52 protein-coding genes (1 of these 52 cut by a window edge) are annotated in these 56653 nt (G+C 67.4%); 33 read left to right on the top strand and 19 right to left on the bottom strand.

Features of this window, described 5'->3' with window-relative positions:
• From D3H34_RS24665 to ppc, 3 genes are all read right to left on the bottom strand, one after another.
• Window positions 1–772: the 5' portion of an MFS transporter gene (locus D3H34_RS24665; RefSeq protein WP_119556872.1), read on the bottom strand. Its footprint begins 485 nt before the window's first position; only the first 772 of its 1257 coding nucleotides appear in the window; its start codon is at window positions 770–772; the stop codon falls past the left edge of the window.
• A 209-nt stretch (window positions 773–981) separates the two neighbouring features.
• Window positions 982–1524 carry a hypothetical protein gene (locus D3H34_RS24660; protein ID WP_119556871.1) on the bottom strand — a complete coding sequence of 181 codons (543 nt, stop codon included), beginning with the start codon at window positions 1522–1524 and terminating at the stop codon, window positions 982–984.
• Window positions 1525–1549: 25 nt separating this feature from the next.
• A complete protein-coding gene (gene ppc / locus D3H34_RS24655) occupies window positions 1550–4396 on the bottom strand; it encodes a phosphoenolpyruvate carboxylase (RefSeq protein WP_119556870.1) in 2847 nt (948 codons plus the stop codon).
• Between the two features lie 57 nt (window positions 4397–4453).
• Here ppc and hemC point away from each other — a divergent pair, with 57 nt between their 5' ends.
• From hemC to D3H34_RS24635, 4 genes are read left to right on the top strand one after another with little or no spacing between them, the layout of a single operon-like run.
• Window positions 4454–5407 (top strand): hydroxymethylbilane synthase, encoded by a 954-nt coding sequence (gene hemC / locus D3H34_RS24650; protein WP_119556878.1) that lies wholly within the window; start codon window positions 4454–4456, stop codon window positions 5405–5407.
• An 18-nt stretch (window positions 5408–5425) separates the two neighbouring features.
• The gene (locus D3H34_RS24645; protein WP_119556869.1) at window positions 5426–6196 is read left to right on the top strand and encodes a uroporphyrinogen-III synthase; all 771 of its coding nucleotides are present in this window, start codon (window positions 5426–5428) and stop codon (window positions 6194–6196) included.
• Window positions 6193–7299, top strand: a complete 1107-nt coding sequence (locus tag D3H34_RS24640; RefSeq protein ID WP_119556868.1) for a uroporphyrinogen-III C-methyltransferase — start codon at window positions 6193–6195, stop codon at window positions 7297–7299. Before D3H34_RS24645 ends, D3H34_RS24640 begins: the two co-directional genes overlap by 4 nt.
• A 7-nt stretch (window positions 7300–7306) precedes the next feature.
• Window positions 7307–8590, top strand: coding sequence for a heme biosynthesis protein HemY (locus tag D3H34_RS24635; RefSeq protein WP_119556867.1), 1284 nt, complete (start codon window positions 7307–7309; stop codon window positions 8588–8590).
• 30 nt (window positions 8591–8620) lie between these two features.
• Here D3H34_RS24635 and D3H34_RS24630 read toward each other — a convergent pair whose 3' ends face one another.
• On the bottom strand, window positions 8621–10186 hold the full coding sequence (locus D3H34_RS24630) for an MFS transporter (protein ID WP_119556866.1): 1566 nt from the start codon (window positions 10184–10186) through the stop codon (window positions 8621–8623).
• A 110-nt stretch (window positions 10187–10296) separates the two neighbouring features.
• Here D3H34_RS24630 and D3H34_RS24625 point away from each other — a divergent pair, with 110 nt between their 5' ends.
• Complete coding sequence (locus D3H34_RS24625; RefSeq protein ID WP_119556865.1) at window positions 10297–11175, top strand: LysR family transcriptional regulator; 879 nt, start codon at window positions 10297–10299, stop codon at window positions 11173–11175.
• Between the two features lie 65 nt (window positions 11176–11240).
• Here the strand turns inward: D3H34_RS24625 and D3H34_RS24620 are convergent, their stop codons facing one another.
• Window positions 11241–14450 carry an Rne/Rng family ribonuclease gene (locus tag D3H34_RS24620; protein ID WP_119556864.1) on the bottom strand — a complete coding sequence of 1070 codons (3210 nt, stop codon included), beginning with the start codon at window positions 14448–14450 and terminating at the stop codon, window positions 11241–11243.
• A gap of 548 nt (window positions 14451–14998) precedes the next feature.
• On the opposite strand from D3H34_RS24620, the gene D3H34_RS24615 reads away from it, so the two are divergent.
• From D3H34_RS24615 to D3H34_RS24600, 4 genes are read left to right on the top strand one after another with little or no spacing between them, the layout of a single operon-like run.
• Window positions 14999–16099 carry an RluA family pseudouridine synthase gene (locus D3H34_RS24615; RefSeq protein WP_119556863.1) on the top strand — a complete coding sequence of 367 codons (1101 nt, stop codon included), beginning with the start codon at window positions 14999–15001 and terminating at the stop codon, window positions 16097–16099.
• Window positions 16092–16775 carry an HAD family hydrolase gene (locus D3H34_RS24610; RefSeq protein ID WP_119556862.1) on the top strand — a complete coding sequence of 228 codons (684 nt, stop codon included), beginning with the start codon at window positions 16092–16094 and terminating at the stop codon, window positions 16773–16775. Before D3H34_RS24615 ends, D3H34_RS24610 begins: the two co-directional genes overlap by 8 nt.
• Window positions 16776–16785: 10 nt before the next feature.
• The gene (locus D3H34_RS24605; RefSeq protein WP_119556861.1) at window positions 16786–17154 is read left to right on the top strand and encodes a Rieske (2Fe-2S) protein; all 369 of its coding nucleotides are present in this window, start codon (window positions 16786–16788) and stop codon (window positions 17152–17154) included.
• Window position 17155: 1 nt separating this feature from the next.
• A complete protein-coding gene (locus tag D3H34_RS24600) occupies window positions 17156–18196 on the top strand; it encodes a S49 family peptidase (protein ID WP_119556860.1) in 1041 nt (346 codons plus the stop codon).
• 25 nt (window positions 18197–18221) lie between these two features.
• Here D3H34_RS24600 and D3H34_RS24595 read toward each other — a convergent pair whose 3' ends face one another.
• The 3 genes from D3H34_RS24595 to D3H34_RS24585 are packed head-to-tail and all read right to left on the bottom strand — an operon-like array spanning window position 18222 to window position 20748.
• The gene (locus tag D3H34_RS24595; RefSeq protein ID WP_119556877.1) at window positions 18222–19397 is read right to left on the bottom strand and encodes an MFS transporter; all 1176 of its coding nucleotides are present in this window, start codon (window positions 19395–19397) and stop codon (window positions 18222–18224) included.
• 2 nt (window positions 19398–19399) lie between these two features.
• Window positions 19400–20170, bottom strand: coding sequence for an SAM-dependent methyltransferase (locus D3H34_RS24590; RefSeq protein WP_119556859.1), 771 nt, complete (start codon window positions 20168–20170; stop codon window positions 19400–19402).
• Window positions 20167–20748, bottom strand: coding sequence for a Maf family protein (locus tag D3H34_RS24585; RefSeq protein ID WP_119556858.1), 582 nt, complete (start codon window positions 20746–20748; stop codon window positions 20167–20169). Before D3H34_RS24585 ends, D3H34_RS24590 begins: the two co-directional genes overlap by 4 nt.
• Before the next feature lie 86 nt (window positions 20749–20834).
• Between D3H34_RS24585 and D3H34_RS24580 the strand changes: the two genes are divergently transcribed.
• From D3H34_RS24580 to nagZ, 22 genes are all read left to right on the top strand, one after another.
• Window positions 20835–21392, top strand: coding sequence for a YceD family protein (locus D3H34_RS24580; RefSeq protein WP_119556857.1), 558 nt, complete (start codon window positions 20835–20837; stop codon window positions 21390–21392).
• A 173-nt stretch (window positions 21393–21565) separates the two neighbouring features.
• On the top strand, window positions 21566–21748 hold the full coding sequence (rpmF, locus tag D3H34_RS24575) for a 50S ribosomal protein L32 (RefSeq protein ID WP_057592299.1): 183 nt from the start codon (window positions 21566–21568) through the stop codon (window positions 21746–21748).
• Window positions 21749–21809: 61 nt separating this feature from the next.
• Window positions 21810–22907 (top strand): phosphate acyltransferase PlsX, encoded by a 1098-nt coding sequence (gene plsX, locus D3H34_RS24570; RefSeq protein WP_119556856.1) that lies wholly within the window; start codon window positions 21810–21812, stop codon window positions 22905–22907.
• The gene (locus tag D3H34_RS24565) at window positions 22907–23884 is read left to right on the top strand and encodes a beta-ketoacyl-ACP synthase III (RefSeq protein ID WP_119556855.1); all 978 of its coding nucleotides are present in this window, start codon (window positions 22907–22909) and stop codon (window positions 23882–23884) included. Before plsX ends, D3H34_RS24565 begins: the two co-directional genes overlap by 1 nt.
• A gap of 51 nt (window positions 23885–23935) precedes the next feature.
• Window positions 23936–24889, top strand: coding sequence for an ACP S-malonyltransferase (fabD, locus tag D3H34_RS24560; RefSeq protein WP_119556854.1), 954 nt, complete (start codon window positions 23936–23938; stop codon window positions 24887–24889).
• Window positions 24890–24921: 32 nt separating this feature from the next.
• Entirely contained in the window at window positions 24922–25665 is a 744-nt protein-coding gene (gene fabG, locus D3H34_RS24555; protein ID WP_056572099.1) for a 3-oxoacyl-ACP reductase FabG, read from the top strand.
• Between the two features lie 100 nt (window positions 25666–25765).
• Window positions 25766–26005 carry an acyl carrier protein gene (gene acpP / locus D3H34_RS24550; RefSeq protein ID WP_007830471.1) on the top strand — a complete coding sequence of 80 codons (240 nt, stop codon included), beginning with the start codon at window positions 25766–25768 and terminating at the stop codon, window positions 26003–26005.
• A 96-nt stretch (window positions 26006–26101) separates the two neighbouring features.
• Entirely contained in the window at window positions 26102–27346 is a 1245-nt protein-coding gene (gene fabF / locus D3H34_RS24545; RefSeq protein WP_119556853.1) for a beta-ketoacyl-ACP synthase II, read from the top strand.
• A 13-nt stretch (window positions 27347–27359) separates the two neighbouring features.
• Window positions 27360–27842, top strand: coding sequence for a hypothetical protein (locus tag D3H34_RS24540; protein WP_119556852.1), 483 nt, complete (start codon window positions 27360–27362; stop codon window positions 27840–27842).
• A gap of 9 nt (window positions 27843–27851) precedes the next feature.
• Complete coding sequence (gene rpoE, locus D3H34_RS24535; RefSeq protein WP_286186187.1) at window positions 27852–28526, top strand: RNA polymerase sigma factor RpoE; 675 nt, start codon at window positions 27852–27854, stop codon at window positions 28524–28526.
• Window positions 28527–28543: 17 nt separating this feature from the next.
• A complete protein-coding gene (locus tag D3H34_RS24530) occupies window positions 28544–29218 on the top strand; it encodes a sigma-E factor negative regulatory protein (RefSeq protein WP_119556851.1) in 675 nt (224 codons plus the stop codon).
• A gap of 23 nt (window positions 29219–29241) precedes the next feature.
• The gene (locus D3H34_RS24525) at window positions 29242–30321 is read left to right on the top strand and encodes a MucB/RseB C-terminal domain-containing protein (RefSeq protein ID WP_119556850.1); all 1080 of its coding nucleotides are present in this window, start codon (window positions 29242–29244) and stop codon (window positions 30319–30321) included.
• Window positions 30322–30429: 108 nt separating this feature from the next.
• Window positions 30430–31908, top strand: coding sequence for a DegQ family serine endoprotease (locus D3H34_RS24520; protein ID WP_119556849.1), 1479 nt, complete (start codon window positions 30430–30432; stop codon window positions 31906–31908).
• Between the two features lie 522 nt (window positions 31909–32430).
• Window positions 32431–34242: a translation elongation factor 4 gene (gene lepA / locus D3H34_RS24515; protein ID WP_119556848.1), complete on the top strand. Its 1812-nt coding sequence runs from the start codon at window positions 32431–32433 to the stop codon at window positions 34240–34242.
• A gap of 11 nt (window positions 34243–34253) precedes the next feature.
• Complete coding sequence (lepB, locus tag D3H34_RS24510) at window positions 34254–35219, top strand: signal peptidase I (protein WP_119556847.1); 966 nt, start codon at window positions 34254–34256, stop codon at window positions 35217–35219.
• 41 nt (window positions 35220–35260) lie between these two features.
• Window positions 35261–35632 carry a DUF4845 domain-containing protein gene (locus tag D3H34_RS24505; RefSeq protein ID WP_119556846.1) on the top strand — a complete coding sequence of 124 codons (372 nt, stop codon included), beginning with the start codon at window positions 35261–35263 and terminating at the stop codon, window positions 35630–35632.
• Between the two features lie 20 nt (window positions 35633–35652).
• Entirely contained in the window at window positions 35653–36339 is a 687-nt protein-coding gene (rnc, locus tag D3H34_RS24500; protein ID WP_119556875.1) for a ribonuclease III, read from the top strand.
• Window positions 36340–36346: 7 nt separating this feature from the next.
• Window positions 36347–37312, top strand: a complete 966-nt coding sequence (era, locus tag D3H34_RS24495) for a GTPase Era (RefSeq protein WP_119556845.1) — start codon at window positions 36347–36349, stop codon at window positions 37310–37312.
• Window positions 37313–37441: 129 nt separating this feature from the next.
• The gene (gene recO, locus D3H34_RS24490; protein WP_119556844.1) at window positions 37442–38212 is read left to right on the top strand and encodes a DNA repair protein RecO; all 771 of its coding nucleotides are present in this window, start codon (window positions 37442–37444) and stop codon (window positions 38210–38212) included.
• Complete coding sequence (locus D3H34_RS24485) at window positions 38209–38970, top strand: pyridoxine 5'-phosphate synthase (RefSeq protein WP_119556843.1); 762 nt, start codon at window positions 38209–38211, stop codon at window positions 38968–38970. The genes recO and D3H34_RS24485 overlap by 4 nt, the downstream gene beginning before the upstream one ends.
• Window positions 38967–39359: a holo-ACP synthase gene (gene acpS / locus D3H34_RS24480; protein ID WP_056572075.1), complete on the top strand. Its 393-nt coding sequence runs from the start codon at window positions 38967–38969 to the stop codon at window positions 39357–39359. The genes D3H34_RS24485 and acpS overlap by 4 nt, the downstream gene beginning before the upstream one ends.
• Before the next feature lie 44 nt (window positions 39360–39403).
• The gene (nagZ, locus tag D3H34_RS24475) at window positions 39404–40501 is read left to right on the top strand and encodes a beta-N-acetylhexosaminidase (protein WP_119556842.1); all 1098 of its coding nucleotides are present in this window, start codon (window positions 39404–39406) and stop codon (window positions 40499–40501) included.
• Here nagZ and D3H34_RS24470 read toward each other — a convergent pair.
• Genes D3H34_RS24470 through D3H34_RS24460 form a run of 3 tightly spaced genes read right to left on the bottom strand, consistent with a single transcriptional unit; the run spans window position 40471 to window position 44199 of the window.
• A complete protein-coding gene (locus D3H34_RS24470; RefSeq protein WP_119556841.1) occupies window positions 40471–42357 on the bottom strand; it encodes a glycosyltransferase family protein in 1887 nt (628 codons plus the stop codon). The two genes, nagZ and D3H34_RS24470, sit on opposite strands and share 31 nt — an antisense overlap.
• 23 nt (window positions 42358–42380) lie before the next feature.
• Complete coding sequence (locus tag D3H34_RS24465; protein WP_119556840.1) at window positions 42381–42926, bottom strand: YgjP-like metallopeptidase domain-containing protein; 546 nt, start codon at window positions 42924–42926, stop codon at window positions 42381–42383.
• A 7-nt stretch (window positions 42927–42933) separates the two neighbouring features.
• On the bottom strand, window positions 42934–44199 hold the full coding sequence (locus D3H34_RS24460) for an Hsp70 family protein (protein WP_119556839.1): 1266 nt from the start codon (window positions 44197–44199) through the stop codon (window positions 42934–42936).
• A gap of 94 nt (window positions 44200–44293) precedes the next feature.
• Between D3H34_RS24460 and D3H34_RS24455 the strand changes: the two genes are divergently transcribed.
• Window positions 44294–45631, top strand: coding sequence for a glycosyltransferase family protein (locus D3H34_RS24455; RefSeq protein WP_119556838.1), 1338 nt, complete (start codon window positions 44294–44296; stop codon window positions 45629–45631).
• A 48-nt stretch (window positions 45632–45679) separates the two neighbouring features.
• Here D3H34_RS24455 and D3H34_RS24450 read toward each other — a convergent pair whose 3' ends face one another.
• The 4 genes from D3H34_RS24450 to D3H34_RS24435 all read right to left on the bottom strand — a co-directional run bounded on the left by D3H34_RS24450 (window position 45680) and on the right by D3H34_RS24435 (window position 52154).
• Window positions 45680–46474 (bottom strand): class I SAM-dependent methyltransferase, encoded by a 795-nt coding sequence (locus D3H34_RS24450; protein WP_119556837.1) that lies wholly within the window; start codon window positions 46472–46474, stop codon window positions 45680–45682.
• Between the two features lie 22 nt (window positions 46475–46496).
• A complete protein-coding gene (gene lysS / locus D3H34_RS24445; protein ID WP_119556836.1) occupies window positions 46497–48035 on the bottom strand; it encodes a lysine--tRNA ligase in 1539 nt (512 codons plus the stop codon).
• A 151-nt stretch (window positions 48036–48186) separates the two neighbouring features.
• On the bottom strand, window positions 48187–51468 hold the full coding sequence (locus D3H34_RS24440) for a glycosyltransferase (RefSeq protein ID WP_119556835.1): 3282 nt from the start codon (window positions 51466–51468) through the stop codon (window positions 48187–48189).
• Between the two features lie 17 nt (window positions 51469–51485).
• Window positions 51486–52154, bottom strand: coding sequence for an LON peptidase substrate-binding domain-containing protein (locus D3H34_RS24435; protein ID WP_119556834.1), 669 nt, complete (start codon window positions 52152–52154; stop codon window positions 51486–51488).
• Window positions 52155–52179: 25 nt separating this feature from the next.
• Here D3H34_RS24435 and D3H34_RS24430 point away from each other — a divergent pair, with 25 nt between their 5' ends.
• Entirely contained in the window at window positions 52180–52740 is a 561-nt protein-coding gene (locus tag D3H34_RS24430; RefSeq protein ID WP_119556833.1) for a YggT family protein, read from the top strand.
• 77 nt (window positions 52741–52817) lie between these two features.
• Here the strand turns inward: D3H34_RS24430 and accD are convergent, their stop codons facing one another.
• The 4 genes from accD to D3H34_RS24410 form a co-directional block, all read right to left on the bottom strand.
• Window positions 52818–53690, bottom strand: a complete 873-nt coding sequence (gene accD, locus D3H34_RS24425) for an acetyl-CoA carboxylase, carboxyltransferase subunit beta (RefSeq protein WP_119556832.1) — start codon at window positions 53688–53690, stop codon at window positions 52818–52820.
• Between the two features lie 90 nt (window positions 53691–53780).
• Entirely contained in the window at window positions 53781–54626 is an 846-nt protein-coding gene (gene trpA, locus D3H34_RS24420; RefSeq protein ID WP_119556831.1) for a tryptophan synthase subunit alpha, read from the bottom strand.
• Window positions 54626–55912 carry a tryptophan synthase subunit beta gene (trpB, locus tag D3H34_RS24415; protein ID WP_119556830.1) on the bottom strand — a complete coding sequence of 429 codons (1287 nt, stop codon included), beginning with the start codon at window positions 55910–55912 and terminating at the stop codon, window positions 54626–54628. Before trpB ends, trpA begins: the two co-directional genes overlap by 1 nt.
• 48 nt (window positions 55913–55960) lie before the next feature.
• Window positions 55961–56653 (bottom strand): phosphoribosylanthranilate isomerase (locus D3H34_RS24410; RefSeq protein ID WP_286186180.1); only part of this gene is annotated, 693 nt, incomplete at its 5' end.

Here is a 56653-nt window from a genome sequence, read left to right as displayed (position 1 = left end):
GTTGCAGCAGCGGCTTCAGGTAGGTGTAGGCGCCGAAGTGGCCGGCGATGAAGAACAGCACCGCGAGCAGGCCGACCTGCGCCATGCGGCGCGTGAGCGGCGTGAGCAGGTCACGTGCACCGATGGCGCGCTGCGGCGGAATGGCGGGCAAGAGCCACAGCTGTACCAGCAGCACCGCCGCGGCCAGCGCGCCGGTCACGGCGAACGAGGCGCGCCAGCCGAACATCGAGCCCAGCCACGAGCCCGCGGGCACGCCGAGCACCGTGGCGGCCGATACGCCGGCCAGCACCAGCGACATGGCGCGTGCCTTCGAGGCGTCGGGCACCAGCTGCGTGGCGGCGGCCGGCGCGAAGGTCCAGAAGCCGCCCACGGCCAGGCCGAGCATCAGGCGCGCGACCAGCATCGTCGCGAAGTTGGGCGCAAACGCCGACAGCAGGTTCGAGCCGATCAAGAGCAGCGTGAGCGCGATCAGCACCGTGCGCCGGTCGAGCCGGCCCGAGGCGACGATCAGCGCCGGACCGGCGAAGGCCGCGAGCACGCCGGGCATCGTGATCATCAGCCCGGCCGTGCCGTCGGACACGTTCAGGCCGCGCGCGATGTCGGTGAGCAGGCCGATGGGCATGAACTCGGTGGAGACCATCGCGAAGGTGCCGACGGCGATGGAGCCGACCGCGAGCCACGCGGAGCGGGTGGCGGGCGCGACCGGGGCGGCGTCACGCGCGGGCGCCGCCAGGTCGTCGATGCAGGGGTTGCTGCCGGAAGAATTCATCATGGAGATGCAGTCCTTGAACGCATCGGCGATGAAAGCGCCAATGCCGGTAAGAGGGCATTGGAGTGTGCGAGCCGGCCGCCTCGCGACCAAGGGGCGGTGGAGCAGTAGACAGTTTCCCTGAGGCGAACAATCGACCCCTTTGGTGGCTGAAGCCACTAGGGAGCGCGGCAATGGCGTCTTTCGCCATCACCGTTTTCATGCGGTCGAAACTAGGTGTGGTCTGCGCGCGACTGCAGCGCCAGTCCATCGGCCACGAACGCGTCGTCGACCAGCACGCGGAACGCCGTGCCCTGCGCGAACTTCGGCTGCGCGACGGCCGGCGACAGGAACTCGATGTCGAGCGCGACAGGCGTGCCGCGCGCTATCGATGCACCGTGCGGCACGCGCCACCGCACCGAGAAGCCTTCGTTGTCGAGCACCAGCGCGCCCCGGTATTCGCCGGGGCCCAGCGGCACATCCTGCGATGGCACCGTGGGCCGGCGGAAGGTCAGGTCCACCGCGAGGTGCGGCGTGAACACGGGCAGCGCATCGAAGCCCGCAGGCTGTGCTTCCTTCGGCGCGCGGCGCGGCAGCTTGCCGATGAGCCACGCGATCACGTTGCCGATGATCGGCACCCACAGCACCATCAGCAGCGTGGCGATGTCGCGCAGCGTGGTGCCGGGCGTGGCGTAGTGGCGCACGACGGCGCCCGCCACGGCCACGCACGGGAGGATCGCCACGATGACGCGGCGGCGGAACTGGATCTTCGTCATGCGCTGTGCGTGGCTCCGATCGGCCTCAGCCCGTGTTGCGCAGGCCTGCCGCCACCCCGTTGATCGAGATGTGGATGCCGCGCTGCAGCCGTTCGCCGCCGTCGCCCGCGCGGTAGCGCCGCATCAGCTCGACCTGCAGGTGATGCAGCGGGTCGATGTACGGGAAGCGGTGGCGCACCGAGCGCTGCATCTCGGCATTGCCCTCCAGGCGCTGCTTGGCGCCCGTGATGAGCGTGAGCGCGTCGGAGGTGCGTTGCCATTCGGCCTCGATCATCGAGAACACCTTCTGGCGCAGCTTGCGGTCGGTGACCAGCTCGGCATAGCGCGAGGCCAGCGCGAGGTCGCTCTTGGCGAGCACCATGTCCATGTTCGACAGCAGCGTGCGAAAGAACGGCCACTGCGCGTACATGCGTTGCAGCAGCGCCTGGCGTTCCTTGCGGCCCGCGGCATTGCCGGCGGCGGCCAGGAACTGCTCCACGCCCGAGCCGAAGCCGAACCAGCCCGGCAGGGTGAGGCGGCACTGGCCCCAGCTGAAGCTCCACGGCACCGCACGCAGGTCGTCGATCTTGTGGCTCGGGTTGCGCGAGGCGGGGCGCGAGCCGATGTTGAGCTCGGCAATCTCGCGGATCGGCGTCGAGCCGAAGAAGTAGTCGCCGAAGCCCGGGGTCTCGTACACCAGCTTGCGGTAGGCGCCCATGCTCGCGGCGGAGAGTTCGCCAGCGGCCGAGAGGAAATTCGCCGGCGCCGACTTGCCTTGCGGCAGCAGCGTGGCTTCGAGCGTGGCGGCCACCAGCGTCTCGAGGTTGCGCCGGCCGATCTCGCGGTTGGCGTACTTCGAGCCGATGACCTCGCCCTGCTCGGTGAGGCGGATCTGGCCGCGCACCGTGCCGGGCGGCTGCGCCAGGATGGCCTGGTAGCTCGGGCCGCCGCCGCGTCCCACCGTGCCGCCGCGGCCGTGGAACATGCGCAGGCGGATCGGGTTCTTTTTCTTCTTGTTCAGCTCGTCGAACAGCGACACCAGCGCGATGCCCGCGCGGTACAGCTCCCAGTTGCTGGTGAAGATGCCGCCGTCCTTGTTGCTGTCGGAGTAGCCGAGCATCACGTCCTGCTCGGCGCCCGAGCGTTCGATGAGCGCCTGGATGTTCGGCAGTGCGTAGAAGGCGCGCACGATGGGCGCGGCGTTGCGCAGGTCTTCGATGGTCTCGAACAGCGGCACCACGATCAGGTCGCAGGTCGCGTTGCTGTCCATCGCGCCGCGCAGCAGGCCCACTTCCTTCTGCAGCAGCAGCGCTTCGAGCAGGTCGCTCACCGTTTCGGTGTGGCTGATGATGTAGTGGCGGATGGCCGCCACGCCGTAGCGCGCACGCGCGGTGCGGGCCGCCGCGAAGATGGCCAGTTCGCTCTTCGCGAGCGGCGAGTAGTCGGCGTCGGGCACGCGCAGCGGGCGCGCGTCGTCCAGCAGCTTGAGCAGCAGCGTCTGCTTGGCCTCTTCGGCCAGCGAGGCATACGCGGGCTCGATGCGCGCGGTGGCCAGCAGCTCGGCGATCACGGCTTCGTGCTTGTCGGAACTCTGGCGCAGGTCGACCGTGGCAAGGTGGAAGCCGAACACTTCCACCGCGCGGATCAGCGGGCGCAGGCGCGGCGCGGCGAGCACGTCGCCGTGCTTCTCGACCAGCGATTCCTCGAGCGTACGCAGCTCGGCCAGGAACTCCTCGGCATTGGCATACGGGTTCTGCGGTGCGACCGCATGGCGCGCGGCCTCGCCGCCGGTGAGCTCGCGCAGCGTGGCCGCCAGGCGCGCGTACACGCCGGTGAGCGCGCGGCGGTAGGGCTCGTCCTTGCGGTGCTCGCTGGTGTCGGGCGAGCGCTCGGCCAGTGCATGCATCTCGACCGACACATCGACCAGCGTGGCCGACAGCGACAGCTCGCCCCCGAGGTAGTGCACCTCGGTGAGGTAGTGGCGCAGCGCCAGTTCCGACTGGCGGCTCAGCGCGTACTCGAGCGTCTCGGCCGTGACGTTGGGGTTGCCGTCGCGGTCGCCGCCGATCCACTGGCCCATGCGCAGGAAGGGCGCGACCGAGGGCGCGTGGCCGCCTTGTGCCAGTGCCTTCTCGAGGTCGGCGTACACGCGCGGGATCTCGCGCAGGAAGGTGGCTTCGTAGTAGCTCAGTGCGTTCTCGATCTCGTCGGCCACCGTGAGCTTGGAGAAGCGCAGCAGGCGCGTCTGCCAGATCTGCGTGACGCGGATGCGCACCTGGGTTTCGTTGTCGGCGAGCTCGATGGGCGAGAGCGCGTCCTTGCCGCCGGCATAGGCGTGCTGGCGCAGCTTGATTTCGTCGCGCGTGGTCAGCAGCAGGGCGATGGCGCGCTCGGCGTCCAGGATGCTCTTGCGCTGCACTTCGGTCGGGTGCGCGGTGAGCACGGGCGACACGTAGCTGTGGGCCAGCGAGGCGACGATGTCGTCGGGCTTCACGCCGGCCTTGCGGATGCGCACGAGGGCGGTCTGCAGGTCGCCGTCGGCCTGCACGCCTTCGCGCTCGGCTTCGGTGCGGCGGCGGATCTGGTGGCGGTCTTCCGCGAGGTTGGCCAGGTGGCTGAAGTAGGTGAAGGCACGGATCACGCGCACCGTTTCGGCGGCGCTCAGGCCCTTGAGCAGGTTCTTCAGCGCGCGGTCGGCGGCCTGGTCGGCGTCGCGCCGAAACGACACGGAGAGGGTGCGGATCTTCTCGACCAGCGCGTAGGTTTCGTCGCCCTCCTGCTCCCGGATCACGTCGCCGAGGATTCGGCCCAACAGCCGGATGTCGTCGATCAATGGCTGGTCTTCGGTCTGGCGGCGCTTGGCGGGAGATGCAGGAGTCTTGCTGGCTTTCATTCGATGTTGTTCCTGGGGACTTGAATGGACGCGCCGCCTCCGTTGCTGCGGCGCAACATGCTAGCATTCCGGAGGTCAGAAACCACGTACTTTTTGGGAGCGATCTTGAGCAATATCGTGATCGCCACGCGCGAAAGCCGGCTGGCCCTGTGGCAAGCCGAGCACGTGCAAGCGCTCTTGCAAGAGCGCGGCCACACCGTCAGCCTGCTGGGCATGACCACCCGCGGCGACCAGATCCTCGACCGCACGCTGAGCAAGGTCGGCGGCAAGGGACTCTTCGTCAAGGAACTCGAACTCGCGCTGGAAGAAGGGCGCGCCGACATCGCCGTGCATTCGCTCAAGGATGTGCCGATGGAGCTGCCCGAAGGCTTCACGCTGGCCTGCGTGCTGGAGCGCGAAGACCCGCGCGACGCGCTGGTGTCGCCGCGCTACGCCTCGCTGGCCGAGCTGCCGCAGGGCGCGGTGGTCGGTACGTCGAGCCTGCGCCGCGTGGTGCTGCTGCGCGCGCAGCGGCCCGACCTGCGCATCGAACCGCTGCGCGGCAATCTCGACACCCGCCTGCGCAAGCTCGACGAAGGCCACTACGACGCCATCGTGCTCGCGGCGGCCGGGCTCAAGCGGCTGGGCCTCGAAGACCGCATCCGCGTCGCCTTCGACCCCGACACCATGCTGCCGGCCGCGGGGCAGGGCGCCCTCGGCATCGAGGTGCGCGCCGACCGCCAGGACCTGATCGACCTGCTGGCGCCGCTGGCGCACCGCGGCGACTGGCTCTCGACCACCGCCGAGCGCGCCGTGAGCCGTGCGATGGGTGGCAGCTGTTCCATGCCGCTCGCGGCCCATGCGCGTCGGCAGGCCGACGGCACATTGCGCATCGATGCCGCCTGGGGCGACCCGGAAGGCGATGCGCCGCTGGTGCGCGTGCAGGCCCAGGCCGAGGCCGGCGACTTCACGGGGGCCGACGCCCTCGGCGTGCACGCTGCCGGCCTGCTGCGCGACGCCGGTGCCCACTGACCGCGAGGGCACCGAGCGATGAGCACGGGGCCCGTCATCGTCACGCGGCCCGCGCGCGAGGCGGATGCGTGGGTTCGTGATTTCCAGTCGGCCGGTCTCGAGGCCGTGGCGCTGCCGCTGATCGCCATCGCGCCCGCGCTCGACGCGGAACCGCTGCGCGCTGCGTGGGCGCGGCTCGCGGACTACGCGGCGCTCATGTTCGTGAGCGCGACCGCCGTCGACCACTTCTTCCAGCACCGCGACAGTTCGGCACTCGCCGGCTGCCGCTTCTGGGCCACCGGCCCCGGCACCGAGCGCGCGCTGCTGCGTGCCGGCGTGCCGCCCGCCGCCATCGACGCACCGCCGCCCGGCGCCACGCGCTTCGACTCCGAGGCGCTGTGGGCTCTGGCACAGGGGCAGGTGTCGCCGGGCGTGCGCGTGCTCATCGTGCGTGGCGGCGACGAGGCCGGCCAGCCGGCCGGCCGCCAATGGCTCGCGCGGGAGATCGATGCCGCCGGCGGCGTGCGCGACACCGTCGTGGCCTACCGGCGCCTGTCGCCTGTGCTCGACGGTGCACAGCGCCGCATCGCGACCGAGGCCGCCGCTGGACACGGCATCTGGCTCTTCAGCAGCTCGGAGGCGATCGGCAACCTGCAGCGCGCGCTGCCGGGCACGTCATGGCAGGCCGCGCGTGCCATCGTCACCCACGCCCGCATCGGCGAAGCCGCGCAGGCCGCGGGTTTCGGGGCGTTGCGTGTCTGCACACCCCTGCGGGAAGCGCTGATCGCGTCGATAGAATCCTTGGCATGAGCGCCGCGTCCCCGTCCGACGACCTTTCTCCCCCTTCCGCCCCCACGGCGCAACCCACGGCGCATGTGCCCGCCACGGTGGCGCCGCACCAGACGCCCGCCGCCCAGGCCGCCGCGGCCACCCTGCTGGCGCGCATCGGCATGGGCCTCGTGGCTCTCGTGGCGCTGGGCGCACTGTTGTCGACCCTCGCGCTGTGGCAGAAGGTCGGCGGCATGAAGGAACAACTCGCGCGCCAGAGTGCCGAGGCCACCGCCCAGTCGATGGAAGCGCGCACGCTGGCCCGCCAGGCGAGCGACACCGTGCGCGACGCCGCCGCCCGCGTGGCGCTCATCGAGACCCGCGTGGCCGAAGTCACGCTGCAGCGCTCGCAACTGGAAGAACTCATTCAAAGCCTCTCGCGTTCGCGCGACGAGAACCTCGTGATCGACATCGAATCCGCCGTGCGCCTCGCGTTGCAGCAGGCGCAGGTGACCGGCAGCCTTGAGCCGCTGCTCGCCGCACTCAAGGCCGGCGACCTGCGCATCGCACGTGCCGCGCAGCCCCGTCTGGCACCCGTGCAGCGCGCCATGCAGCGCGATGCCGACCGCCTGCGCAGCAGCGCCAGCACCGACAGCGCCGAAGCCCTGCAAAAGCTCGACGAACTGGTGCGCGGCGTGGACGACCTGCCCACGCTGAACGCGGTGGCTGTGCGCGGCACCGGCGTCAACGCGTGGCGGCCCGAACCCATTCCCGCCGACGCACCGTGGTGGCAGCGTGTGCTGCTGACCATCCGCGGCGAGGCCCGCTCGCTGGTGCGCGTCGGTCGCATCCAGAGCCCCGAGGCGGTGCTGCTGGCGCCCGAGCAGTCGTACTTCCTGCGCGAGAACCTCAAGCTCAAGCTGCTCAATGCGCGGCTGTCGCTGCTGTCGCGCCAGATGGACGCCGCGCGCGGCGAACTGGCCCAGGTGGCCACGTCGCTCAACCGCTATTTCGATCCGGCCTCGCGCCGCACGCAGGCCGCCGCCACGCAACTGCAGCAACTGCAGCAGCTCGTGCGCAGCACCGAACCCGTGCGCATCGACGACACGCTCGCGGCGTTGACCACCGCGGCCGCAGGACGCTGATCCGTTCATGCGCGCTGCAATCTGGCTCCTCGCACTGTTCGCCGTCGCCGCGGCGGTGGCGCTGTTCGCCGGCAACAACCAGGGCACGATCACCGTGTTCTGGCCGCCGTGGCGGGTCGATCTCTCGCTGAACCTTGTGCTCGTGATCCTGCTGCTGACCTTCGTGCTGCTGCATGTCGCGTTGCGCGCACTCGCGGCGCTGTTCTCGCTGCCCACGCAGGCGCGCCACTGGCGGCTGCAGCAGAAGGAACGCATGCTGCACTCCGCCTTGCTCGATGCGATGGTGCAGCTGATCGCCGGCCGCTTCTCGCGCGCACGCAAGGCCGCGCAGGCCGCGCTCACGCAGGAAAAGACATTGGCCGCGCTCGGCGCCGAACTGCCACAGGCGCAGCAGGTGCGGGTGCTGTCGCACCTGCTGGCCGCCGAAAGCGCGCAGGCCCTGCAGGACAAGGCGGCGCGCGACGCCCACCTGCAGCAGGCCCTCAACGAAAGCGCCGACCGCACCGTGCTCGCGAGCCCGGAAACCCGCGAGGGTGTGCAGCTGCGTGCTGCACGCTGGGCACTCGACGACCGCGACCCCACGGGTGCGCTCGCACGGCTCGAAGAACTGCCGCAAGGCGCACAGCGGCGCACGCTGGCACTGCGGCTGCGGCTCAAGGCCGCGCGGCAGGACCGTCGCACGGTCGAGGCGCTCGACACCGCGCGCCTGCTGGCCAAGCACCGTGCCTTCTCCGAAGCAGCAGCGCAAAGCATCGTGCGCGGCCTCGCGACCGAGCTGCTGACCGGCGCGCACGATCCGGCGCAATTGCTGCGCGCCTGGTCCGAGCTGGATTCCGCCGAACGCCAGATGCCCGAAGTGGCGATCCACGCCGCCCAGCGCATGGTCGCGCTGCGCGGCGACCTGGCACTGGCGCGCGGCTGGCTGCTGCCGGCCTGGGAGCGCATGGTGGCGAACCCGCGCGGCCTCGGCGATGCGTTGCGCGTGAAGCTCACGCGTGCGCTTGAGGCGGGGCTCGACTCGGTCGACGCCGACTGGCTCGCGCGCATCGAGAGCGCCCAACGCAACAACCCGCGCGACGCCAACCTGCAGTACCTTGCCGGCATGGCCTGCATGAAGCGCCAGCTGTGGGGCAAGGCCCAGCAACTGCTCACGCAGGCCGGGCTGGGACTGCAAGACCCCGATCTCTACCGTCGCGCCTGGCTCGCGCTGGCCCAACTGGCCGAGGCGCGCGAAGACCACGCGCAGGCGGCCGACGCGTGGAAGCGCGCGGCGCAGGTCGACACCCTCTGAGCTTTTTCGGTCCTGCCGCGCGCCTTGGCATCAGGAGCACGCGGATTCCTTGGCAGCCAGACCCGTCGTTCGCGCCGCAGACTTGCCGCTGCCGAAGATCCACAGGCTGAAGCCGGCCAGCACCCAGACCCCGACGCCGCCGTAGAGCATCACCCACTCGAAGCTGTCGATCAGCGCCGCATGCACGGCGGCGCCCGATGGGTCGACCTGCGACAGCACGGGAAAACTCTCCGGTAGCGACGCGAAGCTGCCCGCCGCGACCTTCTCCGCCAGCGCGCGCAGTTGCGTTGCATCGAGCGAGGTGGACAAGGTGCTCTTCAGGTGCGAGTGGATGCCTTCGAGCAGGATGAACCCCATCAGCGCGATGTTGACGGCCAGCGTGATCAGCCGCGCGCTCATGTCCATGCCCGAGGCCATGCCTGCGCGCGCGCTCGACACCGAGCCGGTGGTGGTGTTGGTCACCGGCGTGTTCGTCAGGCCCAGCCCGATGCCGGCCAGCAGGCAGCCGGGCAGCAGCGTGAGCCAGCTCGCGCTCGCCACGCCGCTGCCCCAGCGCATGGCGATGAAGCCGAGCCCGATCACGAACAGCCCCGCCGGAATGACCACGCCGGGCCGGTAGCGCATCGACAGGCGCTCGGCCAGCGGCGGCAGCACGAGCGTGGGCAGCGTGTAGGCCAGCAGCGCCGAGCCGGCCGTGACGGCGTCGTAGCCCAGGCCGCTCTGGAAGTAGATCGGCAGGTAGATCATGAACGGCCAGAAGCTGAAGTTCATGCCGATGGAACCGACGATCGAGCCCGAGAAGTTGCGGATGCGAAACACCGAGAAGTCGAACATCGGGTGCGGATTGATCTTCTCGACCCACAGGAAGACCGCGAAGCAGACGAGCGTCGCCACGCCGATGCCGACGGCCACGGGGCTCGCGAACCCCAGGCCCGGCCCCTGCGTGATGAAGTACGTGAGGCCGAACACCGCGAGCGACAGCGTGACGATGCCCGGCAGGTCGAGCCGCTTCGCGTCGGGGTCGCTGGACTCTTCCACGCTGCCCAACACGAGCGCCAGCGCCACCACGGCCAGCGGCACGTGGACCAGGAACACCCACTGCCAGCTGGACAGCGCGACGATCGCCCCGCCGACGATCGGCCCGAAGCCCAGGCCCATGCCGAACACCACGCCCCAGATGGCGAAGGCCTTGCTGCGCTCCTTGCCTTCCTGGAACTGGTGCGACAGCACCGCCAGCTGGCAGATCAGCATCGCGCCGCCGGCCAGGCCCTGCAGGAAGCGGCTGACGATCAGCACCGGCGCGTTGCCCGCGATGCCGCACGCCAGCGAGGTGGCGCCGAACAGCACCACGCCGACGATCAGCACGCGCTTGCGGCCGTAGCGGTCGGCCAGCGTGCCGGCGGCCATCAGGACCGTGGTGCAGGCGATGGTGTACGCGTTCATGATCCACTGCATGTCGCTGAAGTCGCCGTGCAGCGACTTTTCGAGCGTGGAAAGAATGACCGGCACGCTGGAGATTTCCAGGCCGAACATCAGGGCAATGAGGCAGACCGCGGACAGGGCGATCCGGTTCTTGCCGGCATGAGAGAGAGACATCGAGCAGCTTTCCAGAAGAGGTGCGGCCGATTCTGTTGAAACCCTCTTCATGATGGAAATGATTTGATTTCCTAGAATTCATTAGGGAACATCATTTATCTGTCTTCGCCATGGACTTCGACCCCACGCTGTTGCGCGCCTTCGTGGCCGTCAAGGAAACCGGTGGCTTCACGCGCGCCGCCGAGCGCCTGCACCTGACCCAGTCGGCCATCAGCCACCAGATCCGCAAGCTCGAGGAGCAGGTGGGCCGTCCGCTGCTGCACCGCACGACGCGCCGCCTCACGGTGACCGAAGACGGGGAGGATTTCCTGCGCTACGCCCAGCAGATCCTCGACACGCTCGATGCCATGACGCAGCGCTTCCAGCCCTCGCCGATCTCGGGCGTGGTGCGCTTCGGCGTGCCGGACAACTTCATGGGTGATCGGCTCCCGCCGCTGCTGTCGCAGTTCGCGCGCGGGTTCCCGTCGGTGCGCATGGAGGTCTGCGTGAGCATGCACATGGATTTGCGCGCGGCGATCCGCGCCGGCGAGCTCGACCTCGCGGTCGTGATGTCGCCGCCCGACGTGGTGGAGGGCACCTGCCTGCGGCGCACCCAGCTGGTCTGGGCGGCGGCAGAGGCCTTCGAGGCGCCGAAGGGTGCGTCGCTGCCGCTGGCGTTCTTTCCGAAGCCCTGCGTCAACCGGCAGGTGGCCGGGTCGGCGCTCGACCTTGCATCGCTCGACTGGCACGTGGTCTTCACCTCGGCCAGCCCGCAGGGCATTCGCGCGGCGGTGCTGGCGGGGCTTGCCGTGACGGTGCTCACGCGCGAGGAGGTCGAGCCGGGCATGAAGATCGTCGATGGCCGCTACGGCCTGCCGCCGCTGCCGAGCGTGAACTTCTCGCTGATCTGGAGCGAGAACGGCAAGACGCCTTGTGCCTGCCGCTTCGGGCAACTGATCCTGGAGATGCCGGAATTGCCCGGTGTCGAGGCACTGCTGCCGCAGGCCTGAAGAAGCGCGAGGTCAAAAAAAACGGCGCCACGAAGGCGCCGTTTTCATTTGCGGGAAGCAGGGGCTCAGAGCGAGCGCTGCTGTTCCTGCGGCTGCTGTTGCTGCTCGAACGGCAGCGACATCGAACCGAGGTCGCGGCGGGTTTCGACCAGCACCAGCGGACCTTCGTCGATCACGATCACGGGCGGGCGTTCGCGCGGCACGTGGACCGGCTTCGGCTCGGCAGCGATCGCGGCGCGCACTTGCGCGATGCGCTCGGCGTCCGAATTGACCCACTGCAGGCCCGAGTTTTCGGCGATCTGCGCGAGTTCGCTCAGCGGCAGTTCGAAGGGCTGCACCTTGGGCAGTGCGCGGCCGTTGCCGGCCGGCACTGCTGCTGCGGGCTTGGCCGCCGTTTCGACCACGATGGGCGCAGCGACAGGTGCTGGTGCGGGCGCAGCGGGGCGCTCGAAGCGCGGCTGTTCCTGCACTTGCGGCGCGGGTTCGCGCACTTCCGTCGCGGTGGCCGCCACAGCCACTGCCGCGACTTCTGCCACCACTGGCAGTTGCTGTTGCTGCGGCTGGCGTTCGGCAGCCACGGCGCCTTCGGCGACCGGTGCGGCTTCCGCGGCATTGGCTTCGTTGCCACCGTTGCCGGCCTCGTCGCGCGGACCGCGTTCGCGGCGGTCGCGGCCGTAGCGGTCACGCGAACGGCCGCGGCGCTCGTCGCCTTCGCGGCGCGGTGCCTGCTGCTCGTTGCTGCCTTGCTCGGCATCGCCAGCGACAGCCGATTCGGCCACGCGTGCTTCGCCGTCATTGGCCGTGGGTGCATCGTTGCGGCGCTCGCGGCGACCGTCGTTGCGCTCACCGCGCGGACCGCGCGACTCGTCGCCACGGCCGTTGCGGGGTTGGCGCTCGCCGTCGCCGGCGGTGGCTGCTTCGTCGCGTGGCTGTTGCGCGTCGCCGTTGCGCTCACCGCGCTCGTTGCGTTCGCCGCCACGTTCACCACGTTCGCCGCGCTCACCACGTTCACGGCGTTCGCCGCGGGCGCGCGGTGCGCGTTCCGTTGCAGCGTTGCCACCTTCATCAGCACCGGGTGCCGGCTGCTGTTGCTGGGCGTCGAGGTTCAGGTTGCCGTCGAGCAGGGCTTCGGCCGGCGCGTTGCGGCCTTCACCACCTTCGCGGCGCTCGCCGCGACCGCCACGGCGCTGTTCGCCGTCACGCGGGGCACGTGCTTCACGGGGTTCGCGCTGCTCGCGTGCCGGGTTGGCGCTGTCGTTGCGTTGCTCGTTGTTGCGAGCCTCGCCGCGGCGTTCGCCGCCTTCACGGCGCTCGCCGCCGCGTCCGCCACGGCGGTCGCCGTCGCGTCCACCCGAGCGGCCGCCGCCTTCGCCACGGCCTTCGCCGCCGCGTCCGCCGCGGCGCTGTTCGCCGTCGGCGCCGCGCGCACCGCGCGTTTCGCCGTCACGGCCCGGGCGACCGCCGTCGCGGCGGGGCTTCGGTGCTTCGACCGGAATGGCGGTGGGAGCGGGAGCCGGTGCGGGCGCCGGCGAGGCGCCGCCGAAGAAGCTCTTGATCCAGGCCATGAAGCCGGTCTGTGCCGGGGCCGGTGCGGCCACCACGGGCGGAGCCACCGGTGCGGGAGCAGGCGCAGCGCGCACCGCTTCGGGCTTGGGCGGCACCACCGGCGCGGGTGCGTCGGGCAGCACACCCTTGATGACCGGCGTCTGCTTGTTGGTGGGCTCTTGCGAGCGGCGCGTGACCGAGGTCGGGTCCTCGATCTCGTCGGCCATCTTGTAGCTGGCTTCGATGTGGTCCAGGCGCGGATCGTCGTGCTTCAGACGCTCGAGCTTGTAGTTCGGCGTTTCGAGCGTCTTGTTCGGCACCATCAGCACGGTGACGCGCTGCTTGAGCTCGATCTTGGCGATTTCGGGGCGCTTTTCGTTCAGCAGGAACGAGGCGACTTCCACGGGCACCTGCACATGCACGGCGGCCGTGTTGTCCTTCATGGACTCTTCCTGAATGATGCGCAGGATCTGCAGCGCGCTCGATTCGGTGTCGCGGATGTGGCCCGAGCCGCCGCAACGGGGGCAGGGGATCGACGAACCTTCGGACAGCGCCGGCTTCAGGCGCTGGCGGCTCATTTCCATCAGGCCGAACTTGCTGATCGAGCCGAACTGCACGCGGGCGCGGTCTTGCCGCAGCGCGTCGCGCAGGCGGCTTTCGACTTCGCGGCGGTTCTTCGACTCGTCCATGTCGATGAAGTCGATGACGATCAGGCCGCCCAGGTCGCGCAGGCGCATCTGGCGGGCCACTTCGTCGGCGGCTTCGAGGTTGGTGCGGGTGGCGGTTTCTTCGATGTCGCCGCCCTTGATGGCGCGGGCCGAATTCACGTCGACCGAGACCAGTGCTTCGGTGTGGTCGATCACGATGGCGCCGCCCGAGGGCAGCTGCACGGTGCGGGCGTAGGCCGATTCGATCTGGTGCTCGATCTGGAAGCGGCTGAACAGCGCCGCGTCGTCACGGTAGCGCTTCACGCGGGCGGCATGCTCGGGCATGACGTGCGCCATGAACTGCTGCGCCTGGTCGTAGATGTCGTCGGTGTCGATCAGGATGTCGCCGATGTCGTGATTGAAGTAATCACGGATGGCGCGGATCACGAGCGACGATTCCTGGTAGATCAGGAAGGCGCCCTTGCCGCCCTTGGCCGCGCCGTCGATGGCGCTCCAGAGCTTGAGCAGGTAATTCAGGTCCCACTGGAGTTCGGGCGCCGAGCGGCCGATGCCGGCGGTGCGCGCGATGATGCTCATGCCCTTCGGGTACTCGAGCTGGTCCATCGCCTCCTTGAGTTCGGCGCGGTCGTCGCCCTCGATGCGGCGCGACACGCCACCACCACGGGGGTTGTTCGGCATCAGCACGACATAGCGGCCGGCCAGCGAGATGAAGGTGGTGAGGGCGGCGCCCTTGTTGCCGCGTTCTTCCTTTTCGACCTGGACGGTGAGTTCCTGGCCTTCGCGGATCACGTCCTGGATGCGGGCCTGGCTGGCCGACACGCCTTCGGCGAAATACTGCTTGGAGATTTCCTTGAACGGCAGGAAGCCGTGGCGGTCTTCGCCGTAGTCGACGAAACAGGCTTCGAGCGAAGGCTCGACGCGGGTCACGACCGCTTTGTAGATGTTGCCCTTGCGCTGTTCGCGCCCTTCGATTTCGATTTCGTAGTCGAGCAGTTTCTGCCCGTCGACGATGGCCAGGCGGCGTTCTTCGGCCTGCGTGGCATTGATCAGCATCCGCTTCATGATGCGTTGTCCTTATATGTATCGTTCTACCGGCCCTTGACGAGCCAACGATGCACGGACGACGCCCGCGAAACCAGGGAATTGCCGCTTGGCCCCGGATGCTGTAACTGCCGCGCCAGGCGCGAGCAGGCTTCTCGAGCGTCAGCTCAAGAAGACAGCCGGGGTGGGGGCGCGTGGATGGGCGCGAGCCAGATTCGGTGTTGGGTAGCTATCTTTTTGATAACTGGTTGCGCAGGGGTGGCGCGCACTGCGGGCGATTCAATGCCTGAGGCGACTGGTCGAAACCAGGTCGACCAGCACAGGCATATTTGAATCAGCAGCATCAACACAACAAGGGACTCGCTTCGATCCGCCTGCAGCTTGGAAGCTGCAGGCTGGGTATTCCGTATCGGTGTTTCGTGGGTGTCGGCTTGACTTGGGTGCCTGGCCTGCCACTTTGCGCGATTGCGCGGGGTTTGCGGGCTGGACGCCAAAGCGGCATCGACCTCACAGCATGGTCGTCAGTGCTCTAAACTTCTGTCTAATCAAGCACTTACACGACCGCGCTGGTGAAAAACATTATAGGTGCGAAGAAAAGCCCCGCGGGGGCTCCAAATCCCGCAGATCGACAGGCGGGCGCCGAGACCGGCACCCCGCACGCCGCCATCCAGTTACTGACCGTCGACGCCGAGTACGCAGGTCAGCGACTCGACAATTTTCTGTTTCGCCATCTGAAAGGCGTGCCGAAAACGCACGTCTACCGGATCATCCGGTCGGGCGAGGTGCGCATCAACAAAGGCCGCGCCCAGGCCGACACCCGCATTGAAGATGGCGACGTGGTCCGGATTCCGCCCGTGCGGATTTCGCCACGCGCGGAAGAGGGCGCCACACCGCCCGCGCCGGCGCGCGAGTTTCCGGTGATGCTCGAAGACGAGGCCGTGCTGGCCATCGACAAGCCCGCGGGCGTGGCGGTGCACGGTGGCAGCGGCGTGAGCTTCGGCGTGATCGAGCAATTACGCACGGCGCGCCCGGGCGCCAAGTTCCTCGAACTGGTGCACCGGCTCGACCGCGAAACCTCCGGCATCCTGCTGGTCGCCAAGAAACGCAGCGCGCTGGTGGCATTGCAAGACCAGTTCCGCGAGCGCGAAACCGGCAAGACCTATCTGGCGCTGGTCGAAGGCGACTGGCCCGCCAACAAGAAGGTGCTCGACGCGCCACTCGCCAAGTACCTGCTGCCCGACGGTTCGGGCGCCGGTGCCGGCGAGCGGCGTGTGCGCGTGGTTGCCAAGGACCACCCCGACGCGATGCGCGCCGTCACGCTGGTGCGGGTGCTGGCCCGCCTCAGCCTGCCGGGCGACGCCACGCCGCTGTCATTGCTGGCGGTGACCATCAAGACCGGGCGCACCCACCAGATCCGCGTGCACCTGGCGTCGGCCGGGCATCCGATTGCCGGCGACGACAAGTACGGCGAGTCCGACCGCCAGCGCGCCCTGCACAAACTCGGCCTCAAGCGCATGTTCCTGCATGCGTGGCGGCTGCAATTCAACCACCCGGCCAGCGGCGAGCGCATTGCGCTGCAGGCCGGACTGCCGCCCGAGCTGCATGCGCTGATGTCGCCTGCCGCGCTCGAGGCGATGGCCCACCACCCCACACCCACGGCCCATGACTGATTCTTCCGCCCGCCCTGCACGTTCCCCTCGCTTCGACCTGATCGCCTTCGACTGGGACGGAACGCTCTACGACTCCACCCGCCTGATCGTGCGCTGCATCCAGGCGGCCGTGGTCGATGTCGGTGGCGCCAAGCCCAGCGAGGACGATGCCGCCTGGGTGATCGGCCTGGGCCTGGCCGAGGCGCTTGCACGTGCGGCGCCCGACGTGCCCAAGGAAAAGTACCCCGAGCTCGGCGCCCGCTACCGCTATCACTTCCTGCAGCACCAGGACGACCTCGTGCTGTTCGACGGCGTGCTGCCGATGCTCGACGCGCTGCGCGCGCGCGGCCACAAGCTGGCTGTGGCCACGGGCAAGTCGCGCCGCGGCCTGAACGAAGCCCTGAAGACGGTGGCGCTGCGCGATCGCTTCGACGCCTCGCGCACCGCCGACGAAACCTTCGGCAAGCCGCATCCGCGCATGCTGCTTGAACTGATGGAGGAGCTCGAGGTGCCGGCCGAGCGCACGCTGATGATCGGCGACACCACGCACGACCTGCAGCTCGCGCAGAACGCCGGCTGCGCCAGCGTGGGCGTGGGCTTCGGCGCGCACGCGTCGTCGACCTTCGACGAATTCAAGCCGCTGTACGTGGCGCAGTCGATCGCCGAGCTGCAGGCCTGGCTGCTCGACAACGCCTGAGGGTCGCCGCATGAGCGAGCAGCGCATTCCGTTGTGCAATGCCCGGGACCTGGTCGAGGGAGGCAATGCCGTGCCTTTCGACGTGGTCCACGGCGGCGAAACCTGTCGCGCCTTCGCGGTGCGCTTCGAGGGCCTGCCGCATGCGTACCTCAACCGCTGCAGCCACGTGGCGATGGAGATGGACTTCCAGCCCGACCGTTTCTTCGACGACACCGGGCAGTGGCTGCTGTGCGCCACCCACGGCGCCGTCTACAAGCCCGACACCGGCGAGTGCGCCGGCGGGCCGTGTCGCGGCGGGCTCGTGAAGATCGCGCTGAGCGAAGAAGACGGCGTGGTGCACTGGCATACTGACTGGAACCTCCAACCTCTTTCCTTCTGACATGACCGATTCGAACCGCAGGGAACCACAAGGTTTCGAACCGCTGGAACCGGTTGCCCCCCTCACGACATCTCAAGACAGCCCCAACACCATGGCCCAAGATCCCACGCAGCGCCCCGGGTGGGAGCGCGCCACGCTCGAGAAACTCGCGTTCGCCTCCCTGAATGAACAGAAGGCCTCGCGCCGCTGGAAGACCTTCGTGCGCCTGGGCTGGCTGGCTTTCTTCGTGTTCCTGGCCTGGTTCGCGCTGTCGCGCAGCACGCCCAGCACCGCCAAGACCACGGCCCACACGGCCGTCGTCGAGATCAAGGGCGAGATCGCCAACGGCGGCGACGCCAGCGCCGAGTTCGTGATCGCCGCCATGAAGACCGCCTTCGAGGACGAAGGTGCCAAGGGTGTGGTGCTGCTGATCAACTCGCCCGGTGGCAGCCCGGTGCAGGCCGGCATCATCAACGACGAGATCAAGCGCCTGAAGGCCAAGCACAAGAAGCCGGTCTACGCGGTGGTGGAAGAAACCTGCGCCTCGGCGGCGTACTACATCGCCGCTGCCGCCGACAAGATCTTCGTCGACAAGGCCAGCATCGTCGGCAGCATCGGCGTGCTGATGGACGGCTTCGGCTTCACTGGCGTCATGGAGAAGGTCGGCGTCGAGCGCCGGCTGCTGACGGCCGGCGAGAACAAGGGCTTCCTCGACCCGTTCAGCCCGATGAACGACGCGCAGCGCGCGCATGCCCAGTCGATGCTCAACCAGATCCACACGCAGTTCATCAACGTGGTGAAGGCCGGCCGCGGCGACCGCCTCAAGCTCGACACCCCGGGCCTGTTCAGCGGCCTCTTCTGGAGCGGCGAACAGGCCGTCGAGTTCGGCCTGGCCGACCAGCTGGGCAACGTCGACTTCGTGGCGCGCGAGGTGATCAAGGCCGAGGAAGTCATCGACTACACGCGCCGCGACAACGTGGCAGAGAAGCTGGCCAAGAAGTTCGGCGCGGCCATGGGCGCAGCTTCGGTGGGCGCGCTGAAGACCTCGCCGGCGCTGCGCTGAGTTGCGCCGAGCGCGGCGCGCCTTCTTATTCTTCTTTTCCAGCGGCGCTGTCGCCGCTGCCCGTGAACCGGGCCGAAGCCGCCAGCGCAGCGGCAAAGGCCACCACCACATACAGCGCGGCGGTCAGCGAGCTGACCCGCGCCAGCAGGCCGATCACCGCGGGCCCGGCCATGAATCCCAGATAGGCGATGGCCGACACGGCGGCAATGCCGTTGGCGGGCGCCACGCCCGGCACGCGGGCCGAGGCCCCGAACAGGATCGGCACCACGTTCGCGAACCCGACGCCGACGCCCGCGAAGCCCAGCAACGCGAGCCAGGGCAGGTCGGTCAGCAACACCAGCGTCATGGCCACCGCAGCGAGCACGCCGCTGCCGCGCAGCAGGGCGGTGGGCGAGAAGCGGGCACGCATCGCGTCGCCGCCGAAGCGCGCAGCCGCCATCGCCGCGGAGAAGCTCGCATAGGCCAGCGCGGCTTGCTGCTGCGGGCTGCCCAGCTCCTGCTGCATGTAGAGCACGCTCCAGTCGTAGATGGCGCCCTCGGCGATCAGCCCCAGCGCGGCCAGCACGCCAAGCACCGCGAGCACGCCGCGCGGCAGCCGGAAGCCGCGGTCCGACGCCGCCGCACCGTCGGCGGGTGCTGCCGGCGTGGGCAGCATGCGTGTCGAAGCGATCGCGACCAACGCGATCATCACCGTGGCCACCGTCCACAAGTGAGTCTGCGCAGCCATGCCGGCGGCCAGCGCTGCGCTGCCGCTCGCGGCGCCGACCATGCCGCCGAGGCTGAACATGCCGTGCATGCCACTCATCAGCGGCTGGCCGCCGCGCAGTTCGAGCTGCGCGGCCTCGGTGTTGATCGCCACGTCGAACACGCTGGTGACGAGGCCGAACACTGCCAGCAGGCCCAGCAATGCGGCATAGCCGGGCATCGCGATCAGGCCGGCAATCAGCAGTGCGTAGATGCAGCCGCACAGCGCGGCCATGCGGCGCGGGCCGTGGCGGCCGATCCAGCGCCCGGCGCTGGTCAGGCCGACCATCGCGCCGGCACCGGCCGCGAGCATGGCGAGGCCGAGCTGCGCCTCGTCGATGGCGTAGTGCGCCTTGACCGTCGGCACGTGCACGCCCCAGGTCGCGAAGATGAAGCCCGACGCGAAGAACTGGGCACGCGATGCCCAGCGCGTGCCGGCGGTGACGCCCGATGCCACCGTCAACGCCCGATCGCGAAGACGGCGGGCAGGCGGTCGTCGGTCGTGGCCTGCGGCTTGGCGGCGCGCCAGGCTTTCACCGTTTCGCTGCGCACCTGCGCGGTCGCCAGCGTCAGGCCGCGCGCGACCGCGAGGCGGGTGTTGTGCTGCAGCGTCTGCACCAGCGCCTGCAGCAGGGCTGCGTTGCGGTACGGCGTCTCGATGAAGAGCTGTGTCTGGCCGGTTTTGAGTGCGAGCGCCTCGAGTTCCCGGATGCGCGCCTGGCGTTCACCGCCGTCCTGCGGCAGGTAGCCGACGAAGGCGAAGTTCTGTCCGTTCAGGCCGCTCGCGGCGAGCGCCAGCAGCAGCGAGACCGGACCGATGAGCGGCACGACGGTGATGCCCAGGTCGTGTGCGGCGCGTGCCACCGACGACCCCGGATCGGCCACGGCAGGCATGCCGGCTTCGCTCAACAGGCCGACGTCGTGGCCCTCGAGCGCGGCCGCCAGCAACGGTCGGGCGTCGAACTGGCCGGCGTGGTCGCCTTTCTTGTGCACTTCGCGCGGCAGTTCCTGGATGTTCTGGGCCTGCAACGGTGCGGCCAGCGGTGCCACCGCATCGATGCGCTTCAGGTAGGCGCGGGCCGATTTCGCGTTTTCGCAGATCCAGTGCGTGATGCCGGCGGCTGTCTGCAACGTGCCCAGCGGCAGGGCGTCCTGCAGCGGCGCCTGGAGGTCACAGCCGAAATCGAGCGGCGCGGGGACGAGATAGAGCTTGCCTTTGGTGGTCGTCACAGCAGGTCCACCCCCGCGGCGCGCAGCATCCGGCAGGTGCGGATCAGCGGCAGGCCGACCAGCGCGGTCGGGTCGTCGCTGTCGATGGCGTCGAGCAGGGCGATGCCGAAGCCTTCGCTCTTGGCACTGCCGGCGCAGTCGTAGGGCTGCTCGGTCACCAGATAGCGCTCGATGGCGGCGTCCGAGAGGTCGCGGAACACCACGCGCACGGGGGCGATGTCGCGCTGGACGAAGCCGGTGGCTTGGCAGACGACGGCCACGGCGGTCTGGAAGACGAGCGTCTGGCCCCGCATGCGGCGCAATTGGGTCGTCGCCCGCGCGTGATCGCCGGGCTTGCCCAGCGCTTCGCCCGCCAGGTCGGCGACCTGGTCGGAGCCGATGACCACTGCATCGGGAAAGCGCGCGGCCACGGCGTTGGCTTTTTCCAGGGCCAGGCGTTCGGCAAGCGCGCGGGGCGTTTCGCCTTCGTGCGGGGTTTCGTCGACTTCGGGGGCGTGCACCTCGAAAGGCAGGTGGAGGCGGGTGAGCAGTTCGCGGCGGTAGCGCGAGGTGGAAGCGAGGATCACGGTGCGTTGCATGGGGCGATTGTGCGTGAGCCATCTGACCCGACCCGTCCGGCGGGTTGCTCGCCAGCGAAGCTGGCCGGCGCGCTAGACTGGGGTGGATGAAGAGAGAATTTGCCCCCGAAAGGCTCAATGTGCCCGCGTTCACCGCGGCGGCTGCCACCCTGGATGGCGACGATCCGGCCCCGGGCTTTGCGCGACTCGTGGCCGAACTGGCGACGCCGATCACTGACGCGGTGGTCCATTGGGAAGCCAATGGCGAGGAGCGCCCCGGTGCCGACGGCAAGGCGGTGCCGTGGATGCATCTGGACGTGGAGACCACCGTGCCGCTCGTGTGCCAGCGCTGCCTGTCGCCGGTCGATACCACGCTGTCCGTGGACCGCTGGTTTCGTTTCGTGGCCGACGAAGCCACGGCCGAGGCGGAAGACGAAGAGTCGGACGAAGACCTGCTCGTGGTCAGCCGCGATTTCGATCTGCGAGGCCTGATCGAGGACGAACTGCTGATGGAAATCCCCGTCATGCCGGTCCACGACGTGTGCCCGGCGCCGGTCCGGCTGTCGTCCAGTGATGACGATTTCCAGGCCGCCGAGGAGGCCAAGCCAAACCCGTTCGCCGCGCTCGGCGCGTTGCGTTCGCGCAAGTCGGAAGAGGGCAAGTAGCCCTTTCTCTTCGGCTGGGCTATAATCATGGGCTTCGCGCGCGCCGTCGTGAGCAGCAATGCATACAAGGCCAAGGCAGAAGGCGGCATTCCATGCATGCCGCCGGGGCTTTCGCCTCATTGCCACCGCCTGAGCCCGCATCCAGTCACCCACCTAACCGTCCAGGAGCCATCATGGCCGTCCAGCAAAACAAGAAGTCGCCTTCCAAGCGCGGCATGCACCGTTCCCACAACGCCCTGGGCGTGCCCGGCATCGCTGTCGAGCCCACCACCGGCGAAACGCACCTGCGCCACCACATCAGCCCGAACGGTTTCTACCGCGGCCGTCAGGTGCTCAAGAACAAGTCTGAAGCCTGATCTCGAATCCCAAGGCCAAGGCCCGAGGCTACTTTTGCTGTAGCGTCGGGCCTTTGTTTTGATGGCTGCGCCTTTTTCTCCCGAACTCACTGCTGCGCCCGCCGCAATCACGCTCGCCGTGGATTGCATGGGGGGTGATCATGGGCCGCGCGTCACGCTCGCGGCCTGCCGCGCGTTTCTCGAGCGGCACAGCGAAGCCTCGTTGCTGCTGGTCGGTGCGCCGGCTGCGCTGGCGGGGTTTGCCGACCATCCGCGCGCCCGCATCGTGCCGGCCAGCGAAGTGGTTGGCATGGACGATCCCATCGAAATCGCCTTGCGCAAGAAGAAGGACTCTTCAATGCGCGTCGCGATTCAGCAGGTGAAAGACGGCACGGCGCAAGCGGCCGTATCTGCCGGCAACACGGGTGCATTGATGGCGATTGCACGCTATCTGCTTAAAACCCTTGATGGTATCGATCGCCCCGCCATTGCCCCCCAACTGCCGAACGTGAAGGGCGGGGCGACGACCGTGCTCGATCTCGGTGCGAACGTTGACTGTGACGCTGAAGACCTTCTTCAGTTCGCGGTGCTCGGCTCGGCGCTGGTGTCTGCGCTCACGGGTAACGAAGCGCCCTCCGTGGGTCTGCTCAATATTGGCGAAGAAGCCATCAAGGGCAGCGAAACCATCAAGAAGGCAAGCCAACTGCTGCGTACAGCTGCCAATTCCAAGGACCTGAACTTCTACGGCAACGTGGAAGGCAACGACATTTTCAAAGGCACGACCGACATCGTCGTGTGCGATGGATTTGTCGGGAATGTGGCGTTGAAGGCCAGCGAGGGCGTCGCCTCGATGATTGGGGAATTCATTCGCGTCGAATTCTCGCGAAGCATTTTCACCAAACTGGCTGCAATTGTTGCTTATCCGGTTCTAAAAGCGTTCAAGGGTCGGCTGGATCACCGTCGGTACAACGGCGCGGCTTTGTTGGGCCTGCGCGGACTGGTGTTCAAGAGCCATGGCTCGGCCGACGAAGTGGCTTTCGGCCATGCGTTGGATCGCGCTTATGATGCCGCTCGCAACAACCTGCTCGATCGCGTGCGGGCCCGCATCGCCCACGCCGCGCCTTTGCTCGCGCGGCAGGAGTCGGCGGCGCCGGCCGACGCGACAGCCCTTCACGCTTGATGACCCCTTTTTCGCGCATTACCGGCACCGGCAGCTACCTGCCCCCACGCCGCGTCACCAATGACGACCTTGCCAAGGATCTGGCGACACGCGGCATCGAAACTTCCGATCAATGGATCGTCGAGCGCACCGGCATCCACGCGCGCCACTTCGCGGCGCCGGATGTCTGCAGCAGCGACCTCGGCCTCGAGGCTGCGAAGCACGCGCTGGAAGCTGCCGGCCGAAAGGCCAGCGACGTCGACCTGATCATCGTCGCGACCTCGACGCCGGACATGGTGTTCCCGTCGTCGGCTGCGATCCTCCAGCACAAGCTCGGTATCGCCGGCTGCCCGGCCTTCGACGTTCAGGCCGTCTGCAGCGGTTTCGTCTATGCATTGACGGTGGCCGACGCGATGATCCGCACGGGCACCGCGCGCTGCGCGCTGGTGATCGGCGCCGAAGTGTTCTCCCGCATCCTCGATTTCAACGACCGCACGACCTGTGTGCTGTTCGGCGACGGCGCAGGTGCGGTGGTGCTCGAGGCCTCCGACGAGCCCGGCATCCTGGCCAGCGACTTGCATGCGGATGGCAAGCACGTCGGCATCCTGTGCGTGCCGGGTCATGTCTCGGGCGGCAATGTGCTCGGCACGCCGCTGCTGCACATGGATGGTCAGGCTGTCTTCAAGCTGGCGGTGCGCGTGCTCGAAGAAGCTGCGCGCGCCACGCTCGCCAAGGCAGGCAAGACGGATGCCGACATCGACTGGCTGATTCCGCACCAGGCCAACATCCGCATCATGGAAGGCACAGCCAAGAAGCTGAAGCTGCCGCGCGAGAAGCTGGTCGTCACGGTCCACGAGCACGGCAACACCTCGGCCGCCTCGATCCCGCTGGCGCTCGACGAAGCCGTGCGCTCCGGCAAGGTGAAGAAGGGCGAGACCCTCATGCTGGAAGGCGTGGGCGGCGGCTTCACCTGGGGCGCGGTGCTATTGAATCTGTAGTGCGTCGCGGCGCCCCGGAGCGGGCGTCGGCGCGGTGACGAAGAAACAACCATGAAATCCTTTGCTTTTGTCTTTCCCGGTCAAGGCTCGCAGGCGGTCGGCATGCTCGACGCCTGGGGTGATCACCCGGCCGTGGCTGAAACCTTGCGCGAAGCCTCCGAAGCGCTGGGCGAAGACGTTGGTGCGCTGATCAAGAACGGTCCCAAGGAAGAGCTCGCGCTCACCACCAACACGCAGCCCGTGATGCTGGTGGCCGGCGTGGCCGCGTGGCGCGCCTGGCTGGCCGAAGGCGGCGCTGCGCCTTCCGTCGTTGCGGGGCATTCGCTGGGTGAGTACTCGGCGCTGGTGGCCTCGGGCGTGCTTACGCTTGCGCAGGCTGCGCCGCTGGTGCGTTTCCGCGCGCAGGCCATGCAGCAGGCTGTGCCGGTCGGTGTCGGCGCGATGGCGGCCATCCTCGGCATGGCGTCGGACAAGGTCATCGCCGGCTGCGCGGAAGCTACCGCCACTTTCGGCCCCGGCAGCGCCGAGGTGGTCGAGGCCGTGAATTTCAACGATCCGATGCAGACCGTGATCGCCGGCAGCAAGGCCGCAGTCGACAAGGCCTGCGAGCTGCTGAAGGCCAACGGCGCCAAGCGCGCGTTGCCGCTGCCGGTGTCGGCGCCTTTCCATTCGAGCCTGATGAAGCCGGCGGCCGAAGCCCTGCGCGAGAAGCTCGCGAGCGTGGCGCTGGCCGCGCCGCAGATTCCGGTGCTCAACAACATCGATGTGGCTGTCGAGACCGATCCTGACCGTATTCGCGACGCCCTGGTGCGCCAGGCGGCCGGCCCGGTGCGCTGGGTCGAGAGCGTCCAGGCCTTGAAACTGCGCGGCGCAACCGCCATCATCGAGTGCGGCCCCGGCAAGGTGCTGGCCGGCATGGTGAAGCGCATCGCCCCCGAACTGGAAGCTGCGTCGGTGTACGACCCGGCCACCCTCGCGGACGTTCGACAATCGCTCGCCGGCTGACCGCCGCCAGGCCCCGATACTCTTTCTCTCTTATGAGCACTCCCAAATTCGAAGGCCAGGTCGCCCTGGTCACCGGCGCAACGCGCGGCATCGGTGCCGCCATTGCGCTAGAACTCGCACAGCGCGGCCTCAAGGTCGTGGGCACCGGTACGACCGACGACGGCGCTGCCAAGATCACCCAGGCATTGAGCGCTTTCGACGGCCGCGGCCGCGCGCTCGACGTGAACGATGGCGCCGCTGTCGAAGCCCTGATCGACGAGATCGTCAAGGCCTACGGCGCAATCCACGTGCTGGTCAACAACGCAGGCATCACGCGCGACACGCTCGCCATGCGCATGAAGGACGACGACTGGGATGCGGTGCTCGACACCAACCTGAAGGCCGTCTTCCGTCTCTCGCGCGCGGTGATCCGTCCGATGATGAAGCAGCGCTATGGTCGCATCATCAGCATCACGAGCGTGGTGGGGGCGTCCGGCAATGCCGGTCAGGCCAACTATGCAGCTGCCAAGGCGGGCGTGTCGGGCATGACCCGTGCGCTGGCCCGTGAACTCGGTAGCCGCAACATCACGGTCAACTGCGTCGCGCCGGGCTTCATCGAGACCGACATGACGGCCAGCCTGCCGGAAGCTCAGCAACAGGCGCTGCTCTCGCAGATCCCGCTGGGCCACCTGGGCAAGCCGGCCGACATCGCGCATGCGGTGGCGTACCTTGCGTCGCCACAGGCTTCGTATGTGACGGGGCAGGAGCTGCACGTCAACGGCGGCATGCACATGTAGCCGAAAGGCGCAATCTTTTTCCGTACCGGGCGCGGGGCAAATGCAACAATCCGCCCCGGCTAAAATCCACCAGTTACCTACAACCCTTAGAGGGAATCAAATGAGCGATATCGAAGCACGTGTCAAGAAAATCATCGCCGAGCAACTCGGCGTGGAAGAGTCCCAAGTGACGAACGAAAAGGCTTTCGTGGCCGACCTCGGCGCTGACTCGCTCGACACGGTCGAACTCGTGATGGCACTCGAAGACGAGTTCGGCATCGAGATCCCGGACGAAGACGCCGAGAAGATCACCACGGTGCAAAACGCCGTCGACTACGCTACCAAGAATCAAAAGGCCTGATCGGCCAGCTGACACTGCAACGACGGCCGGCGGCTCTTTTTTCAACCGCCCGCGCCGTTCGGCAGCTGTCCAGCGCTTCCAGAAAGGTTTGCCGGCATGACCAAACGCCGCGTCGTCGTGACCGGACTCGGTTGCATCGCTCCTGTCGGAAACACCGCAACCGAATCCTGGGCCAACCTGCTGGCCGGGAAGTCGGGCATTGCGAACATCACCGCGTTCGATGCAAGCGCCTTCGCCTGCAAGTTCGCCGGTGAGGTCAAGGGTTTCGACATCACCCAATACATCTCGGAGAAGGAAGCGCGTCACATGGACCGCTTCATTCATCTGGGACTCGCCGCCGCCATCCAGGCGGTGCAGGACAGCGGACTGCCGACCGGCGAAGCGCTGTCCTATGAAGAGGCCGTGCGCATCGGCTGCAACATCGGCTCGGGCATCGGCGGTCTGCCGATGATCGAAGAGACGCACGGCGAATACGCGAATCGCGGCCCGCGCCGCATTTCGCCGTTCTTCGTGCCGGCGTCGATCATCAACATGATCTCGGGTCACGTGTCGATCAAGTACGGCTTCAAGGGCCCGAACATCGCCGTCGTGACCGCCTGTACCACCGGCCTGCATGCCATCGGCACGTCGGCACGCATGATCGAGTACGGCGACGCCGACGTCATGATTGCGGGCGGTGCCGAATCGACCATTTCTCCGCTCGGCATCGGCGGCTTCACCGCGCCTCGCGCGCTGAGCACCCGCAACGACGATCCCGCCACGGCTTCACGCCCCTGGGACAAGGACCGCGACGGCTTCGTGCTGGGCGAGGGCGCCGGCGTGCTGGTGCTCGAGGAGTACGAACACGCCAAGGCGCGCGGCGCCAAGATCTACGCCGAAGTCTCGGGCTTCGGCATGACCGGCGACGCGTACCACATGACCGCCCCCGACGTCGACGGTCCGCGCCGTTCGATGGCGATGGCGTTGGCCAATGCGGGTGTCAATGCCGATCAGGTCCAGTACCTGAATGCACACGGCACCTCGACGCTGATCGGCGACCTCAACGAGACCAATGCGGTCAAGCTGGCGTTCGGCGACCACGCGAAGAAGCTCGTCGTCAATTCGACCAAGTCCATGACCGGCCACCTGCTGGGCGGCGCGGGCGGCATCGAATCGGTGTTCACGGTGCTGGCGCTGCATCACCAGAAGAGCCCCCCGACGATCAACATCTTCAACCAGGATCCGGAGTGCGATCTCGACTACTGCGCCAACGAGGCGCGCGATCTGAAGATCGATGTCGCGGTCAAGAACAACTTCGGCTTCGGCGGCACCAACGGCACGCTGGTGTTCAAGCGCGCTTGAGCGTCGCTCTTCCATGCACAGCGCACCGTCGGTGACCTATCCGGTGGAGCGCACCCGCGGCGCCACCCGGATTCTTCTGGCCCTTTGGACCCTGGGCGTCTGCTGCGCGGGTGCTGCTTGCTATCTGTTCGATAGCAATGGCTGGCGCCAGTTGCTGTTGCTTCTCAGCGTTGTCTTTTCCGGTGTCGCGGCGGGCTTCAGCCTGCGGCGGGACGGTGCGGCAATGCTGCATTTCGATGGATTGCACTGGTCGCTGACCGGTGCCGACCCCTCGCGTGGCGTGCTGGCTGCACGCGCCGTCGTGGCGCTCGATTTTCAGTCGCTGCTGCTGATCCGCTTGGCCGAGCCCGGCCGCGCGGCACGCTGGGTCTGGCTCGAGCAACGGGCCATGCCCGAACGCTGGCGCGACGTGCGCCGTGCGGTCTATGCGCGGCCGCCGGTGGCCGAGGTGACCGGCGACCCCTGGCGCGCGACCGCTCCGGCCGATGCGCCCTGACCCGTTTCGATGACCACTTCCTTGCCGCCCGTGCCTCCGGAAGCTGCGCTGCCCGATGGGACGGCCAGTGCGCCGCGCCCGGGTGAGGTCGATTTCCAGCTGGTCCAGCGCACTGTCGCGGGCGATCAGAAGGCGTTCGAGCTGCTGGTCATCAAGTACCAGCGCCGCATCGAACGCTTGATTGGACGCATGGTGCGCGATGTCGATCTGATCGAGGATATCGCCCAGGAAACCTTCATTCGCGCCTACCGTGCGCTGCACCAGTTTCGCGGCGAGGCGCAGTTCTACACCTGGCTGTACCGGATCGCGGTGAACACGGCCAAGAAGGCGCTGGTGGACATGAAGCGCGATCCGACCGTCTCCGAAAGCGCACTGCGTTCGTCCTCGGACGACGAAGATGAAACTTACCGTCCTGGAAACGAACCAACCAGCGATGAAACCCCCGAATCGGTCATGGCGGCGAACGAAATCGCCAATGCCGTCGAGGCCGCCATGGAAGCGCTCCCGAACGAGTTGCGCCAGGCGGTCACGCTGCGCGAGATCGAGGGGATGAGTTACGAAGAGATTGCCGAGGTCATGGATTGCCCGATCGGCACGGTGCGTTCGCGTATTTTCCGGGCGCGTGAGGCCATTTCGGCCAGGGTCAAGCCGCTGCTGGACAACCAGTCCGGCAAGCGTTGGTAGATCAGCAGGTGAATGACATGAATCAGACGATGACGGTTCGGGAACAGGTGTCCGCATTGGCGGACGGCCATTTGCAGGGCGAGGCGTTCGCGCGTGCGATCGAATCCGTCTGCGCCGAGGACGACTCGCGGGCGGCCTGGCACGCGTACCACGTGGTGGGCGATGTGCTGCGCTCGTCGGCGCATTCGCGCTGCAGCGATAGCTCGGCCTTCCTGGCGCGCTTCCAGCAACGGCTCGCCGAGGGGCCGGTCGTGATCGCCCCGCCTGTGGCCGTGGCGCCGCTCGCCGCTGTGCCGGCCGCGATGCCTGTGCAGCAACGCGCCGAGGCGGCCAACGAGCCTGTGTTTCGGTGGAAACTGGTGGCCGGTGCCGCGTCGTTGATGGCCGTGGCGGCCATCAGCTGGACGCTGGTCGGTAACGGTGCGGCGGTGTCGAATGGCGGAGCGCAACTGGCTGCGGTGCAGCAGCCCGTGGCGAATTCGGTCCTGGCGGCCGCTGCCGGTGGCAGCGAGCTGCCGGGCAACGGCGCCCTGACGCCGACTCGCGTGTTGGTCGGCAATGGCAATCCGCAGGTCATGCTGCGCGATCCGCGCCTGGACCAGTTGCTCGAGGCCCACCAGCAGGCCGGTGGTGCGTCGCAAATGCCGTCGGGTTTCCTGCGCAACGCCACCTTCGAGGGTCCCACGCGCTGATTGCGCGCCCGTCGCCGCTTGCAATGACCGTTCAAATGCCGATTTCCGCACGCACCTTCGTGCTTGTGTTCGCCGTTCTTTGCCTGGGGCAGATGGCCGCCGCGCAGACCCGCTACGGTCCGGCGAACACGAAGAGCGTGCCTTCGGCGCAGAACGACGAACCGCCGGCCATGGGCGTGACCGAGTGGCTGCAGCGCATGCACGCGGGCGCGCGGCAGCGCAGCTACGTGGGCACCTTCGTGGTGTCGGCCCCGGGCGGTGACCTGTCGAGTGCGCGCATCTGGCATGTGCGCGACGGCGATCATCAGCTGGAGCGCATCGAAGCGCTCTCCGGCCCGCCGCGTTCGACTTTCCGCCGCAACCGCAGCGTGATGACCTTCCTGCCCGAGGCAAAGGTCGTGAAGGTCGAGAAGCGCGAGAACCTCGATCTCTTTCCCAATCTGCCCGACAAGCCGGATTCGTCGGTGGGCGACTACTACGACGTGCGTGCCATCGGCAAGGACCGCGTCGCAGGCTTCGATGCCGACGTGGTACAGCTGGTGCCGCGTGACGGCCTGCGCTTCGGCTACCGCATCTGGAGCGAGCGGCGCTCCGGCCTCGTGGTGAAGCTCCAGACCGTCGACAGCGACACCCGCGTGGTCGAGCAGTCGGCGTTTTCCGAGCTGCAGCTCGATGCGCCCGTGAAGGCGCAAGCGTTGGCACAGATGATGGCCAATACGAGCGGCTATCGCATCGAGAAGCTCGAGCTCGAGCGCAGCACGGCACAAGATGAAGGCTGGATGCTGCGAACACCCGTGGCCGGATTCAAGCCCCGAAGCTTCTTCCGGCGCCCCGCGCTGCCCAGCGGCGACGGCAAGTCGCCGAAGCCCGAAGCGACCACCGTCCAGTGGACCTTCTCCGACGGCCTCGCGACGGTCTCGCTCTTCATCGAACGCTACGACCCCGCACGCACGCCGAGCGATGGCGTGCTGACCATCGGCGCCACCAACGCGATCCGCCGGCGCTTGCCCGCACCTGCCAGCGATTGGTGGCTGACCGCGGTCGGTGAGGTGCCGCAGCAGACGCTCAATGCTTTTGCCCAGAGCCTTGCGCGCACGCGCTGACGGGCGATGGGCTGACGCCATCCAGGCGTTCGTGCTGAACCAAGCCGGCGTCGCGTACTCATAGCCTCTGTCGTTATTTGCAGCCCTGTTCTTTTGGAAAGACAACCGATGATGTTCAAAGTCGAGGGACACAAGCTTCGTTCCGGTCTGCTGGCTTTCGCGCTGGCACTGACGGCCGGTGCCACTTTCCTGCCGGTCGAGTCGGTGCATGCGCAGACACGCACGCTGCCTGACTTCACCGACCTGGTCGATCAGGTCGGCCCTTCGGTGGTCAACATCCGAACCGTCGAGAAGGTCGCGCAACGTGGCGGCGGCAACGGCGAGATGGACGAGGAGATGCAGGAGTTCTTCCGCCGCTTCTTCGGCCAGCCGCTGCCGGGTACGCCGCGCCAGGGGCCGCGCCAGAACCGTCCGCAGCAAGAAGAAGAGCGTCCGCGCGGCGTGGGATCGGGCTTCATCCTGACCGGCGATGGCTACGTCATGACCAATGCGCACGTGGTGGAAGACGCTTCTGAAGTGCTCGTCACGTTGCCCGACAAGCGCGAGTTCAAGGCCAGGATCATCGGCGCCGACAAGCGCACCGACGTGGCTGTGGTCAAGATCGAAGCCACGGGCCTGCCTGCAGTCAAGGTGGGTGACATCTCGAAGCTGCGCGTCGGCGAGTGGGTCATGGCCATCGGCTCGCCCTTCGGCCTCGAGAACACCGTCACGGCCGGCATCGTGAGCGCCAAGCAGCGCGACACGGGCGAATACCTGCCGTTCATCCAGACCGACGTGGCCATCAACCCCGGCAACTCGGGCGGACCGCTGATCAACATGCGCGGCGAAGTGGTGGGCATCAACAGCCAGATCTACTCGCGCTCGGGCGGCTTCATGGGCATCTCGTTCTCGATCCCGATCGACGAAGCCATCCGCGTCAGCGAGCAACTGCGCACCTCGGGGCGCGTGTCGCGCGGCCGCATCGGGGTGCAGATCGACCAGGTGACCAAGGACGTGGCCGAAGCCATCGGCCTGGGCAAGGCGCAGGGCGCGCTGGTGCGCGGCGTCGAAGCCGGCTCGCCGGGCGAGAAGGCCGGGGTGGAGCCGGGCGATGTCATCACCAAGTTCGATGGCAAGCCGATCGAGAAACCGAGCGACCTGCCGCGCCTGGTGGGCAACACGAAGCCGGGCACGAAGAGCACGCTCACCGTGTTCCGCCGCGGCAGCGCGCGCGACCTCAGCGTGACCATCGCCGAGATCGAGCCCGACAAGCCGACCAAGCGCGCGAGCGATCGTGACGAGCCGGCGGCGAAGCCGTCTGCCTCCGCGGCGCTGAAGTCGCTGGGCCTCGGCGTCAGCGACCTCACCGACGCGCAGAAGAAGGAGCTCAAGCTGAAGGGCGGCGTGAAGGTCGACGCTGCCAACGATGCTGCTGCGCGGGCCGGCCTGCGCGAGGGCGACATCATCATGGCCGTGGGCAATCTCGAGGTGGCGAATGCCCGCGAATTCGAGGCGGCGATCGCCAAGGCGGACAAGGGCAAGCCGCTGAGCGTGCTGTATCGCCGGGGCGACTGGGCGCAGTACGCCCTGATCCGACCCGCACGTTGATCCAGCGCTGGCGTCAAGTGGCCCCACCCGGCAGTCGGGTTTGGGGCCATTTTTTCGAGGTGTTTACGACGCTCGGATGCCGGGCTTCAAAAAAATCGAGAGCCTAAAAAACATTGAAATTAGTTTGCGATCACTAACTTATGAAAAGGCTAAGGACGGATTTCGGTAGAATAGACAGCTCTCGGCGGCCGGTCAGCGCATAAAGAGGGCGATGGCCTTCACGATGCGAGATGTCAGACAGCCGTCCACTGGTGCTCCACAGATCACCCACAAGTTGTTCAGTTACTGCTCCACCGATCCTGTTGATAAGTTGTGAGTATCTTTGATGTTGTGGACCTGCAACGAGCCCTTTGGACCCTGTTCCCGGATGTACGCGCTTCCCTTTTTGCCTACAATGAAGTCCCAACTACTGCAGTTGCCATTGCTTGTTGGTTCAGGGCGCGTCTCCAGAAGACGCGCCCTTTTTTCTTGGCCTCGCCCCTCGGCGCCCGAGCCAATTCAAGTACTTAAGCGTTCCCGTTGATGAATCACATCAGAAATTTTTCGATCATTGCGCACATCGACCATGGCAAGTCGACTCTGGCAGACCGTTTGATCCAACGTTGCGGCGGCCTCGCGGAACGCGAGATGGAAGCGCAGGTGCTCGACTCGATGGACATCGAAAAAGAGCGTGGGATAACCATCAAGGCGCAGACCGCCGCGCTGCACTACAAGGCGCGCGACGGACAGGTCTACAACCTCAATCTGATCGACACACCGGGCCACGTCGACTTCTCGTATGAAGTGAGTCGCTCGCTGTCCGCATGCGAAGGCGCATTGCTCGTCGTCGATGCGTCGCAAGGCGTTGAAGCGCAGACGGTGGCCAACTGCTACACCGCACTCGACCTCGGCGTTGAAGTGGTGCCGGTGCTCAACAAGATCGATCTGCCCAATGCAGACCTCGACAACGCGCGCACCGAAATCGAAGACGTGATCGGCATCGACGCGACCGACGCGATCCCGTGCTCGGCGAAGACCGGCGTGGGCATCGACGAGATTCTTGAAGCCATCGTCGCTCGCATGCCCGCACCGCGCGGCAATCCCGACGGTCCGCTGCGCGCCATGATCATCGACAGCTGGTTCGACCCGTACGTTGGCGTCGTCATGCTGGTGCGTGTGGTCGACGGCCGGCTCGTGAAGGGTGAGCGCATCAAGATGATGGCGTCGGGCGCCATGTACAACGCCGACAACATCGGCGTCTTCACGCCCGCCAACGAGGCGCGCGCCTCGCTCGAAGCCGGCGAGGTGGGCTACATCATCGCGGGCATCAAGGAGCTGCAGGCGGCGAAGGTGGGTGACACGGTCACGCTGATCCGGCCCGGCACCGGCGGTGCTGCCGCGACGGCCACCGAGGCGCTGCCCGGCTTCAAGGAAATCCAGCCGCAGGTGTTCGCGGGTCTGTACCCGACCGAAGCCAGCGAGTACGACTCGCTGCGCGATGCGCTCGAGAAGCTCAAGCTCAACGATTCGTCGCTGCGCTACGAACCCGAAGTGAGCCAGGCGCTCGGCTTCGGCTTCCGCTGCGGCTTCCTCGGCCTGCTGCACATGGAGATCGTGCAGGAGCGCCTGGAGCGCGAGTTCGACCAGGACCTGATCACGACCGCGCCGAGCGTGGTCTACCAGGTGGTGCGCAACGACGGCGAAGTGATCATGGTCGAGAACCCGTCCAAGATGCCCGACGTCGGCAAGATGGCCGAGATCCGCGAACCCATCGTGACCGTGCACCTGTACATGCCGCAGGAATACGTCGGCTCCGTCATGACGCTGGCCAACCAGAAGCGCGGTGTGCAGATGAACATGGCCTACCACGGCCGCCAGGTCATGCTGACCTACGAGATGCCGCTGGGCGAGATCGTGCTCGACTTCTTCGACAAGCTGAAGTCGGTGAGCCGCGGCTATGCATCGATGGACTACGAGTTCAAGGAGTACCGTGCGTCCGACGTGGTGAAGGTCGACATCCTGCTCAACGGCGACAAGGTCGATGCACTGTCGATCATCGTGCACCGCAGCCAGTCGCAGTACCGCGGCCGGGCAGTGGTATCGAAGATGCGCGAGATCATTTCGCGCCAGATGTACGACGTGGCGATCCAGGCGGCCATCGGGGTCACGATCATTGCGCGTGAGACAATCAAGGCGCTTCGCAAGAACGTGCTGGCCAAGTGCTACGGCGGCGACATCTCCCGCAAGAAGAAGCTGCTCGAGAAGCAGAAGGCGGGCAAGAAAAGAATGAAGCAGATCGGCTCCGTCGAAGTCCCGCAAGAGGCCTTCCTCGCGATTCTGCAAGTCGAAGACTGATCACCACGAACATGGCATACCTCACCACCCTGGTTCTCGCGGCGTTCGCCGCCTACGTCGGCGCCTGGTATTTCGGCGCGCTCGAAGGCAACTTCGCGCTGCTGCTGTTCGTGGCCACGGTGGTCACCGGGGTCTACTGGCTGGCCGAGCGTTTCTACTTCCTGCCGCAGCGCCAACGCGCCGCCGCCGCGCTCGACAGCTCCATCACCGAACGCAACACGCGGCTGGCGGGGCAGGGCATCACCCAGGTCGACACCACCGACGCCAAGGCCAGCGAGCGCCTGTTGATGCAGCCCTGGTGGCTCGACTGGACCGCGGGCCTGTTCCCCGTGATCCTGGTGGTGTTCCTGCTGCGCTCGTTCCTGTACGAACCTTTCAAGATTCCCTCGGGCTCGATGATGCCCACGCTGCTGACCGGCGACCTGATCCTGGTCAACAAGTTCACGTACGGCCTGCGCCTGCCGGTCATCAACACCAAGATCACCGACGGCACGCCGCTGGCGCGTGGCGACGTGGTGGTGTTCCGCTACCCGCCCAAGCCCAGCATGGACTACATCAAGCGCGTGGTCGGCATCCCGGGCGACGAGGTGGCCTACCTGAACAAGAAGCTCACGATCAACGGCCAGCCGGTGGGCAAGGCCCCGATCGCCGACTACCTCGACGGCGAGTCGATGCGCATCCTGAAGCAGTTCGACGAAGACCTCCTCGGCAAGCAGCACAAGATCCTCAACGACGAGAACGCCCCCGCCTTCGTGCCGGGCGCCAGCGACTTCCCGTTCCGCGAGAACTGCCGTTACTCGGTCGAGGGCGTGGTGTGCAAGGTGCCCGAAGGCAACTATTTCATGATGGGCGACAACCGCGATAATTCGGCCGATTCCCGTTTCTGGGGGTTCGTACCGGACAAGAACATCGTGGGCAGGGCATTCTTTGTCTGGATGAACTTCGGCGACCTGGGTCGCATCGGTCCGTTTCAATAATTAATCAGCAGTCAACGGCACTGTTCGAGGGGTAAGAGGGCATGAGAACAAACAGTCGGTCCGTCCGTGGCAGTGCCGCGCGCCAGCGTGGCATTTCTTTCATCGGCCTGGTGTTCGTCGCGGCGGTGCTGGGCTGCGTGGGCGTCGTGGTTGCGCAGGTCATTCCGACGTTGATCGAATGGCAGGCCATCGACAAGGCGGCCAACAAGGCCAAGGAAGGCGCGACGGTGCCTGAAATCCGCGCGATCTTCGACCGCGCCCAGGCCATCGACGACTTCAAGTCGGTCAGCGGCAGGGACCTCGAGATCAAGAAGGTGGGCGACAAGGTCGTCGTCTCGTATGCGTACGAGCGCGAGATTCCCCTGTTCGGGCCGGCCTACCTGACGCTCAAATACAAGGGCGAAAGCCGCTGACCGCGGTGTCGATCAAGAAGGTGGACGGCAGCCTCGTCGCGCTGCAGGCGCGCCTTCAGTACACGTTCTCGGACCCGCGGCTGCTCCAGCTCGCGCTCACGCACCGCAGTTTCTCGGCCGATCACAACGAGCGCCTCGAGTTTCTCGGCGACTCGGTGCTGAACCTGGCCGTCTCGCACCTGCTCTACATCCGTCTTTCGGCGCTGCCCGAGGGCGACCTGTCGCGCGTGCGTGCCAACCTAGTCAAACAGGACACGTTGCACCGGCTCGCGCTGGGGCTGGCGCTGTCGCCGCTGCTGCGCCTGGGCGAAGGCGAGGCCCGATCGGGAGGCCCGAACCGGCCATCGATCCTGGCCGACGCGCTCGAAGCGCTGATCGGCGCGGTCTACCTCGACGCCGGCTTTGCGGCCGCGCAGGCGTTGGTGCACCGGCTGTACGAGTCGGTCGAGATCAATCCGCGCATGGAAGCTGCCGCCAAGGATCCCAAGACCGAATTGCAGGAATGGCTGCAGGGCCACAAAATGAAGCTGCCGGTGTACCGCGTGGCAGCGACGCTGGGTGCGGCGCACAAGCAGACTTTCGATGTCGAGTGCGAGGTGCCCGAGCTGGGCCTTCGCGAGCGCGGCATCGGCGGCTCGCGCCGCGCCGGCGAGCAAGCTGCCGCGGCCGCCATGTTGATCCGGCTCAAGGCACGCGGCGCCGCGTGAAATCAGAATGAACGATGCCATCCATCCCGAAGCGGGACCCGAAGACACCGCAGGCGATGCGCCTGCCACCGGACCGCAGCACTGCGGCCTGATCGCCATCGTCGGCAAGCCCAATGTGGGCAAGTCGACGCTGCTCAATGCGCTGGTCGGCCAGAAGATCAGCATCACCTCGCGCAAGGCGCAGACCACGCGCCATCGCATCACCGGCATGCGCACGCTGGGGGCCACGCAGTTCGTGTTCGTCGACACGCCGGGTTTCCAGACCCTGCACGCCAACGCGCTGAACAAGTCGCTCAACAAGACCGTGCAGGGCGCGGTGGGCGACGTGGACCTGATCCTGTTCGTGGTCGAGGCCGGCAGCTTCACGCCGGCCGACGAGCGCGTGCTGAAGCTGCTCGGCAAGGGCATCCCGACCGTGCTGCTGGCCAACAAGCTGGACAACGTGAACCGTCGCGGCGACATCGCGCCCTGGCTGAAGACGATGCAGGAGAAGCACAGCTTCGCCGAGTTCGTGCCGATGTCGGCGAAGAACGCGAAGGACGTCGAGCGCCTGTTCGGCATCTGCGAGAAGTACCTGCCCGAGCAGCCCTGGTTCTACGACGAGGACGAGCTCACCGACCGCAGCGAGAAATTCCTCGCCGGCGAGCTGGTGCGCGAGAAACTCTTCCGCCTCACGGGCGACGAGCTGCCCTACACCTCGACCGTCATCATCGACAAGTTCGACGAAGAGCCGCCCCAGAAGAAGGGCCAGAAACGCCTGCTGCGCATCGCCGCCACCATCGTGGTCGAGCGCGATGGCCACAAGGCCATGGTGATCGGCGACAAGGGCGAGCGCATCAAGCGCATCGGCATGGAAACCCGCGTCGAGCTCGAGAAGCTGGCTGACGCCAAGGTGTTCCTCGAGTTGTGGGTGAAGGTGCGCTCCGGCTGGGCCGACGACGAAGCCCGCGTGCGCTCCTTCGGCTATGAATAGGCAAACCCCCAGGCTTGCTCGCTTCGCGTAGCCGCCAACCCCCTTGCAGGGGGCAACGCCAGCGGCCCGGCAAAGCCGGTTCCGCGGCGTTTGCTGGCCTCAAGCCCTGATGCTCGATTGCTCACTGACATGGCAACCCACCGCGTTTCGCACGAGCCGGCTTATGTGCTCCATCGCTACGACTGGAGCGAGTCGAGCCTGATCCTCGAGGTCTTCACCCGTCACCACGGGCGCATCGCGCTCGTGGCCAAGGGGGCGAAGCGGCCGAGCTCCAATTTCCGTCCGGTGCTGCTGCCGCTGCAGCCGCTGCAGGTCAATTACGGCGGCGACGCCGAGATCCGCACGCTGAAGGGCGCCGAGTGGATGGGCGGCCACGTCATGCCGACCGGCGAGGCGCTGCTTTCGGGCTACTACGTCAACGAACTGCTGCTGCGCCTGCTGGCGCGCGACGACGCACACGAGGCGCTGTTCGACGCCTATGCCGGCGTGGTGCAGGTGCTGGCCGGCGACCACGCCGGTGCCCAGGCGGCCACGCACGCCGCCGCGCTGCGCGCCTTCGAGCTGCTGCTGCTGCGTTCGGTCGGCCTGCTGCCTTCGCTCGATGTGCAGACGCTCACCCTGGAACCGCTGGCGGCCCGCACGCGTTACAGCCTCGTGCCGGAAGCCGGCCTGCGGCAGGCAGCCAAGGACGAGGCCGCGCTGGCGGGCGCCGACTGGCGGGCGCTGCAGGATGTGCTCGACGACCGCGCGCCCTTCACCGCCACGCTGCGCGAGGTCGCGACGATGAACGCGGGCAGCAACAGTGCCCTGCGAAACCAGCTGCGCGCCTTGCTCAACTACCATTGCGGCGTGTCCACGCTGCGCACGCGGCAGATGATGAGAGATCTCCAAGCACTATGAGCAATTTAGACCGCACCATCACCTCACTGTCTGTCAACCTCAACAAGGTGGCCCTGGTGCGCAACACGCGCCACCTCGGCATCCCCAGCGTGGTGGGCGCCGCCCAGGCCTGCCTCGCCGCGGGGGCGCAAGGCATCACCGTGCATCCGCGGCCGGACGCACGCCACATTCGCGCGCACGACGTGAGCGACCTGTCGCAGTTGCTGGCCCGCGACTGGCCGGCCATCGAGTTCAACATCGAAGGCAACCCCTTCCACAACCTGATGGACTTCGTGCGCGAGCTGAAACCGCACCAGGCCACCTTCGTGCCCGACAGCGAAACCCAGTCGACCAGCGACCACGGCTGGAGCTTCCCAGAAGACGCCGACCGCCTGCGCCCGCTGATCGCCGAAGCGAAGGCGCTGGGCGTGCGCGTGAGCCTGTTCATGGACCCCATTCCCGAGATGATGGCCGCCGTCAAGGCGGTGGGCGCCGACCGCGTCGAGCTCTACACCGAAGGCTACGCCGCCTCGCGCGGCACGCCGCAGGAAGACGCCGTGCTCGCGCGCTACGTGGCCGCGGCACAGGCCGCCCACGCCGCAGGCCTGGGCGTCAATGCCGGCCACGACCTGAGCCGCGACAACCTCACGCCGTTCCTGCGCGCGGTGCGCGGCGTGCATGAGGTGTCGATCGGCCATGCCTTCGTCGCCGATGCGCTCGAACTCGGGTACGCCGCGACCACGCGCGACTACCTGCGCTGCATCGCCGACGCCGCATGATCTACGGCATCGGGACCGACATCTGCGACGTGCGCCGCATCGCGGCCACCTTCGAACGCCAGGGCGAGCGCTTCGCGCGGCGGGTGCTCAGCGACGCCGAGTTCGCCATCTGGCAGGCCCGCGCCGCACGCTGGCCCAAGCGCGGCCTGAGCTACCTGGCCACGCGCTTTTCCGCCAAGGAAGCCTTCAGCAAGGCCATCGGCCTGGGCATGCGCATGCCGATGAGCTGGCGTCTGTGCGAAATCGCCAACCTGCGCAGCGGCAAGCCGGTGATCGTGTTGCATGGTGAACTGAAAGACTGGTTCGAGGCGCAGGGCCTGACGGCGCACGTGACTGTCACCGACGAAACCGAGTACGCCGCCAGCTTCGTGGTGGTGGAGAAGGCCTGAACGAAGCTCCGGCGCCACGCCGATTGATCGACCGACCGACAGACATGACCGAACTGAACCACGCGCCGCTCCTCATCGATGTGGCCGGCATCGAACTCACCCCCGCCGACCGCCGGCGCCTCGCGAACCCGCATGTGGGCGGCGTGATCCACTTCACCCGAAACTGGCAGGACCGCGCGCAGATGACTGCGCTCAATGCCGAGATCAAGGCGATCCGGCCGGACCTGCTGATCTGCGTCGACCACGAAGGCGGGCGCGTGCAGCGCTTTCGCACCGACGGCTTCACGCGGCTGCCCTCGATGCGCAGCCTGGGCGAGCTGTGGATGCGCGACGCCCTGCGCGCCACGCAGGTCGCGACCGCTGCCGGGCAGGTGCTGGCCGGCGAGCTGCGCGCTTGCGGCGTCGACTTCAGCTTCGCCCCGGTGCTCGACCTGGACTACGGCGGCAGCAGCGTGATCGGCGACCGCAGCTTCCACCGCGACCCGCGCGTGGTCGCGCTGCTGGCCAAGAGCGTGATGCACGGCATGCTGCAGATGGGCATGCGCAACTGCGGCAAGCACTTTCCGGGGCACGGCTTCGTGCAGGCCGACTCGCATGTCGAGATCCCTGTCGACAAGCGCAGCCTCAAGGCCATCCTGGCCGACGACGCGCGGCCCTACGACTGGCTGGCGGGCACGCTGGCCGCCGTGATGCCCGCGCACGTGATCTACCCGAAAGTCGACAAGCGGCCGGCGGGTTTCTCCGAGAAATGGTTGAAGGACATCCTGCGCCAACGCTTCGCGTTCGACGGGGTGGTGTTCAGCGACGACCTGAGCATGGAGGCCGGGCGCTACATCGACGGCGAGCTGCTGAGCTATGCCGACGCCGTGCTGGCGGCCCTTGCGGCGGGTTGCGACCTGGCGCTGCTGTGCAACCAGAGCATCGGCGAGGGTCGACCGCTCGACGAGATGCTCGACGGTTTCACCGCTGCTGCGGCCAACGGGCGGTGGCAAGGCGATGCGGCCAGCGAAGCACGGCGACGCTCGCTGTTGCCGGGCGATGGAGCTCTCGATTGGCAGGCGCTCACGGCCTCGACGCGATATGTGCAGGCGCAGCGCCTGCTGGCTGGTGCTCAGTCGCGGAAGGGCCGCACCGGCAGCTGATTCGCCGCAGGGCCGAGAAACGCGGCCACCTCGGGCGTCTCGAACAGCGATTCCAGCCAGGGCTTGTCGGCCAGATTGGCCCGGAAGAACACCTGCAGCAGCCGCAAGGCTTCGGTGCGCAGTGCGCGCGTCAGCATTTCTGCGTCGATCCGTCGCGTGCCTGTGGGGGCGATGCACGCGTGCGCCACGGTGCGCAGCAGCTGCTCGGCAAAGTCGCGCTGCGGCGGCCACAAGTGGGCATAGAGCTGGGCGATCAGGTCGATGTCTGCCACGCGGCTGCGCGGCAGGAGGTGCCGCAGCACCGCGCGCCGCGCGCGCATGGCGAGCGAGGCCGCATGCGGGAGGTCGGCCGGCGGCTCGACCGGCGCGGGGCGGTGCAGCACCTGCGGAATGACCGCGAAGCGTGCTCCGGCCACGATGCAGCGGCAGAGCATCTGCAGGTCGTCATGCACCGAGAACTCGGGGTCGTGGCGCACGCCGGTGCGTTCCAGGAAGCGGCGGCGGATCAGGCAGGCCGACAGCTGCAATGGCTCGGAGCTCAGCGCTTCAGCCACGATCTCGTCGTGCCGCTGGGCGTATTTCAGCGGTCCGGTGGGCGTCTCGCTCCAGCAGCCGACGATGTCCAGGTCCGGGCAGGCGGCGAGCAGCGCGGCCTGCCGTTGCACGCGGCCGGGCAGGGCGCGGTCGCCTGCAACGGCGAAGACCACGTGGTCTTCGGTGGCCTGCGCGAGAGCGAGGTTGCGCAGGGTGGCGCGGTCGCAGGCCATGGGCAGTGCGATCCATCGCAGGTTGGGGGCGATGGCGCGCGCCTCGTCTTCGGCTGTTGCGGGCAGGCCTGCCGCAGCCACGACCAGTTCCAGCGCCACATCGGCCTGCGTGGTCCAGTCGCGCAGGTCCTGCAGCCAGTCGTCGCGGGTGCCGTCGAGGGTCAGGCAGACTGTCACGCGCGGCATGACGACCGGCGGCACGCGGTCGGGCTGCTGGGCACGCCAGGCGAAGTAGCGGCCCAGCGCGGGGCCGATGTCCGGCGGGGCCACGGTCGCATTGATCTTGTCGAGGCCCTCGCGCTCGAGTTGTACGCGACGCGGCGCATCGGCGACCAGCGCCACGACGGCGTCGACCAGCTGGTCGTAGGGCACGCCGACCACCGCGTCGCGAAAAGCCGGGTCGACCTCGCTGTCGGGGTAGAGCTCGCAGACCACGGCCTTGCGGTGGCGCAGCAGGGTCGACAGGCGGGGCGTCTCGACCACGCGCGAATCCTCCCAGTTGTGCAGGTTCAGCATGACCTTGGTGCGACGCATGGTCGCTTCGCGCTTTTCCAGCGACCAGAAGCCACTGCTCGTGACCTCGACGCGCAGCCCGCGTGAGCGCAGCGCGTCGATGATGTCGATCCGCCGCTGCGTGAGTGAGCCGAAGAAGCAGACATCGATGTCCCGCGCCTCTTCGGGCAGCACCTCGGACCACGGCAGGATGCGCGCCGCGTCAGGCTCCCAGCCGAGCGGCACGCAATCAGCGTTCTGGTACCCGAGCTCGCGGTGGCGCTGGAAGTTGGTCTTGCTGTACTCCCACAGGTAGCAGCGCGGGAGCAGGTCGAGGTAGTTGGCGTTCCACGCATGCGTGCCCTCGACCATCGGCTCGAGGTTGACGACGATGCAGTTCGGATGGAGCGATGCGAAGTTCTTCCAGGGAATGTTCCAGAAGAAGAACAGGAGGTTGACCGCGTCCGGATCGACGGTGGCAGGGGCGTATGCCGTCGGGTAGCCCAGCCGTTCGGCCGCCAGCCGGTAGGTCTGCACGATGTCGCCGCAGACCGCGTCTTCGGACAGTGACGTGAAGTGCAGCCGTGGCAGGGTCATGGCGACGACTGTAGCGGGTTGGGTCAGTCCGAGCCTGGCGCCGGCAATGTGTCCGATGCGCCCACTGCCGCAGGCCACAGCGGCGCACCGCCCGATTCCAGGTGCGTCAGGTACAGCCGCAGCTCGAACTCGAAGCGGTGGTACTCGGGTTCCATGTGCGTGCACAGCGCATAGAAGGGCTTGTCGTGGTTTTTCTCGCGCGTGTGGGCCAGTTCGTGCACGACGATCATGCGCAGCCATTCGAGCGGCACGGTCTTGAACAGGCTGGCCACGCGGATCTCGCGCTTGGTCTTGAGCTTGCTGCCCTGCACGCGCGCGATCGTGGTGTGGGTGCCCAGCGCGTGGCGCACCACGTGCAGCTTGTTGTCGAACACCGCCTTGGCCAGGGGCTCGGCCTTGCGCATGTACTCGCCCTTGAGTTCGCAGGCGTAGTCGTACAGCGCTCGGTCGGTGCGGATGTCGTGCAGGCCGGCATAGCGTCCGCGCAGCAGGGCGCCGAGCTTGTCGGCGGCCATCAGCTCGCTCACCTGCGCCAGCAGCGCGGGCGGGTACGCGGACAGGTACTTCATTGTTTGGCTACCCCGACGTGCGCGCCGAATAGGCGAGCCCGGCCGCCACGCCGCCGAGCAGGTCGCCCTCGATCAGCGGCACGCCGGCGAAGCTCGCGCGCAGCGCCCGCTGGAACGGGCGCAGGGCCGACGAACCACCGGTGAGGTAGATGGCGTCGAGGTCGCCGCTGCGCAGGCCGGCGCGTTTCACGCAGGCGTGGGCGCAGGCCACCACGTTCTCCAGCGGCGCCGCAAGCTGCTGCGCCATGTCGGCCGGCGTCAGCGCGGAAACCAGCCCCGGTTCGATGCACGACAGGTCGATGCTCACCTCGGCGTCGCTGACCGAGCCGTCGATCTTGGCCTGTTCGACCTCGCTGGCGATGCGGTGGCCGTGACGCTCCTCGAGCACCGTCATCAGGCGGTCGTGCAGCTGCCGGTCGCTGTAGCTGGAGCGCAGCTCGCGCGCCTGGCGCACGGCCTTCGGGGCGTAGAGCCAGTTGATCAGGTGCCAGGACGACAGCTCGAAGAACACCTTGCTGGGCACCTCGCGCCCGCTCGGGCCGAGGTGGCGCAGCCCGAGCAGCGGCATCACGCGCTCCAGGTTCAGGCGCTGGTCGAAGTCGGTGCCGCCGATGTGCACGCCGCTCGTGGCCAGCACGTCGTCGGCGCGGTCGGCGCGCGCCATGCGCTCGGGGCCCAGGCGCACCACGGTGAAGTCGGAGGTGCCGCCGCCGATGTCGACGATCAGGATCAGCGACTCGCGCGTGACGCGCTGCTCGTAGTCGAAGGCCGCGGCAATGGGTTCGTACTGGAAGGACACATCGCGCAGGCCGGCGGCGCGCGCGGCGTGGCGCATGCTTTCTTCGGCGCGCTGGTCGCGCTTGGTGTCGTCGTCGACGAAATGCACCGGGCGGCCGATGACCACGCGTTCGGGGCGCTGGCCCAGCTCGCGTTCGGCGCGCGTCACCAGCTCATGCAGGAAGCGCGCAATGATGTCCTCGAAGCTGACCAGCCCGTCATAGACGGCGGTCTTTTCCTGCATCAGCGGGCTGCCGAGCAGGCTCTTGAGCGAGCGCATGAGCCGGCCTTCGACGCCGGACAGGTACAGCGCGATGGCGTCGCGCCCGAAGTGTGTGCTGCGGTCCTCGGCGTTGAAGAAGAGAGCGGTCGGCAGCGTGGTGGCGCTGCCCTCGATGGGAAGCAGGCGCGCGGCCTCGCCGGGAGAGGCGTAGGAAACCGCGGAATTCGAAGTGCCGAAATCGATGCCGATGGCCGGGGTACGTAGGGGATTCATTCAAGCAGGAAATCGGAGGGCCCAAGAGTGTAGAGGGTCGGCCGGAGCGCGCGATAGACTGCGGCCCAATGACCACCCCACCCGGAAGCCGTCGATGCCGCTGTGCCTGACATTCTTCGACCGGCTCGACGAGCCTGTCCTGCGCAACCACGGGCACTACTGCCGCCGTTTCGGCTATCCCCATGCCTGGGTGGAGAGCGAGCGCGCGGGGCACTCCGCGCTGCGTGACTGCGCGAAATACGCCGAGATGCTGCGCCGCCTGCGCGGGCTCGACGAGGGCGACTGGCTGCTCTTTCTCGACGGCGACTCGGTGGTGTTCCACCCGGTGGCCGTCGAGGCACTGATGGAAGGCCGCGACCTGCTCGTGGTGGATGGGCCCAAGGGCCTGCCGCTCACCAACCTGATGATCCTGCGCAACACGGCGGCCAACCGCGCGCTGCTGCATGCGTTCATCCGGGCGACGAGCCAGGTTGTCGCCCGCGTCACGCCCCGCCTCGACGCGGCCGAGCTGCTGCGTCCGGCCGGCATGCTGCCGTGCAACGGGCCCGTCGCCGACTGCTACGTGAACGTCTCGTGGCGCATCGCGACCTGGTTCCACGCCCGCATCTTCGTGGTCCATCTGGCGCCTCTGCCGGAGCTGGATGCCGAAGGCCGCGTGATGGACGAGCTGTTGCACGACGCCAACCTGCAGCGCCTGCTGGTGCGCCGGGTGAACGCGGCACTGATCGACGGCGAGCCCGTGCTGCCGCCACCGGCCTACCCGGCGATCTCGGAGGACGCGTATTCGTGCTTCAACCCGCAGGCGCCCATCGCCTTCGTCACGCTCTACACGCACCACATCAATGCCTACGCGCGCGTGTCGGAGCACAACGTGCGGCGCTACTGCGAGCGGCACGGGTATGGCTACCACGTCTACCGCGCCATCCCCGACGAACTCGATCCGTCCATCAGCGGCGCCTGGGTGAAGAGCTGGCTCGTGAAGCGGCATCTCGCACAGCACCAGTGGGTGGTGTGGATCGACGCGGACACCCTGTTCGTCAACCAGGCGAAACGCATCGAACCGCTGCTCGAAGGCCGCGATCTGCTGTTCGCCAAGGACATCGGCGCATGGGACGTCAATTCGGGCGTGATGGGGTTCCGCAACACCGAGCGCAACCTCGCGCTGCTCACGCAGTTGTGGGAGCGAATCACGGGCGTCGACGACAAGTCGACCGTGTACGCCAGCCAGGGCGACCAGTACTACACGAACGTGGTGCTGGGCGAGCACGGCCTGATCGGCGATGCGGTCATCACCGACCTGCTGAGCATCAACACGCCACCACACCTGGCGGGCGACGAAAGCCTGCTGGTGCACTTTGTGGGGCTCGGGGAGCCCTACCGGTCGGTGTACATGGCGGACATGGACGCGCGGTCGAAGCGATTGGGCGGCTGACCAACGCCGCATTCCGTCCGCTGGGCGCGAACGGAATGCCTCCCGGTATCACCCGCCGTAGGCGTAGGTCGGCGGGTAGGCGTCGGATGCCATCTCTCGTTCGGCCTCGTCGCGGAACTCGCCGTGGTGCGGGCTGAGCACGTAGAGATTCTGGTCGGCGCACAACCGGGCCAGATCGGCCATGGACTGCACCTGCACCGTCAGGCCCTCCAGGGACAGGGCAGCCGGAAACACGTCCGCCCTATGGCGTTCGTAGATGTCCCGGCCAGGGCCTGGGAAGCTGAACCGGTGGTCGAGCACGCGGAAGCCCGTTTGGTAGAACATCTTGCGCGCATCGAAATCGGTGAAGAAGCGCAGGTGCGTGAAGTCGAGCAGGCCCCAGTGGGTGTAGCGCCAGTGCCCCCGGAACGCGTCGTACAGCAAAGGCAGGTTGGACGCATTGGGGAGGCTGATCAAGATGTGCGCGTCGTGCGCGACGATGCGCTTCAGACCACTGAGCAGTTGCCACGGATTGACGAGGTGCTCGAGCACATCGAACAGGCACACCAGGTCGAACGGGCGGGTGAGGCCCAGCGCGGCGAAGTCGACGGTTTCCACGTCCTGCTCGACGACCTGGTCGAAATGCTCGCGCGCCACCTGGGCCGCCGCGGCATTGAATTCGCACCCCCAGAGTTTGCAGTCGGGGTAGCGCTGGCGCAGTGCGTGGCCGACGCCACCGGAGCCGCAACCGATGTCCAGAGCCACCGTTGGAGGACGCTGGATCATGTCCAGGCATTCGGGCCTGGGATTGAACGGGTAGACGTATTCCTTCTTGTCGCGGTCTTGCCAGAGAAAGTCGGTCACAGCGTTCCCGTAAGTGGATGGGTCAGAGTTCGCGTCGCAGCGCCGGGAACAGGATCACGTCGCGGATGCTCGGCGAATCGGTCAGCAGCATCATCAGGCGGTCGATGCCGATGCCGCAGCCGCCGGTGGGTGGCATGCCGTATTCGAGTGCACGCACGAAGTCGTGGTCGTAGAACATGGCTTCGTCGTCGCCGCTGTCCTTGGCCGCCACTTGCGCGTTGAAGCGTGCGGCCTGGTCTTCGGCGTCGTTCAGCTCGCTGAAGCCGTTGCCGAATTCGCGACCCGTGATGTACAGCTCGAAGCGCTCGGTGACCTCGGGGCGTTCGTCGTTGGCGCGTGCCAGCGGCGAGATCTCGGTCGGGTGCTCCATGATGAAGGTGGGCTGCCAGAGCTTCTCTTCAACGGTTTCTTCGAAGTACATCACCTGCAGGCTGGCCAGGCTGCGCTGCGAGAGCTTGTCCTTTTCTTCGCTCAGGCCGAGCTTGCGCAGGGCAGCGATGAGCCAGGTGGTGTCGTCCACTCCGTCGCCGGCGTCGGTGTGCTTCAGGATCGCTTCGCGGATCGTCAGGCGCTCGAAGGGCTGCGTCAGGTCGACGGGCTTGCCCTGGTAGGTGAGCTGCTGCGTGCCCACGGCCTTCTCGGCGATGGTGCGGATCAGCGTCTCGGTGAAGTCCATCAGGTCGCGGTAGTTCCAGTAGGCCGCGTAGAACTCCATCATCGTGAACTCGGGGTTGTGCCGCACCGAGATGCCCTCGTTGCGGTAGCTCCGGTTGATCTCGAACACGCGCTCGAAGCCGCCGACGATCAGGCGCTTGAGGTACAGCTCGGGCGCGATGCGCAGGAACATCTCCTGGTCGAGCGCGTTGTGGTGCGTCTTGAAGGGCTTGGCGTTCGCGCCGCCCGGAATCGGGTGCAGCATGGGCGTCTCGACCTCGAGGAAGTCGTGGGACACCATGAACTCGCGCAGCGCGCTCACGGCCTTGCTGCGGGCGGTGAAGCGCACGCGGGCCGATTCGTCGGTGATCAGGTCGACATAGCGCTGGCGATACTTCTGTTCCTGGTCGGCCATGCCGTGGAACTTGTCGGGCAGCGGGCGCAGGCTCTTGGTGAGCAGGCGCAGGCGGCTGACCTTGATCGACAGTTCGCCGGTCTTGGTCTTCATCAACGTGCCTTCGGCACCGAGGATGTCGCCGAGGTCCCAGCGCTTGAAGTCGGCATATGCGTCTTCGCCGACGGCGTCGCGCGTGACGTACAACTGGATGCGGCCGGTGGCGTCCTGCACGGTCGCGAAGCTGGCCTTGCCCATCACGCGCTTGAGCATCATGCGGCCGGCGACGCTGACGATGACGGCTTGCGCTTCGAGCGCCTCGGGCTCGGTGGCGCCATGCTGTTCGACCAGCGCCGCGGCGCGGTGGCCGGGTTTGAAGTCGTTCGGGAATGCGACCCCCTTGCCTTCGGTCTGCGCGGTGCGCAGCAGCTTGAGCTTTTCGCGGCGTTCGACGATGAGCTGGTTGTCGTCGACGGCGGGCGTGGGAACGGGGGGGGTCTGTTGGTCGGACATGGGAGGCGGGTGATGCGCAACCGGGAGCGTGCGCGGGGGTTGGCATTTTAGCCGATAGGCCTTGCGCAAAAGCTGCAGCTATGGCACGTCGGTTCTGTACAAGTTGCTATTAAAAAGGGAGCGTCAAATTCAACGGTGCTCACCGCATGGTTCAGATTTTCCCGATCAGTTGATCGCGCGCGGGAGCGAGGAAGTCAGCGACTTCCGGGGTGTCCATGCGCTGCGCCAGCCATGCGGCATCGATCAGGTCGGCCATGCGGTAACGAAGGATCAGCCGCACGGCCTCGCGCCGGAGCACGCGCGCCAGTGTGGCGCGCTCAAGGTGCGGGGGAAGTGAAGGCAACGCGGCCACGCGCGCCATCAGCGCCAGCATGGACGCGGCAAACGCGGCATCGGGCGGCCAGTAGGCGGCGCGCATCTGCGCCAGCTGTTCGTGCTCGTGTGCAGCGAGCGACGGAAAGTACCCGCGCAGCAAGGCGTGCTGCGAACGCACAGCGGCGTCGCTGGCCGCGAGCGCCTCGACGTCGTTCAATGTCGACACGCCGCGCCGGCACAGCGGCAACGGGATTGCGGCAAGGCGGGCGCCTGCGGCGGCGCATCGGTGCAGGAAGTACTGGCCCTCGGGGTCGCCGTCGAACGCAGCATCGTGGCGCAGGTGGTGCCGCACGAGGAATTCGCGCCGGAACATGCAGGTTCGCGCGCGCAGCACGCGGTCGGTGCCTAGAAATTCGGCGCGAATCTCGTGGTCGAGTTCGGGAGTCCGGTGCACTTGCAGGGCCCCGTCTTCGCCTTCCTCGAGCCAGCTGCCGACGATGTCGATCTCCGGGTGTGCGGCCAGGAAGGCGGCTTGCTGGTGAAACCGGTCGGGGGTGGCCGTGTCCTCACCTTCCCAGAACACGAGATAGTCGGCATCGGCCTGACGGACCGCCGCGTCGCGGGCGCCGGCCCGACTGAATCTGCCCGGCAACAGGATGAGTGTGTCGTCCGGATGCGCCGCCACGTCGCTGGCGTGTGCGGCGGTGGTGACCCGGATGACTGCCAGTTCGCATTGCGCCTGCGCTGCGAGGCTGGATGGAGGTGTCGCCGCAGCGCGCTCCCCTGCGATCACGACCGTCACGCGGAATCGTTGTGCCAGTGCCGCTTCGCTCCAGGTGCCGGGCTGCTGGGCCTGCCACTGGAAGTAGCGGTCCAGTGCCGGGCCGAGCCAAGCCGTCTGAGCCCGGGCGGTCAGGCGCTCATAGCCGATGCGTTCCAGCTCGGCTCGCCGCGCCGGGTTGGCCAGGAGACGAAGCGTGGCGTCGACCAGGCCCTCCCAGGGGGCGCCTTCCACCGCATCGCGCAAGCTGGGGTCGATGTCGCTGTCCGGGTAGAGCTCGCAGACCACCGCCTTGCGGTTGCGCAGGAGGACTGTCAGCCGGGGTATCTCGACAATGCGCGAGTTGTCCAGCTGGTGCATGTTGATCACGACCTTGGCCCGCCGCAGGTGGGCATCGCGCTCGACATTGCGCCAAGGCCGCGGCATTGGCAGGACGACGCGAACACCCCGTGCGATCAGCGCTTCCAGCACCTGGACGCGGCGTGGGGTGGTGGCGCCGAAGAAGACGACATCGATGTCCTGCTCTGCGGCGGGCAACACGGCTTCCGCGGCCGGCTCAGCGCCAGCACCGCGCTGGTAGGCGAGCGGCACGTGGTCGGACGCGGTGAAGCCCAGCTCGACGTTCTTCTGGAAGTTGGCGAGGCTGTATTCCCAGAGATAGCAGTTGCGCAGTGTCGCCTGGTAGGCCTCGGAAAAACAGAAATTGCCAGGCGTCAGGTGCTCGAAGTTGACGATGATGCAGCGCGGGTGGAGCTTGGCGAACCACTGCCAGTCGGTTCGCCAGACAAAGAACACGACGTTCACGACGTCAGGGTCGAGTTGATGCGGCGCAAAGCTCGTTTCATAGCCGAGGGCTTCCGCTGCCAGCCGGTACGACTCGACGATATCGTCGAACTGGTCCACGTCGGGGATGCCGTGCAAGTGCGTGAAATGCAACCGTTGCCTGCGTTGTTCACGCTGGGCGGGCGACAGCACCGATGCTGGGGGCGCGTCATGCGGGCCACTGGTGCCGTGTTCGATGCGCAGGGTGTCATGGCGCATGACCAGCGCACGAAAGCGATCCGGATACCCCATGTAGTGCAGCATGAAGCTGTCGGCGTCATGCAGGGCGGGGTGCGAGTTGAAAGACACGCCATCCGACAGCGGCATCGCCGCCTCGCCACCTGCTTCCCGCCAGGCGGCCACGAAGAACGACTGGTCGCCGCCCGACAGGTAGATGCCGCTCTTGTCGGCCACCTCGTCGATCAGCGCCTGCACGCGCTCCAGGTAGGCGATGCAGGCCGGCGTGTTCGAGAACACCATGAAGCCGCTGTTGAACTCGTAGCCCGACACGTCGCGCGCCAGCGCCGCTGGCCGGCCGCGCAGCAGGGCGGCGAGCGGGCGCGTGCGGTCGTGGATCAGGATGTCGGCATCGACCCATGCCACCTGTTCGTGATCGGCCAGGTGCTTGAGCAGCAGCCGGGGTTTGATCCAGTTGCCGGCCACCCGGCCCCGCAGGTCGGTGGGCAGGTCGCGGTAGATGTGGTGGGTGTAGCCGTGGTGGTCGGCGTATGCGCTCACGTTGCGCTCGCCGAGGTGGGCGTACATGGCGATGTTGGGCGTGTAGCTGGTCAGCAGGGCGACGGGGCGGCCGGCGTTGCGGACTTCATAGTCCGGTGCGCCCATGGGCGCAGGCGGGAGGTCGTCGTAGAGCTGGCCGTCGCGCGCCAGCACCGTGTTGAGGTGCGCCACGAAGATGCTCCGCATCCGCCAGTCCTGGACATCGACGTGGACCGCCGGATTGAACGAGAGCACGAAGGCCGAGACTTCTGGCAGGTAGTGGCCGAAGCGTGCGAACAGCAGGTTGGGGTAGTGCCGGCCGTCGATGAGCTGCTGGTGCGGATGGGCCGTGAGACCTTCGAGCTCCCGGTGCGCCCAGCGGTCGGTGTCCGCCTCGGGCGCCACGCGCAGGCGTTCGAGCACGGCCGCCACCAGGGCCGTCGCCTCGGGGCCGGCGCGCAGCATGAAGCAGCTGCCTTCAGGGCGGTGGTGGTGTTCGTTCTCGGCGATCCAGTGGGCCGCATCGCCGATCACGGCCGGAGCCGGCAGGGGCGCCAGAAAAGCCGCGCTGTCGTCCGCGAAGACCAGCAGCGTGCCGTCGGGTGCGTCGGCCAGCGCGGCGTTCACCACGCTGTATTTGTAGATCAGCAAGGTGCGCGCGCTGTTGTGCGGCGTGCCGATGGCGTGCAGCCGGTGCGTGTAGCCCCAGCGGGCGCAGTAGGCGCGGTGGTTGTCCGCGAAGGCATCTGCGTCCGCACGCAGCATGATCGAGTGGAAACGGACCGACGCCGGGCTCATCTCGCAGCGGGCCGTGGCTATTCGGTGATACCGGTACGTGCCAGCAGGTCGCTGATCAGTTCGAGGCGCATCAGCGGGCTGTCGAGTTCCATCAGGCGCTGCTTCAGCTCGAGCTGCATTGGCACCAGCTCACACCAGCGGTTGGCGACCCAGCCGCAATCGTCGAAGCGGTAGGGTGTGCCGATCGGCAGGCGCACCGCGTCGCCTTGCGCGCGGCGGCGTTCTTCGAGGGTGTCGACCAGACGGCGCAGCGCGGTGGTGGTATGGCGCAGGTCGTCCGGGATCTCGAGCGCGACGTCGTCGGCGATGGCTTCCACTTCGGCGACCCACAGACCGTGCTTTTGCAGTTCGCTGCTGCGCACACGAAAGCGCGTCGTGCCGACGCATTCGATCTGCAGCAGACCGCTTTGAGGCGCATCGAGCTCGCGGATGTCGGCGAGGGTGCCGACGGCTGCAAAGCTCTCGGCTTCGGCGCCCGCCTTGCGCACTTCGGCGCCGCTCGTCAGGCTGACGACGCCGAAGGGGGCGCCTGCCTTGCGGCACTTGCCGATCATGTCGAGGTAGCGGACCTCGAAGACGCGCAGGGGCAGCAGGCCGCCGGGGAAGAGAACCGTACCGAGCGGGAACAATGGCAGTGAATGCAGAAGGGGTTGTGTCGTCATCGAAGAACCTTGCGTGGCTATCATCGCATTCCGCTTACGGCTGCGCCCCATGCTCTATCAGATTCCTTCGTTTCTTCTCGACGTGATCGTCGGTCTGCTGGGCGGCGCCTGCCTGCTGCGCCTGTATATGCAGTACCACCGCGTGCCTTTCGGCAATCCGCTGGGGCGTTTCGTGTTCGCCATCACCGACTGGATCGTGTTGCCGCTGCGGCGCATCGTGCCCGCGGTGAAGCGCTGGGACCTCGCGAGCCTGATCGCGGCCTGGCTGCTGGTGATGCTCAAGTTTCTGGTGTTGTGGCTGCTGGCCGGCAGCCTGGCGCGGATCACGGCGCTGCCGCTGGTGTCGCTTGTGGGGCTGCTGCAGCTCGCTGTGTCGGGCCTGACGGCGTTGCTGGTGGTGTATGCGGTGCTGTCGTGGATTCCGGGCGCCTCGCCGATGCTGCTCGACCTGATCTCGCGCCTGGCCGAGCCGCTGGTGCGCCCCTTCCGCCGCTTCATTCCGCTGATCGGCGGGGTCGACCTGTCGCCGCTGGCCGCCATCGTGGTGCTGCAGGTGGCGGCGATCGTGCTGGGCAACCTGCTGGTCTTCGCGTTCCGGCTCGGCGCCTGAGCTGAGGACGCACCAGACAGCAAAACGCCCGCTCCGCCTTCTCGGCGTGCGGGCGTGCAGGCTGGAGCCTGAAACGATCAGAGTACGGCGTCGGCCGGCTGGCGCAGCAGCATGGCCAGCGTGTTGGCGATGGTCTTGCGCAGCTCGCGGCGGTCGCTGATGAAGTCGATGGCGCCCTTGGTCTGCAGGAACTCGGCGCGCTGGAAGCCTTCTGGCAGGGTCACGCGCACGGTCGATTCGATCACGCGCGGGCCGGCGAAGCCGATCAGCGCCTTGGGCTCGGCGATCACCACGTCGCCCACGAAGGCGAAGCCGGCGCTCACGCCACCCATGGTCGGGTCGGTCAGCACGCTGATGTATGGCAGGCCCTTCTTCGCCAGGCGCGTGAGCGCGGCGTTGGTCTTGGCCATCTGCATCAGCGAGAGCAGGCCTTCCTGCATGCGCGCGCCGCCGGTCGCGGTGAAGCAGATGAAGGGCACCTTCTGTTCGATGGCGGTCTCGACGCCGCGCACGAAGCGCTCGCCGACCACGCTGCCCATGGAACCGCCCATGAACTCGAACTCGAAGCAGGCCACGACCACGCTGATGCTGTGGACCGAGCCGCCCAGGACGACCAGTGCGTCGGTCTCGCCAGTGTTCTCCAGCGCTTCCTTCAGGCGCTCGGGGTACTTGCGGCTGTCCTTGAACTTCAGCGCGTCGACCGGCAGCACTTCCTGGCCGACTTCGTAGCGGCCTTCGGCGTCGAGGAACGCGTCCAGGCGCGCGCGGGCGCCGATGCGGTGGTGGTGGCTGCAGCTGGGGCAGACGTTCTGGTTGTGCTCGAGGTCGGTCTTGTACAGAACGGTCTCGCAGGCCGGGCATTTGATCCACAGGCCCTCGGGCACCTGGCGGCGCTCGGACGGGTCGGTTTGTGCGATCTTGGCGGGTAGCAGTTTTTCAAGCCAGCTCATGGGACTCCGAATTTCTCAGGAAGGGTGCCTTCCTGACACTTAGCTCCCCTCCCCGCATGCGGGGAGGGTTGGGGGTGAGGGCAACAGCGATTATCGGCCAGCCGCGTTCTTGGGGGTAGCCGCCGGCAGGGCGTCGAGCGCCTCGCGGATGCCGGCCAGGAATTCGCGCACCGTGGGCACGACCTGGTCGCGCGGTTGCTCTTCGATGAGTTGAATGATCTTCGTGCCGATGACCACCGCGTCCGCCGCCGAGCCGATGGCCTGCGCCGTGCGTGCGTCGCGGATGCCGAAGCCCACGCCGACGGGGATGCTCACGTGCTCGCGGATGCGCGGGATCATGCGCCCGACCGCCTCGGTGTCGAGGTGGCCTGCGCCGGTCACGCCCTTGAGCGACACGTAGTACACGTAGCCGCTCGCGATGCGCGCAACCTGCGCCATGCGCTCGGGGGTGCTGGTGGGCGCCAGCAGGAAGATCAGGTCGATGCCGGCGGCTTTCAGCTCGGCGGCGAAGTCCTCGCATTCCTCGGGCGGGTAGTCGACGACCAGCAAGCCGTCGACGCCGGCCGCGGCCGCGTCGCGGATGAAGGCCTTCTTGCCGTGCACAAGGTCGTAGCGCTCGACCGGGTTGGCGTAGCCCATCAGCACCACCGGCGTGGTCGTGTCCTGGGTGCGGAAGGCCGCCACCATGGCGAGCACCTGCTTCATGCCGACACCCAGCGCCAGCGCGGCCTCGCCGGCCTTCTGGATCACGGGGCCGTCGGCCATCGGGTCGGAGAAGGGCACGCCCAACTCGATCACGTCGGCACCCGCCTGAACCATGCCGTGCATGAGATCAGGCGTGATGTCGGCAAAGGGGAAGCCAGCGGTCACGTAGGGGATGAGCGCCCGGCGCCCTTCGGCCTGCAGGGCCTCGAACTTGGCAGCAATGCGGCTCATCACTTGCCTCCCTTCACGCTCAGACCGCGCATCGAAGGCCGGTCGTAGAAGTCGACGCCTGACAGGTCGGCGACGGTGCCGATGTCCTTGTCGCCGCGGCCCGAGAGGTTCACGAGGATGGACTGGTCGGGGCGCATGGTCTTGGCGAGCTTCAGGGCATAGGCCACGGCGTGGCTGGATTCGAGCGCGGGAATGATCCCCTCCGTACGGCACAGGTAGTGGAAGGCTTCGAGCGCCTCGACGTCGGTGACGCCGACGTACTCGGCGCGGCCGATGTCGGCCAGATAGGCGTGCTCGGGGCCGACGCCGGGGTAGTCGAGGCCCGCGCTGATGCTGTGCGTCTCGGTGATCTGGCCGTCGTCGTTCTGCAGCAGGTAGGTGCGGTTGCCGTGCAGCACGCCGGGGCTGCCGCGCAGGATCGAGGCGGCGTGCTTGCCGCTGTCCAGGCCTTCCCCGGCCGCTTCCACACCGATGAGGCGCGTGCCCGCGAACGGAATGTAGGGGTGGAAGATGCCGATCGCATTGCTGCCCCCGCCCACGCAGGCGACGACCACGTCGGGCTGCTTGCCTTCCGCTTCGCCGGTGATGCCGTCGGCCGCCAGCATGGCGGGCATCTGGTCGATGCATTCCTTGCCGATCACGCTCTGGAAATCGCGCACCATCGTCGGGTAGGGGTGCGGGCCCGCCACCGTACCGATGATGTAGAAGGTGTTTTCCACGTTGGTGACCCAGTCGCGCATGGCCTCGTTGAGCGCATCTTTCAGCGTCTTGCTGCCCGACTCCACGGGCACGACGGTCGCACCCAGCAGTTTCATGCGATAGACGTTGGGGCTCTGGCGCTTCACGTCCTGGCTGCCCATGTAGACCACGCATTCGAGGCCGTAGCGCGCGCAGATGGTGGCCGTGGCCACGCCATGCTGGCCGGCGCCGGTCTCCGCAATGATGCGGGGCTTGCCCATGTGACGCGCGAGCATCGCCTGGCCGATCACGTTGTTGATCTTGTGCGCGCCGGTGTGGTTCAGATCTTCGCGCTTCAGGTAGATCTGCGCGCCGCCCATTTCACGGCTGGTGCGCGCGGCGTGGTAGATCGGCGAGGGTCGGCCGACGAAGTGCTTCAGCTCGTAGTGGAACTCGGCCAGGAAGGCCGGGTCGTCCTTGAACCGGGCGTACGCGTCGCGCAGTTCGTTGATCGCGTGGGTGAGCGTTTCGCTCGCGAAGGTACCGCCGTAGGTGCCGAAGTGGCCGCTGGCGTCGGGTTGCTGGTAGTCCTGGAATTGGCTTTGCATGGTTCTCGATCGATGGGCCGCAGCCCGAATGACGATCGGGTGCGGCGGCTAACTGGAGAAGGACGCGTCGGCAGCCCTGACGGCTGCGACGAATGCCCGGATCTTTCCGGCGTCCTTGAGGCCCTTGTGCCCGGGTCCGTCGATTTCGACGCCCGAACTCACATCAACGGACAGCGTCTTGCAGCGCGTCCGCAGGCTGTGAATGCCATCGCTCACGTTTGCAGGTGTGAGCCCACCACTCAAGACGAGGTGAGCGTCGACGGCGGGTGGAAGAAGTGACCAATCGAAAGCCTTGCCGCCCCCGCCATAACCTTCGACATGCGCGTCGAGCAGGATGGCCTGGGCGTGGGAGTAATCGGACGCGTATTTTACGAGGTCGAAGCCGGCTCCGGCAGCCCCCAGCGGAATCCGGGCGGCGCGCAGGTAGCGAAAGCGCCCCGGGCCGGTGGCTTCCTCGCACTGCTCGGGCGTTTCCTCCCCGTGGAACTGCGCGATGGCGCCTTTCACCTGGGCCAGGGACGCCATGACTTCCGGCGCATCCGCGTTCACGAACAGCAGCACCGGCGTGATGAAGGGCGGCAGGCGCGAGGCCAGTTCGGCGGCGCGTTCGACGGTCACGGCGCGCGGGCTCTTCGGGTAGAGCACGAAGCCGATTGCGTCGGCGCCGGCTTCGACCGCCGCATCCACGTCGGCCTCACGCGTGAGGCCACAGATCTTGATGCGGGTGCGGGGGGCGAGGAG

Source organism: Acidovorax cavernicola (assembly GCF_003581445.1).
This window is presented reverse-complemented; position numbering and strand designations above follow the sequence as displayed.

Bases quoted from the DNA above. Each gene is read 5' to 3' on its own strand.
- D3H34_RS24640 (WP_119556868.1), top strand. From the start codon at position 6,193: ATGAGCGCCGCGTCCCCGTCCGACGACCTTTCTCCCCCTTCCGCCCCC.
- D3H34_RS24660 (WP_119556871.1), bottom strand. From the start codon at position 1,524: ATGACGAAGATCCAGTTCCGCCGCCGCGTCATCGTGGCGATCCTCCCG.
- D3H34_RS24530 (WP_119556851.1), top strand. From the start codon at position 28,544: ATGAATCAGACGATGACGGTTCGGGAACAGGTGTCCGCATTGGCGGAC.
- lepB (WP_119556847.1), top strand. From the start codon at position 34,254: ATGGCATACCTCACCACCCTGGTTCTCGCGGCGTTCGCCGCCTACGTC.
- ppc (WP_119556870.1), bottom strand. From the start codon at position 4,396: ATGAAAGCCAGCAAGACTCCTGCATCTCCCGCCAAGCGCCGCCAGACC.
- D3H34_RS24505 (WP_119556846.1), top strand. From the start codon at position 35,261: ATGAGAACAAACAGTCGGTCCGTCCGTGGCAGTGCCGCGCGCCAGCGT.
- D3H34_RS24600 (WP_119556860.1), top strand. From the start codon at position 17,156: ATGACCGATTCGAACCGCAGGGAACCACAAGGTTTCGAACCGCTGGAA.
- fabG (WP_056572099.1), top strand. From the start codon at position 24,922: ATGAGCACTCCCAAATTCGAAGGCCAGGTCGCCCTGGTCACCGGCGCA.
- nagZ (WP_119556842.1), top strand. From the start codon at position 39,404: ATGACCGAACTGAACCACGCGCCGCTCCTCATCGATGTGGCCGGCATC.
- D3H34_RS24635 (WP_119556867.1), top strand. From the start codon at position 7,307: ATGCGCGCTGCAATCTGGCTCCTCGCACTGTTCGCCGTCGCCGCGGCG.
- trpA (WP_119556831.1), bottom strand. From the start codon at position 54,626: ATGAGCCGCATTGCTGCCAAGTTCGAGGCCCTGCAGGCCGAAGGGCGC.
- D3H34_RS24440 (WP_119556835.1), bottom strand. From the start codon at position 51,468: ATGAGCCCGGCGTCGGTCCGTTTCCACTCGATCATGCTGCGTGCGGAC.
- fabD (WP_119556854.1), top strand. From the start codon at position 23,936: ATGAAATCCTTTGCTTTTGTCTTTCCCGGTCAAGGCTCGCAGGCGGTC.
- fabF (WP_119556853.1), top strand. From the start codon at position 26,102: ATGACCAAACGCCGCGTCGTCGTGACCGGACTCGGTTGCATCGCTCCT.
- D3H34_RS24630 (WP_119556866.1), bottom strand. From the start codon at position 10,186: ATGTCTCTCTCTCATGCCGGCAAGAACCGGATCGCCCTGTCCGCGGTC.
- trpB (WP_119556830.1), bottom strand. From the start codon at position 55,912: ATGCAAAGCCAATTCCAGGACTACCAGCAACCCGACGCCAGCGGCCAC.
- era (WP_119556845.1), top strand. From the start codon at position 36,347: ATGAACGATGCCATCCATCCCGAAGCGGGACCCGAAGACACCGCAGGC.
- D3H34_RS24485 (WP_119556843.1), top strand. From the start codon at position 38,209: ATGAGCAATTTAGACCGCACCATCACCTCACTGTCTGTCAACCTCAAC.
- D3H34_RS24585 (WP_119556858.1), bottom strand. From the start codon at position 20,748: ATGCAACGCACCGTGATCCTCGCTTCCACCTCGCGCTACCGCCGCGAA.
- D3H34_RS24430 (WP_119556833.1), top strand. From the start codon at position 52,180: ATGCTCTATCAGATTCCTTCGTTTCTTCTCGACGTGATCGTCGGTCTG.
- D3H34_RS24645 (WP_119556869.1), top strand. From the start codon at position 5,426: ATGAGCACGGGGCCCGTCATCGTCACGCGGCCCGCGCGCGAGGCGGAT.
- rpmF (WP_057592299.1), top strand. From the start codon at position 21,566: ATGGCCGTCCAGCAAAACAAGAAGTCGCCTTCCAAGCGCGGCATGCAC.
- D3H34_RS24520 (WP_119556849.1), top strand. From the start codon at position 30,430: ATGATGTTCAAAGTCGAGGGACACAAGCTTCGTTCCGGTCTGCTGGCT.
- hemC (WP_119556878.1), top strand. From the start codon at position 4,454: ATGCTAGCATTCCGGAGGTCAGAAACCACGTACTTTTTGGGAGCGATC.
- D3H34_RS24580 (WP_119556857.1), top strand. From the start codon at position 20,835: ATGAAGAGAGAATTTGCCCCCGAAAGGCTCAATGTGCCCGCGTTCACC.
- D3H34_RS24465 (WP_119556840.1), bottom strand. From the start codon at position 42,926: ATGAAGTACCTGTCCGCGTACCCGCCCGCGCTGCTGGCGCAGGTGAGC.
- D3H34_RS24470 (WP_119556841.1), bottom strand. From the start codon at position 42,357: ATGACCCTGCCACGGCTGCACTTCACGTCACTGTCCGAAGACGCGGTC.
- acpS (WP_056572075.1), top strand. From the start codon at position 38,967: ATGATCTACGGCATCGGGACCGACATCTGCGACGTGCGCCGCATCGCG.
- D3H34_RS24620 (WP_119556864.1), bottom strand. From the start codon at position 14,450: ATGAAGCGGATGCTGATCAATGCCACGCAGGCCGAAGAACGCCGCCTG.
- D3H34_RS24525 (WP_119556850.1), top strand. From the start codon at position 29,242: ATGACCGTTCAAATGCCGATTTCCGCACGCACCTTCGTGCTTGTGTTC.
- D3H34_RS24565 (WP_119556855.1), top strand. From the start codon at position 22,907: ATGACCCCTTTTTCGCGCATTACCGGCACCGGCAGCTACCTGCCCCCA.
- D3H34_RS24435 (WP_119556834.1), bottom strand. From the start codon at position 52,154: ATGATAGCCACGCAAGGTTCTTCGATGACGACACAACCCCTTCTGCAT.
- D3H34_RS24625 (WP_119556865.1), top strand. From the start codon at position 10,297: ATGGACTTCGACCCCACGCTGTTGCGCGCCTTCGTGGCCGTCAAGGAA.
- D3H34_RS24610 (WP_119556862.1), top strand. From the start codon at position 16,092: ATGACTGATTCTTCCGCCCGCCCTGCACGTTCCCCTCGCTTCGACCTG.
- D3H34_RS24455 (WP_119556838.1), top strand. From the start codon at position 44,294: ATGCCGCTGTGCCTGACATTCTTCGACCGGCTCGACGAGCCTGTCCTG.
- D3H34_RS24540 (WP_119556852.1), top strand. From the start codon at position 27,360: ATGCACAGCGCACCGTCGGTGACCTATCCGGTGGAGCGCACCCGCGGC.
- D3H34_RS24605 (WP_119556861.1), top strand. From the start codon at position 16,786: ATGAGCGAGCAGCGCATTCCGTTGTGCAATGCCCGGGACCTGGTCGAG.
- rpoE (WP_286186187.1), top strand. From the start codon at position 27,852: ATGACCACTTCCTTGCCGCCCGTGCCTCCGGAAGCTGCGCTGCCCGAT.
- plsX (WP_119556856.1), top strand. From the start codon at position 21,810: ATGGCTGCGCCTTTTTCTCCCGAACTCACTGCTGCGCCCGCCGCAATC.
- D3H34_RS24460 (WP_119556839.1), bottom strand. From the start codon at position 44,199: ATGAATCCCCTACGTACCCCGGCCATCGGCATCGATTTCGGCACTTCG.
- accD (WP_119556832.1), bottom strand. From the start codon at position 53,690: ATGAGCTGGCTTGAAAAACTGCTACCCGCCAAGATCGCACAAACCGAC.
- acpP (WP_007830471.1), top strand. From the start codon at position 25,766: ATGAGCGATATCGAAGCACGTGTCAAGAAAATCATCGCCGAGCAACTC.
- lysS (WP_119556836.1), bottom strand. From the start codon at position 48,035: ATGTCCGACCAACAGACCCCCCCCGTTCCCACGCCCGCCGTCGACGAC.
- recO (WP_119556844.1), top strand. From the start codon at position 37,442: ATGGCAACCCACCGCGTTTCGCACGAGCCGGCTTATGTGCTCCATCGC.
- lepA (WP_119556848.1), top strand. From the start codon at position 32,431: ATGAATCACATCAGAAATTTTTCGATCATTGCGCACATCGACCATGGC.